The sequence below is a fragment of the Paraglaciecola hydrolytica genome, from assembly GCF_001565895.1.
Taxonomy (GTDB): domain Bacteria; phylum Pseudomonadota; class Gammaproteobacteria; order Enterobacterales; family Alteromonadaceae; genus Paraglaciecola; species Paraglaciecola hydrolytica.
Genome location: NZ_LSNE01000003.1, coordinates 420,780 through 478,450 on the forward strand (window position 1 = coordinate 420,780; position 57,671 = coordinate 478,450).

Here is a 57,671-nt window from a genome sequence, read left to right on the forward strand (position 1 = left end):
TGGCTATAACTGGCGGTTACTGAGCAAAATAGACTTAACTCGCCTTGTAGCTGTTGATGATCTTGCTGTAACTCCCACTTCACTTTTTTCCATTCAGCTAAGGTTTGTTGGCTAAAACCTAATAATTTAAGGCCGGCTGCGGTAATTTTTACACTGCGGTTATCACGTACAAATAAGGTGGTTCCACACTCTTCTTCTAGGCGCTGAATGGCACGACTTAGGGTGGAAGGACTGACAAACAGCGCTTCTGAGGTTTTAGCAAAGTGTAGGCTGGTGGCGAGATGTTGAAATAATTCTAGGCTGCGAAAGTCCATAAAACCTCATTATTGCAAATAACGCAATATTATATTGCGAATATATCATTTTAAACAATATGCCATATTAGGTAGTATCCTGCCATCACAAGATCGTCACTGACTTGTACGCAAAATGCGAAAACAGAATTTATAGGGTTTAAACAATGGCTAATTATTTCAATACATTATCTTTACGTCAGCAACTTGACCAATTAGGTCGTTGCCGTTTTATGCAACGCGCAGAATTTGCCAATGGTTGTGATTTCTTAAAAGGTAAAAAAATCGTCATCGTCGGTTGTGGTGCTCAAGGTTTAAACCAAGGTTTGAACATGCGTGATTCAGGTTTAGATGTGTCGTATACCTTACGTCAGGCTGCTATTGATGAAAAACGTGATTCTTTTCAACGTGCTAGTGGTAATGGTTTTACTGTTGGTACTTATCAAGAGCTTATCCCTACTGCTGACATCGTTTATAACTTAACGCCTGATAAACAGCATTCAAGTGTGGTTGAAGCCATCATGCCGCTAATGAAAAAAGGCGCGACCTTAGGTTATTCACACGGTTTTAATATCGTTGAAGAAGGTCAAAAAATTCGCAGTGATATTACGGTAGTTATGTGTGCACCTAAGTGCCCAGGTACTGAGGTACGTGAAGAATATAAACGTGGTTTTGGTGTGCCTACCTTAATCGCTGTGCATCCAGAAAATGATCCACAAGGTCAAGGTTGGGATATCGCTAAGGCATTGGCTTCTGCTACAGGCGGCGATCGCGCTGGTGTACTTGAGTCTTCTTTTGTGGCCGAAGTTAAGTCTGACTTAATGGGCGAGCAAACGATTTTATGTGGCATGCAACAAGTTGCTGCTGTGCTTGGGTATGAAAAGATGGTTGCTGACGGCATCGACCCTGCCTACGCCGGTGCACTAATTCAATTTGGTTTAGAAACCGTTACTGAAGGTCTTAAAATTGGTGGTATCACCAATATGATGGACAGACTATCTAACCCAGCCAAGTTAAAAGCATTTGAATTGGGCGAACAATTAAAAGATTTGTTGGGACCATTATTTGGTAAACACCAAGACGACATCATCAGTGGTGAGTTTTCTCGCACTATGATGGAAGACTGGGCTAATGGCGATGCTAACTTGCTAAAATGGCGTGAAGAAACCGGTCAGACTGGTTTTGAAAATGCACCGGTTTACAGCGGTAAAATTGATGAACAAGAGTTTTATGACCACGGCATTTTTATGGTCGCGATGATTAAAGCTGGGGTAGAAATGGCCTTTGATACTATGGTTGAAGCCGGTATTTTACCTGAGTCTGCTTATTACGAGTCATTACATGAAACGCCACTGATTTCGAATACCATCGCCCGTAAGCGTTTGTATGAAATGAACGTAGTTATTTCTGATACAGCGGAATATGGTAACTATTTATTTGCCAATGTCGCTATTCCTTTATTGAAAGAAAAACTGATGCCACACATCGGAACTGATTTAATCGGTAAAGGTTTTGCAGTTGCCTCTAACAGCGTAGATAACAAAAAACTGGTAGAAGTGAACAAAGCGATTCGTGAACACGGCGTAGAAACCATAGGCGCTACCTTGCGCGGTTATATGACCGACATGAAAGCCATTGTGTAGTTGATAACTTGCAAAGAATAATTTGATTTATTTGAAACGATTTCTGTCGTAAAGGTGCTTGATAAAAGCCCTCTTGCCCAGCCAATTTGGCTGGGCTTTTTTATATCTATTCCCTTCATCCTTGAAACTACACGTTTGTTAGCTGTGCTCACTCACCCTGATTTGTAACTTGCTTAGCACTTAGTAAAGCTAAGCTCATGGGCTACCTTTGCCGCTGTGCAACTGCAATTATAAAGGATATACACTTTCTAAAAATACCAGCTTGTCACTGATTACCTACAGTCTCAATTTAGCCCCAAACCCTTGATAATAAAAGCTCAAAGCCCACCATCATCTTTTGCCCCTCAAAAAATAAGTCTAGTTCGAGCCCATTTATTCTGTTTGTTGCACATAAGTAACAAATCGCTTGCTTTAAAATCCATGCAAGCCAATAAAATCGGTGCTTGCGGTCTTGGCGTATGGCTTGCTAAAAGCTAAGGCTATGCCAAAGGGTGATACTCATCTGTGAACTGAAGTAAGGTAGAATAATGACAAAAAAAATAAGCCGCATATGCCAAATGGATGATTGGATTTTCGAAGTTAAAATGGTTAGAGCGTTAAAAGTACGCAAGCATGGTGAGCCCTACTCTGCAGTAGCAAACCTCACAGCCAATGGCGAGCAGGTTTATATAGATTCGCACCTTTCGATAAGTAACGAAGAGCTTAGCAAAGAAGACTTTATGACTATCTATCGATTTTGTGAGTCTATGGGCATGAAAAACATCAGTTACGACAGGATAAAAAATGGCGTTAAAAGCGCTAAGGTCGTGGATATTCTAGAAAATCAACAACCCAAACCGAGTATTCGATTAGTCAAATAAACGTTTAAAAAAAAGAAAAAGGCGCTGTGTTAACTGTTATAAAAAACAGCTAACTGCAACACAGCGCCAAACTGAAATCAGCTAGTCAAAGGTACAATAGTCAGCTCAACACGGCGATTAAGTTGGCGTCCGCCAGCATTGTCATTAGTGGCAACAGGCTGTGACTCTCCCATACCCATAGTGGTAACCCTGCGGTTATCCACGCCATTTTGCGTTAAATAATTTTTAACTGCGCTCGCTCGCTGCTCAGATAACACTTGGTTTTGACTATCAGCCCCTACGTTGTCTGTATGTCCTACAACTTGTAATGTAGTTTTTTCATACTTGTTGATGACCAAGGCAACATCATTAAGCACTGAATAAAAGTTACCTGATATCGAGGCCTTGCCTGTGTCAAAGGTAATATTACCCGGCATGATTAAATTAATATTGTCACCATCACGTACCACTTCAATGCCCGAATCAGCCAGCTCGTCACGAAACTCTTGTTCTTGGTTATCCATATATTTACCAATAGCGCCACCAGCAAGGGCACCAACCACCGCACCCCATGCATAACGGCTTTTAGCGTTGTCACCTGTACCTTTACCTATTAATGCGCCTACCACTGCACCTATTCCAGCGCCCTTTTGTGTGTTGGTTGCGCTGCTGTTAGCACAGCCAGTTAGTACAAAAGCACTTAAACCCAAGGCCATTGTTAGTTTTTTATAATTCATATTCGTCATACACATTCCTGATAAAACCTCATTGTTTAAAACAATATTTATGATTTAAGTATCTGGTTAGTTGCCTTAACCAGAGGTGAACATAATGTGAATTGCAGGAAGTGTTCCAGAAATTCCATACGAATTAGTATGACAATATGACAAATGTTAAAAATTATAATACCCTAGACAAATCCATGCATATTAGTAACAAATTTATAACGTTAAGCTAACCACCAAACTAATTTGGAAAACTTACTATGAAGATAAAATTGCAATCAAAGGCCTTATTATTGCTAGGTAGCGTATTGCTAAGCACAAGCTTGCTGGCAAAACCACCACAGGTCGACATCACCATTAAAGCCAATGAACTAGGCAGCGTGCTAAATAAAGATATTTATGGCCAGTTTATGGAGCATCTGGGTCGTGGCATCTATGAAGGTATCTGGGTAGGCGAAGATTCATCTATTCCGAATAAAGATGGTTTCAGGTTAGATGTACTTACGGCCTTAAAAGAACTACAGGTGCCTTTACTACGTTGGCCTGGCGGTTGTTTTGCTGATGAGTACCATTGGCGTGATGGTATTGGTCCACGTGAATCGCGCCCCAAAACCGTTAACAGCAACTGGGGTGGCGTTATTGAAGACAATGCCTTTGGTACCCATGAATTTTTTGCCTTAGCCGAATTGCTGGGTGCTGACACTTATGTCAATGGCAATCTGGGTACAGGTACACCGCAGGAAATGGCTGACTGGTTGCAGTATATGACATCAGATGCTCCTACTACCTTGGTTGAGCAGCGCAAAGCTAATGGCCGTGATAAACCTTGGAAGTTGCATTATTTCGCTATTGGTAATGAGGCGTGGGGTTGTGGCGGTAATATGACCCCGGAGTTTTATACAAATTTGTATAACCAGTGGGCATCGTTTGCAAAAACGCCACAAGACAATCGTCCCATCATGATCGCTAGTGGTGGTACAGATGACTCAACTATCTGGGCTGAGACTTTATTAAAAGGGGTTAAACCCTCTTGGAATCTCAGAATGGACGGCATTAGCCATCACTATTACACCTTACCTACAGGCAAATGGGATGTAAAAGGCAGCTCTACAGGTTTTAATGAAGAACTATGGTTTTCTACCCTTGAACAAACATTAAGAATTGAAGATTTTATCAAAGCTAATGTGGCGATAATGGATGAACTGGACCCTGAGAAAAAAGTGGGTTTTTATGTGGATGAATGGGGCACGTGGTATGACGTAGACAAAGGCACCAATCCGGGCTTTTTATATCAACAAAACAGCCTTAGGGATGCCATTGTTGCGGGTTTGAACATTCATATCTTTAACCGTTATGCGGATCGCGTGACCATGACTAACATCGCGCAAATGATTAATGTATTACAAGCGATGATCTTAACAGACAAAGAAAAAATGGTGCTAACACCCACTTATCATGCCTTTAAAATGCATGTGCCGTTTCAGGATGCCAACTACCTGCCTATCAGTCTAAGTTCTCAACCAAGCTATCAATTAGATGGTAAAACTATCCCTGGCTTAAGTGCATCAGCAGCCAGAGCTAAGGACGGTAACGTCTATCTATCACTGGTTAATACCCAAACAAGCGAGTCCGTAGAGTTGAACTTAAGTGAAGTAAAACAAGTCACTGGCTGGTTATTAAGTGATGAAAAAATGGATGCCCACAATACCTTTGATAAACCCAACAATATTGCACCTGTCGCCTTTAGCGCCAAAGTGAAAAAGGGTAAGTCAGTAATAACGGTTCCGGCTAAATCATTGCTGGTATTAAATCTAGGTAAACTGTAATAGAAATGAGCCTGCGTAAGTTTACGCAGGCTTAGATAACACCGAGTTATGCTCAGCAAACCAATAAAAGGTGAGAGACAAGGCTCCAAAAACCACAAAGCCAATAGCTACTGGGGTAATAGTATCTTCAATAAAACTGCCAACTAATACGGCAGTGGGTACCGAAAACAAACTACTCATCGAACCAATAATCGCGGCACCTAAGCCCGCCATGTCACCTAAGGGTTGCATAGCCATTGAATTAACATTGCCAAAAACAATACCGATACAGAAAAACGCACAAAACAGCACAGTAACAAACTGCCACAAGGGCGGGATACCGTCATATATCAAGCACAATATAGTCAGTAAAATTGAAAAGATTAACCAACCAACCATGGCCCAGTTACACAGGGTACGCATGCCCAAACGCATGACCAAAGTACCGTTAATAAACGAGGCCAAACCTATCGAAAAGGCTAAAAGTGCAAAATACAGCGGAAACATTTCACCTGTAGCATAAACGTGCTGAAACAACGTTTGTGAGGCGCTGATATAAGCCAAAAATCCACCAAAGATCAAACCCATAGAAATGGTATAAAACATCACTAGTCTGTGAGTAAGAATAAACTTGCTCGAAATCCGCAGTTGTTGCCAGCTAAAAGGTTTACGTTTTTCTTTTGGTAAGGTTTCGGGTTGGCGCACAAAAAACCAAATGCCACTTAATAAACCTATGACTAAAAACGCCGAAAAAATATGATGCCAAGAAAACATAAACAAAATAGCTTGGCCAAAACTAGGCGCTAACATTGGCACCAAAATAAACACCATCATGATAAAAGACATGACTCGTGCCATGGCTTCGCCTTCGTATTGGTCACGAATAACTGCCAATGCTGCGATACGCGGTCCTGAAACGCCAAAAGCTTGAATGACTCGGCCAATCAGCATCACTGTTAGGGTTTCAGCAAACATGCAAACAATGGTACCAATGGCAAAGAAAATGAGACCCGAAATGATCGCATAACGGCGACCTTTACTATCTGAAACAGGGCCATAATAAAGTTGGCCAAAACCCATACCGATAAAAAAAAGTGACACAATAAGGTGGGTTTGTTGTGGGTCGGTAATGGCTAGATCAGTCGCGATTTGATCGAGTGCAGGCAGCATGGCGTCGATACTTAGGGCAACTAAGGAGGTCATCAATGCCATTAACGAGACAAACTCCACCAGACCTAAGGCAGGCTTGATTTTTCTTGTTTTTACCTTAATTGTTGATGACATTTGTTTGCACCCTATTTTTTGGACGCAAATTCTATCATCAAGATTTGCTGCTGCTTATAATTTTATTTGCTTTCATGCCAATGTTGTCTCTTTTACCTCTTAAAGCAACATGGCTTTTTGGCAACTAGGCTATTAACTAATTTGCCCTAAGGTTTTGGATCAGCAAATTTAATTGTTTTTGCTCATTGGTCAGAGTGAATAATTGCCCGTAGTCTTCTTCGGTTAAATCTGCGGTTTCCATGCCCATCAATCTTATAAGTTGTGGTGTGGTATTGCTGTGGCCAACAATCAGGATATGGTTTTCAGCTTTGATTTGTTCAGCGAAAAACGCAAGTTTTGCGGGATCGTAAATAATGATTTCCAATCCTCTTTCAGTCGCAAGTGGTGTGGCTGACTCTAAGGTTCGGTTGTATTGGGTAGAATAAATCTTGTTAAGTTTTTTACCCTTCAAGGCAGTAACCAGTGACTGTGCATTTTGTTGACCAAGTTCATTAAGATGAGGGTCATCGCCCGTTTGTTTTTCAAAATGGCGCACAAAATACCAAGTACTGTCTTGTGCTTGGCAACTCAATGCCAAAAAAAACATAGTGCATAAGGTGATAAGTTTAGTCATTCGCTTTGGCCAAGTCTTTTAAGCGACCATTACGTAAGCTGTATATCCAGCTATGTACCGTCAAATCTTGACCGCGTTTTATTGCATCTTTGATTATATTGTTGCGTCGCACATTGGCGGCTTGCTCAAGTACATTAAGCTCACATAAACGTGCACTTTTATCATGGTCGTTGAGCTCAGCCAATTCAGCACGATGTTTGTAGGCGATATCTTTAATATGCCCGAGCCAGTTATCAATCAGGCCAAATTGCTGGTCTTGCAAAGCCGCATCAATACCCCCACAACCGTAGTGGCCACAGACTATGACGTGTTTTACCTTGAGTACATCGACCGCATACTGAATTACCGATAAGCAGTTGAAGTCGGTATGCACCACTAAATTGGCAACATTACGATGGACAAAGATATCACCAGGAATTAAACCAACAATTTGATTCGCTGGAACTCGACTATCTGAGCAGCCAATCCACAAATATTCAGGTTTTTGGCGTTTGGATAAACGGTCGAAAAAATCTGGATCGGCTTCTTTAGTCGATTCTGACCAATTTTTATTATTTTCAAGTAAATCGTTAATATCGTTCATATACCCTCACTTTGTGCACGCAGTATAATCAATCAACTTGCTTGAACAAGTCCAACCATAGCGAATCAAACTGTGAGACTACTGTTAATCAAATCTTATCTTGGTCTAATGCTTGTTCTAATAACATGAGCTCTCGAGTAAAACGTTTAGCTCTACGGTTAGCCCACAGCCAAAATGGTGGGGTAAAAACAGCCAGAATGGCGAGAGAAATCAAGCCTTTTCTGACCGCGGTTTCTAGCACTACCTCGTCAAAATAAAACATGCCCACATAAAAAATAGCTATGGCTAATATCATCCATAAAGACATGTCGCGGTTAAGCTTGGCGATGCGGATATTACTTTTAAGTTGTTTTTTAAGTTGCTCTATGTAGGAGCCGGTACCCTCATTTGACCAGTTCAAGGCAAAACGTCGCAAATAGCTAAAATAAACGGCAGTGGCGCCCGCAAAAAAAGTCAGAATGGCCATCCATGTTTTGGCAAACAGCCCCATTTTATCAAAGGCAAAATAACACACCGCTACCATAAAAAGTACACCGACAAAATCGACAACAAAATACACACGTTGTTTGAGTTTGATATTAAGCCATTTTCGTTTTATTGACTCTATTCCAACAGATTCGGTTTGCTGTTGCTGCCACAAAGAATTAAGAGAGTTTTCGGCCGCATCAACTTCATGCTCTAAGGGTTTATCTGACATGAGCCATGGCCTCCATAATCACTTTTTTACTGCGGTTTAAAATAACACCCACATTGCTGAGCTGAATACCACAGACCTCGGCAATATCCTGATAACTCAGTCCTTCCATGGACAAGGTAACAATCTGTCTGGTTTGAATTGGTAATTTGCGTACTTCGTCGAGTAAGGTGTTGATCTGTTGCTGTTGTTGCATATGCGACTCTGAGTTTAGTGTCTGACTTTCACTAGCATGGGTTATTTCGCAATAGCTGTCATTACGTGGATATTTAGCGTGGTAAGCCACATGGCTGACGGCTTTATTGTGTGCCACGCGCAAAATATAAGTGAGTAAACTGCTGTCGCCTTTAAAGGTAGCCAGTGACTGCCATACGGCCAGTGAAATCTCCTGCAGTAATTCTTGGCGCAAATGATGATTAGCTTCATAGCTGGCCGCTACCCTGCCAAGCAAACCACTGTATTGCTGCAAAATCTGATTAAAATCCTGACTCAAAATACTTCCTGTCTCGCTCATTTTCATAAGTTACAGCTGCATAGTCTGCATGCTGCTAAAAAAATTACAAAATAGTTGTAATAAGTTTTAAAAGTGACGGACTAGTTAAGTACCAGTCATCACATTGTGGATGTTTTTGGCTTGATTAACTTCAGTTCTAACAACTTTTAAGAGGTATTTGATTATGGATAAATTACAATTGTTCTTAATGTTCGGTTCAATATTAGCCGCTGGTATTTTGATATCTTGGCTTGATCATACTAAAGGTTGGCAGTTCGCTGCTTGGTTCAACGGTGAAGTGACAAACCCCTTTAATAATCTAGATAAACCAATGCAACAGACTAAAACAGCAGATAAAGACCAAATTATCGCTCAATTAACCGAGCGCATTCAGGTACTGGAAAAAATTGTCACTGAGCCTGCCTATGAGCTTAATCAAAAACTGAATCGTTTATAAACCCTTCACCCTTGAAACTGCAGTGTTGTTGGCTGCTATCACTCACCGTGATTTGTAGCCAACATGGCACTTAGTGCAGCTAAGCTCATGGGGCTGAGTTCCTTTGCCGCCTAACTGCAATTCCAATGACTATGGGTCTAGTTCAACCTTGATGATGTGTACTGGTGGTGAATGCTGGTAATGGTATTTTGCCCATAGCAATGCCATTACCCACTAGTACGACACATACACCGATAATGGCTTCAAGATGCCATTGATAGCCCTCAAATACCGTGGATAAAATCAAGGCAACTATGGGGTAAACCAATACCACATAAGCTGATTTATCTGAGCCCATTTGTTTTACCAGTTTCATATAGGCGCCAAAAGCGAGCACTGAGCCAAACACTGACAAATACAACATGGACAGGTAATAAGCGGGGCTAGTAGGAACTCGCCACTCCACACCTTGGATCAAGGCGCAAGCCAAGATAAAAACCACGCCATAACTCATGGCCCAAAAGTTCATCTGAATAACCGGTGTACCGTGATCGAGAATGCGTTCAGAGACAACATTGCCTAAGGAGGCAAAGAAAAACGAGGTAAAGGCTAGCGCTATACCGATGAGTAACAAATGATCGGCTTTGATTTTGGCAAATTCAGGTAAAAAAATCAGCGTGATGCCTAACATGCCAAGACTAGCGCCAATAACCACCTCTCGACGCATGGGCTTTTTTAACAAAACTCGACGTAATACTACGTTGATGTACACCATGCATGAACTCATTACAGCGACGATGGCGCTGAGAATATATTGCTGACTATGGTAGAGCAGAGTGTAATCCAAAGCGTATAAACACAAGCCTGCCCCGGCCATTTTAAAATGGATATGACTAGGCAGGCCTAAGGATAATTTTCTAAAAAAACAAAATAAACCCAGAATAATGGCGGCCAGAGTAAAGCGCAGACCTACCGATATAATCGGGTCTACTTCACCAAATTGAAAGGTAATAGCTAGCCAGGTAGAGCCCCAAATTAACACTACGACTGCGAATAAACTGGAATTAGACAAGGAAATGTTTCTCAGGAAAATATAAGTATTTGAGTTTAGCAAACGCGGCTTTATCTGCCTATGGAATGCTAAACCCGTTATTTGTTGTGCCTTGTAGGGTACTGGTAATTAAGTTAGATGGGGGGCTATACTGGCACTCTATTTTACTTATTAAAATCTGCTTAATTATGAAGAAGATAGCCCTCTTTATTAGTTTGCTGTTGTTGCTCTTAGCTGGCGTATTAATGTATCGAGCCGTCACCGTTTTCAGTGACACTCAGTTTCAGGTAACTGAGGCGCTTGTTCCTCAGGAACTTGATGAAAGTCAGGTCGTCTCTCGTTTTAGTCAGGCTATCCAGATCCCGACCATTTCCTATGATGATCGCAGCCAGTTTGACCATCAGGCTTTTAGTGATTTTCATGCCCATTTGGCTAAGTCATTCCCGTTAGTCAGCCAATATACTCAGCAAACCCGCATCGCTGACTACAGTGTGGTGTATCACTTGGTAGGTCAAAACACCGCGCTTAAACCTGCTTTGTTTATGGGTCATATGGATGTGGTGCCCATCGAAGAAGCCAGCTTAGCCGATTGGCAACAAGAACCTTTTAGCGGTGCGGTCAAAGACGGTGTTATTTGGGGACGTGGCACCATTGACGACAAAGTGAGTGTGCTGGCGTTAATGGAATCCATGGAGCTGTATTTGGCTCAAGGTCATCAACCTCAGCGCAGTATCTATTTTGCCTTTGGTCATGATGAAGAGGCCGGTGGAGATGGCGCCAAAGCGATTGCTGAACACTTTGCCCAACAAAACATTCAGTTTGAATTTATCCTTGATGAAGGTGGTGTAGTCACTGACGGTATAGTACCCGGCGCTCCACAACCTGTGGCTCTGGTCGGTGTGGCTGAAAAGGGTTTTGTTAATTTTCATCTTAGCGTCAAGGGTGAAGGTGGTCACTCATCACAACCACCGGATCACACTGCGGCGGGTATCATAGCGCAGGCGGTAGTAGACATAGAAAATCATCCCTTTACAGCCAAACTTGATTTTTTTGCTATGATGTTTGAAAAAATTGGTTTTGCCATGCCTCTGAATAGCCGCCTGCCTTTAGCTAATTTGTGGCTGTTATCACCCGTAGTAGAACAGGCATTACTGGCCAAACCTAGCTCCGCGGCAAGCATGCGTACCACGACAGCGGTGACAATGTTGCAAGGTAGTAATAAATCCAATGTATTACCCACAGTGGCAAGTGCCGTGGTGAATTTTAGAATTTTGCCCGGTGATACTATTGCCAGTATTCGCGCTCATTTGATCAAGGTAATTGATAATCCTTTGGTGCAAATAGAAGCACACTTGGCCAATGAAGCGTCGGCCCTTTCACCTACTAATGCCTTAGGATTTGAGTTAATAGAGAGCACTATCAGGCGTTTAGATGATAACGTGTTAGTTAGTCCTTACCTAGTTCAAGGGGCAACAGATTCAAGACATTTTCAAGCTCTATCTAAAAATATCTATCGTTTTATGATGGTGAGTTTAAATCCTACTACTTTAAAACAGTTTCATGGTGTGAATGAACAGATTAGTGTCAAAGACTATTTGCAGGCTATTCAGTTTTATTACGCTATGGTTAAACAAAGCGCTGAGGGTTAAGCTTTTTCAGCGTAAAAACATAAAAACAAGGAAACGACATGTTTAATCTTAAAAGCAGCACCCTAGCTGCGATCATCGCTGGCTGTGTATTCAGCCCCGCTTTATTAGCTAATACCAAGGTATTGCACATTGGCAATTTATTAGCCGTACCGGGTAAAGCGGTTAAATCTGAGCAAACAGTGGTATTAAAGGATGATGTTATCTCCGTCATTGTGGATGGTTATCAGGATCCTGCTAAATATGGGGAAGATGCTGAATACATCGATCTAAAAAATCGCTTTGTTATGCCCGGTTTGATGGACATGCACGTGCATTTACAGTTTGAGCTTGGTCCTAAAAATGACAGCGAAAACTTAAAAATGTCTGACCAATTGGTCGAAATGCGCTCACTGATGTTTGCTATGCGCACCTTAAAAGCAGGTTTTACCACAGTGCGTGATGTAGGCTCCATGAGCCAAGAAATGTACGCCATGCGTGATGCGATCAATAACGGCTGGGTAGATGGCCCACGTATAGTTGCCGCTGGTGGTGTTGGTATTACCGGTGGCCATGCTGATGTAAGTGGGCTTAAACCCGATCTTATGGAGCTTTATACCAGCCCCACTATCTGTGATGGCCCTTATGATTGTCGCCGTGCTACTCGCGATGCCATTAAATACGGCGCCGATTTAATTAAGATCACCTCGACAGGTGGGGTTTTGACTGATCGTGCCACCGGCACGGGTCAACAAATGGAAATGGACGAGTTAAAAGAAGTGGTGTTAGCCGCTAAACGTATGGGCCGTAAAGTAGCCAGCCATGCTCACCAAGAGGACGGGATTATTGCTGCACTTGAAGCTGGTGTGGACAGTATTGAACACGGTAGTTATGCCGGCGACAAAGCCATTAAGTTGTTTAAAAAAACCGGCGCCTATTTAGTACCTACGCTTTTAGCTGGGCATACCGTAGTAGAAATGGCTAAAAATTCTGATTTTATGAGCCCAGCAATCAAAGAAAAAGCCATTAAAGTCGGTGGTGATATGCAAGGTAATTTAGGGCGCTCATACAAAGCCGGAGTTAACATCGCTTTTGGGACTGACAGTGGTGTTTCTCAGCACGGCACTAACGCCTATGAAGCTGTTCTTATGGTAGAGGCAGGCATGAGTCCTATGGATGTCATTAAGTCGGCGACTGTGAATGGCGCAGACTTATTGGGCATGAGCAAGAGTATAGGTAGCATAGAAGTCGGTAAACAAGCCGATATTATTGCCACTGATGGCTCGCCCTTGGATGATATCAAACAATTATTGGATGTGGATTTTGTAATGAAAGGCGGCAAGGTTTTTGTGAAAAAATAGGCTGCAGAAAGAGTAAGAAAAAAGGGATGTGACGCAAGTCAGCATCCCTTTTTTATTCAAGATTAGGATTTTATAAAGAGTTTATTATTTTTAGCGTATAAACAAGTTAGTACAAACAATACAAAAGTAAGTGGCACAAACACCAATTCAAACTGTTCAGCTAACAGACTGCGATATTTTACCGACCAAAATAATGCAAAAAAGCAATGGGCTGTTAGCAAAAATCCGCACCAGAAATTAATCAACTTAGCCCATCTAGCCTGGTGTAAAGCAAACCAAGCTAAATTACCAAATATCACTGCCATTACCAAAATGACGCTAGGAATAATGTAGTGTTGGCCGATGATAAAGGTTTGCAGTACCGCAAAGCTAGCCAGCAGCGCCAACAAGGCCATAAACCAATCCAAGGTAGTACTAAAGTTGAATCGCATGTTGTCTTCCTAATTGTCCGGTTTAAAATTAATTTCAGGCCTGCAGATTATTCTGGAAAACCTGCACAATGTTTCGCCTCGACACCTGTGTCATACCAAGCAGGGCGTTCGCTCCAAAATATATTATCACTCGGTTGAATGTTGGGCTCTCCATCTAAGCTACCCGCTGGCACAATCAGCGCCTTACCACTTTTATTTAAAAAGGGTAAACCACAGCCGCATTGGGTGCAGAATACCTTGGTAAAATTGCGATCAGGGTATTCAAAACGTTTGGTAAGCTCAGCACCACTGGTCCATTGAATATTATCCGGATCGGTGAACAGATTAGCCACATGGGCCGAGCCCGAAATTTTTTGACATTGTTTACAATGGCATAGATAAAAACGTTTAAAAGTATTGTTCAGGGTAAATGTAACTGCGCCACATAAACAACTACCACTAATTGTATTTTTCATCTGATGTCGTCCTAAGTTACCTTGTTATTAAGTTAAACGTACTGAGTTTATAAACTACAAATCAAACTGCAATTGTTTGCTATTTTGTGCCATGAGTTGGTTTGCTGCGAGTTTATGCAAAATATGTATACAGGCAAGTATGGCCTCTGGTAAAGGTTGCTTGGTAGAGGCGATTAATTCACTTTTTAAACGGTTATTAAGCGGTCGTTTAGGTTTAATGGTGCTTGCTGTGTAACGCCGTTTTTGACTGGGTTTTAACATCTTAAGATTAGTGAAAATAGCTAGATGATCGAGCAACTGGGTGGCAAAAAACAAAGTGCTAACTAGCAAGGCTTTTTGAGCTGTTTTTTGCAACCAAGCAACAGTGGTCAACTCAAGTTCGTGGAAGGGATTATAGATAGACTCTTTAACCACCACCAAGACATCGATAACAGGGTGTTGGTGTAAATCAAATACCTGCAACTTTTGCTGTGAGCTTATTAATGTAGTGCAATTTTTAAATACAAAAAACAACTGGTAATCACTAGGTAAGGGCTTGTTTAATAAGTCTTGGCTAAGGTCATTTATACACAGTTCAATATCAAACTCTTGGTAATACTCGTGTATATAGATACCAATATTCATCAATTAATACCCGTTAAACAATAAGTTCTGCAAGATGGTTTATGGCTACAACGTGCTCAGGTGGCTTTAGCTGCTGTGGATTATACCAAATGGCATGTAAACCTTGAGCTAATGCGGGATAAATGTCCTTAGCTAACGAGTCACCCACCATAATAATGTGTTGAGCTTCGACTTTTAATTCATCAACAATGTGCTTATAAAAAGCCGGCTCAGATTTGTCGTATCCTACAGTGCGATAGCAAAAAATATTGTTTAGATATTGGCTTAAACCTGCTCTTTGCAGGGCTAAACGAATTTGTTCGAGGTTGGAGTCGCGGGCATTGGTGGCTAAATGACATGTTGCATTAAGACTTAAACGGCGCAAACACTCTACTGCGCCGGGTACTATTTCGATATGCGGCCAATCACACATTGGCCCTGTTTGATTGGGAAAATCCACCATCAAGGTATCACCCCAGTCAAACAGGTAATGTTGTTTGGACATTAAGCTTAGCCTAACTTAACTGCGTACTTCACCTTCACCCAAGACAATAAACTTCTCAGTGGTCAATGATTCAGCCCCCATAGGCCCATAAGCATGCAGTTTGCTGGTAGAAATACCAATTTCAGCGCCAAGGCCTAACTCACCACCATCAGAAAAACGCGAAGAGGCATTAGCCATGACCACGGCTGAATTGATGCGGCGGATAAACGCCTGCGCTTTTGAATAATCCTGAGTAGCGATCACTTCGGTATGACCAGAGCCATAATTTTCAATATGCTCAACCGCTTGTTCATAATCGTCTACCACGCGGATGGCTATTTCCATCGCAAGGTATTCTGCATGCCAATCGTCTTCTGTGGCGGCAGTGGCGTTTTCAAAATAGCCAATACTTTGTTCACAAGCATGTATTTTGACTTGGTGTTTTGCTAGTAAAGCGGCGGCTTTAGGTAAATAAGTTGCAGCAATGTCTTTATGGACTAACAAGGTTTCCAGAGAATTACAGGCACTGGTGCGCTGGGTTTTGCCATTTTCTAACAAGTTTAGGGCTTTAGTTTCGTCTGCGGCACTGTCCACATATAAATGGCACACGCCTTTAAAATGTTGGATCACAGGAATACGGCTGTTTTCACTAACAAAACGAATTAAACCTTCGCCACCACGAGGGATAATCAAGTCGACATATTGATTAAGTGTCATCAACTCGTTCATCACTTTACGGTCGGTATCAGGCACTACTACAACAGCAGCTGGGTCGATATTGTGTTTTTTAAGCGCCAGTTTAATGGATTCAGATAAAGCTAAATTAGAATGCAGTGCCTCTTTGCCACCACGTAAGATCACTGCATTTCCGGCTTTTAAACACAGGGCTGCAGCATCGATAGTCACATTAGGACGTGACTCATAAATCATCGCGATGACGCCCAAAGGGATACGCATTTTGCCAACTTGAATACCACTGGCCATACGCTGAATATTAGAGATAGAACCGACTGGATCAACTTGTGCGGCGATTTCTAAGACCGCATTGGCTATGCCTTTAATGCTTTGTGGATCAAGACTTAAGCGATCTAACATCGCTGCATCTAAGCCATTCTTTTTACCCTCATCCAGGTCTATTTTGTTGGCTGCAAGTATGCTGGGAGTCTGTTCTAAGAGTGAATTGGCGATGTCAGTCAGCAGCGTGTTTTTTTGCACGGAAGAAAGATTGGCGACTTGACGGGCTGCTTTTTGCGCTTGAGCGGCAGCCTGAGAAATAGAAAATGACATAGATATTCCTTATATTTGATCTTGTATAAAACAGGATCGATTGGTGAGACAAAAACTGTTTACGTCTTTGTCTCTTAGAGCAACACTAAATCATCGCGGTGTACGGCGGCTTCACCGACCGAATAACCCAGAGTTGCCTCAATTAAATTGCTTTTAAGACCTTTAATACTGACTAAATCACTGGCGTTGTATAATACCAGTCCCTTGGCAATCACTGTTTGATTGCACTCAATATTAACCGCTTCGCCAGCCACAAAGTTACCTGCCACAGCCGTGATTCCTGAGGGTAACAGCGAAGCGCCTTTTTCTAACAAGGCCCGTTTGGCCCCTTCATCGATAATGATACTGCCCTTGGTTTTTAAACTATGTTTAAGCCAAGCATCTCGGGCACGTTCACGGTTTTCAGTGGGAACAAAAAGGGTTCCGGTTAATTGGCCTGCGGCTAAACTATCAAATACCTTAGCATCACGACCATTCACGATGAGTGTTTGAATGCCACTTTTTACACATTTTTCAGCGGCCTGAATTTTGGTTTGCATGCCACCAGTACCGACTGCACTACCTGCGCCACCAGCCAACTGATGAATTTGCGGCGTAATTTCGCGCACCTCACTGATCAACTTAGCTTGTGGGTTAGTGCGTGGATCGGCATCAAATAAACCATCAATATCCGAACAAATTATCAGCGTGTCAGCTTGTGCAACTAAAGCCGTATAAGCTGCTAGGTTATCATTATCGCCAACTTTTAGCTCGGCTGTTGCCACAGTATCGTTCTCATTAACTATGGGCAAAGCCTTGTTTTTCAAGAGTTCTCGCAGGGTATTCTTAATATTAACGTACCGAGTGCGGTTATGTAAATCGTCGGCAGTGAGCAATATTTGTGCACAATCAAAGTCAAAAAGAGAGGCCCAGTTGGCCATCATGTGAGTTTGTCCAATCGCGGCCATGGCCTGCTTTTCAGCGATAGAAGGGCGATGTTTATGGGCGATTTTACTGCGGCCGGCAGCCACACTGCCCGACGAGACTAAAATGACTTCTTTACCTTGTTGGCGACTGCTGCAAATAAATTTTGCAATAGCGCTTAAATATAAGGTGCTGCATTGATTGTCTGGCGCAATCAAACTGCTTCCTACTTTAATTACAGCACGTTTCCACACAAAGCCAGCCATTACTCTCTCCTGAATTTTCAACCTGCATGAGATTACGACAATCCGTTTATTTCACAAGCCTTTGTAGTTATAAGCTATGGCGTATTTTATGGGTTTAACTTGGTCGATTTTACCATATCTAAGATATCTTTGTGGTTGCATACCAAAAGCGGAATCTTTGGTAAAGACACGGATATTCTGGATTGAAGAGAGACTCAAACTCAGTTTAGTGATTACCTTAACCAAGGTTTTTATTTGTTTAGCGGTGATAACCAGCCTTTACCATTAAAAATGGTTGGGTACGAAGCAAACGCAAGTTTTTCTGGGTTTATCAAGAAACCGAGTAACCCGCCAAATTAGCCAATATGGTAGTGCGTAACTATGCCCTGCGCGATATCAGGCCCTTGCAAGTCAATACCATCAATATCGAAGGCAAGGGCGATCTACAAACCCTGACCTTTAGCGATTCGGTAAAGTTACTTAAAGTCACCTTTAATACTTAACATTCATCTTGTAACTCCTTGTTAGCTATCAAGGAGTTAGTGGGTTTCAACAGGCTGTTTATAAGCCTTGGTACCCCATAAAGGGACTGTCGATAAACTATGTTTAAAGCTACCTGAAGTTTCTTTGGTAGAATAAGACACATACATCAAGGTTTGTGAACGGGGATCAAAGATTCGTCTAATCTTCATATTCTTAAAAAATACGCTTTTTGACTTTTTAAAGACCACCTCACCAGCTTGCGACATATCAATTGCACTTATCATCTCAGCGGTAATTTCACCGGTTTGCCGACACGCAATCGAACTGTCAGAGGGATCGGAAAAACTTAAATCTGCTTCGATACTGGCCACGTGGCAGGTTACGCCAGTAACAATGGGATCAACTAATATATTGAGTTTAATATCCTGAGTGGTAAATAAACCTAGGGAAATATCACCTACTTCATTGTTATCACAAGCGCTAAGCATGAGTGAAACTCCCAGTACTAATAGCATTTTTTGCATGATTATGTTCTCCGTTATAGTCGAGATTTAGATGGTCTCGATACTGTTTTCTGCTACTTCTAGTACTTGCTTTGAAGCTTTGTGCAGTAATAATAGCCCTAATCCACTTGCAATTAGCGCGACTAAAAGACTGTAATCTAGCCAAGTAGGTAATGACAAAAATAGCATAGCTGCTAATAGACTTAAGTGTTTAAGCCATTCCAACCAAGGTGCGAAACTACGTTTTTCAAGCATTGTACCAGTGCTGTAGCTGGCATAAAGTACCCATAACACCAAAGCGACTTGTTGGTAAATAAGCAAATTATTAATATTAAGCATCAATAACAAAGCGATAAAAGTGGTTAAGCTATGTTGTAGCAAACAATACAACTTGCTACTTGTTGTTAAAGGAATATCAAATTTTTCAAACTGGGTTAAATCCGTTTTTGTTATCGGGTGAGTCTCTGTAACATCGCTAGGGCGCCAGCCAGTGCGACCCAACCATACCCGACATTTATCGCCCCAGTTTTTGGTATGCCAGCTATCCAAACAAAGCTGCTTATAAACCTGAACGTTAGCATAAAGTGGATTCCAACTTTTTAATGATGTACGCAGGCCAAAAATCACAGGCTCTTCATCAAGTTCTTCTTGAAACGATCCAAACAACCTATCCCAAATAATAAACACACCACCATAATTGCGGTCTATGTATATACGGTTTTGGGCATGATGCACTCGATGATTCGAGGGGCTGACAAATATCCATTCAAACCAACCAAGTTTGCTTACATGTCGAGTATGCACCCAAAATTGATAAATTAAATTCAGTGAGCCCACCGAAATCAACACAAGCGGGTCAATGCCTAACAAGGCCAGTGGCAAGTAAAACACCCAACTAAAAATACTACTGCTTGATTGACGTAAAGCCGTGGTGAGGTTGTATTCTTCACTTGAGTGGTGCACGACATGGGCTGCCCACAAAAGGCTCATTTCATGGCCTAAACGATGATTCCAGTAATAACAAAAATCGTATAAAACAAAAGCAATTATCCAAACTAAGGCCGAGTCAGCGAGTTGAAAAAGGGCAAAATTTTCATGGATAAATACATAGAGTGTTAAGGGGATCAGCGCTTTAACAATGTCAATCATGCGGCTAAGTACACCGGCACTCAAACTATTGATGGCATCATTAGTACGGTAATAGTCGGTTTTTCGAACTTTCTCTAATACTAATTCTATTGCTATCAGTATAAAAAATAAGGGTATTGCATATAAAATTAAACTCATGGATACACCTAGTTTCTGTTGCCAGAACCTTAAACCAATCTTTGCTGTCAGATAGCAGTCTATTCTTCGTGACATATAAGATCCAGAATTGCCTATTAAATCTCTTATGTGACATAAATTTTTTAGTAGGGAACCAAACCTTTAATAACTTGCCATATCATTTTAGCCAGATTTTAAGTAGGCTAAGGTTTCAATTTGGCTCTAGTTAATTTTGCAAGGAGTTGTTATGAGCGAAGAAAACAATAAGTCTTTAGTACCGCATTTTACGATTGGGGCTGTTGTGCTGGTTGTGCTCGCAGCTCTTATCTTTTGGCCTTCAGAGCCAGAACCACTGTCAGTGGTAGCGGAGGTTCCACCAATGGTTGTACCTGAAACGGTAGAGCCGATTATTGATGAGCCGCTTGAAACCACCCTGTTAGATGAGACTGAAAATAATACAGAGGCTAAGCCTCAACCTATACCCGAAGTTGCACCACAACCTTTAGATACTAGCGATGGTACGGTCAAAACCAAACTATTACAGTTATCAGATTACGACTCTTTTGCCCGTCTTATCATTGATGATGCCTTGTTAGAACGTTTTGTGGTGATGACCAATAATCTCGCCGAAGAAGAAATATCAGGTAATAACCGAGTCTTGGTGCCGCTAGATAAACCTTTTCGTACTTATCAACAAGCAGATAAACAATGGATAGATCCTGCAAGTTTCAAACGTTATAGCCCTTATGTTGACGTGCTTGCTTCGCTCGAAACCCAGTCTTTGTTGCAACTGTATGCAGAATATAAACCCGCTATTGATGATATTTTTGCCGAAATCAGTAGCCCTTCCGCTACTTTTAATGGAAAACTAAAACAGGCTATCGATATTTTGTTAGATACACCTGAAATCCCCATGCCAGTAGAAGTGTATACAGATAGCGTTATGTTTAAGTTTGCTGATCCGCAGCTTGAGTCTTTGTCTGCGCCACAAAAACAGTTGTTACGCACTGGGCCGGAGAATATGCGCCGTATTAAAGCTAAGTTAAGAGAGATTAAAGAGGCCTTGTAATGGCCAACTTTGATTTAAATAAACTACAAGGCGCGATACCGCAGCCAAAAGGGGCTCAGCACAAAAACGCTTTACCACCCATTGAAAGCTGGGATCCGCCATTTTGCGGTGATATTGACCTCATCATTAAACATGATGGCAGTTGGCATTATATGGGCACTCCCATTGGACGGATTGCCTTAGTGAAATTGTTTGCCAGCGTATTAAAACGTGAGGCCGAACAATATTTTCTATTAACGCCGGTAGAAAAAGTGGGGATTCAGGTTGTTGATTCCCCATTTTTAATTACCCAATGGCAACAAAAACAACAAGATCTCATCTTTACCACTAACCTTGACGATAGTTTTGTTGTTAGTAGTCAAAATCCCATTCAACTCATGCTTGATAAAGTGACAGGTGACCTATTACCTTATGCCTTGGTGCGTCGTAATTTATGGGCAAGATTACATCAAAACGTATTTTATCAGCTGGCAGAATTAGGTTCTGAACAATTGATAAAGGGGGAGCCTCATTTGATGGTCACCAGTGCAGACCAGAATTTTAGCTTAGGTCGTTGTGGCTAATACGTTTTAAAAGTGGTGAAAAATAAACCACCATAGTTGTTGATAATAATTCTCATTTGTATTAACTTGATTTTAATCAAGGAGAATTATAATGACACACCGTTTTTTATGCGCCAATCACAGGCAGTGGTTACAGAGTAATCCTGCTGCCGCTAATGCCCATTTTGCCGATACTCAAGACACTGGGCAGTGGTACCGCGAACAAGGTTTATGGCAACAAGCTTTGCCTTACGTGGGCTGTGCTTATGAAACAGCAGAAATAGTCTTGACTTTACAAGCCAGAGATAAAGCCACATGCGTAATTAATTTCACTTCTTGTGCCATTTTATTGGCCGACACTTGGCATAAAGCGGGGGAGCACGCCAACAGCAGTGAAGTATTGCGTAATGCCCAGCAAAGATTAGTGCCAGAACATACCCTGTGTTACCAACAACCAGTAATTCAGGACTGCATCAGGGACTGTATCAAAGCATTGGCAAGAGGTGAGCAGTTTAAACAAGACCTTTACTTGAACAGCAACGACTCACGTTTGAGTCATTGATGCAGATTGCTTGAGCTCATGTCGAATTTTTCCCCGATTAAAAACGAACAGGAAAATTTTATTGAAATTCAGATACGCACATCTGTTTTAGCTAAATTACTGGAACAGCACAAATTGTGTGCTGAAGATCTACACTGCCAAAATCGGCAAGATAAAAACGCACTACTGAAACTCTTATTACAGTCGGTCAGGTTTTGATAACTCCACTGTGCCGCTCATATGTGTGTTGTTTGTATTTTTGATTAAGCGTCAAGGCCAATCAAAAAAGGTCGCTTAGCGACCTTTTTTAATGACATAACGATAGGGGCTTTGCACCGCATCACTCGCAACCAACTGATGATCCATAAAACGGCAAAAACTTGGTATGTCACGCGTGGTAGAGTGGTCATCTGCGGTGACTAACAACGTTTCACCAATGTCCATTTCACGAATTTTCAAACGCACCATCATTACTGGCTCAGGACAGCGCAAGCCTAAAGCATTTAGTTGATGATCTGTTTGCTCAAATGCATCTGTGGTCACTGACACTCGGTGTTATATCCCGTAAGTTGCGCGATATTGTTTTATGTTGGCCAGATGTTCGGCCATGTCATCACGATCAGTTAGGTAATTTATCAGCTCACCTAAACTGATTATGCTAACCACTTTAGTATTAAAATCCCGCTCTACTTCTTGGATTGCAGACAATTCACCTTGCCCACGTTCTTGACGGTCAAGGGCGATCAAGACTCCCGCTAACTGAGCATTGTTGGCTGCTATTAATTGCATAGATTCGCGGATCGCCGTACCAGCAGTAATCACATCATCCACTAACATAATTTTACCTGCCAGTGGGCTACCCACTAAATTACCGCCTTCGCCGTGGGTTTTGGCTTCTTTGCGATTAAAACAATAAGGTTTATCTACCCCATGTTTATCGGCTAGGGCGACAGCAGTGGTGGTCGCAATCGGAATGCCTTTATAGGCAGGGCCAAATAATACGTCATATTCAATAGCAGAACGCTGCAGAGCTTGAGCATAAAACTGGCCTAATTTGGCCAAGTCACCACCGGTATTAAATAAACCGGCATTAAAAAAATAGGGGCTAGTGCGCCCTGATTTAAGGGTAAACTGCCCAAACTTTAATACATTGCGCGCCAAAGCAAATTCAATAAATTCGCGCTGATAATCGTACATCCCAACTCCTACTGCGGTATTTTTGTCTCTATTCGTTTATGTAGCTATTCAATCATGGAACTTATTAGTTTAATGCTAGTTTTTGCTCATCAAACAATTCACGTAAACCGTGTTTTGCTAGTTCCAACATATCTTGCAATTCTTCAAAGCTAAAAGGTTCTGCTTCCGCAGTACCTTGTACTTCGATCAATTTACCGGTATCTGTCATAACGATGTTCATATCTGTTTCTGCCGCAGAATCTTCAATGTATTCAAGATCAGCAATGGCATTGCCTTTATAAATGCCTACTGATAAGGCGGCAATCATATGTTTTATCGGATTGGTTTTGATAATGCCTTTAGCGCGCATCCAAGTTAGTGCATCGGCTAAGGCCACACAGGCTCCGGTAATTGAAGCGGTACGAGTACCACCATCAGCTTGAATAACATCACAATCTACAACTATGGTGTTTTCACCGAGCATTTTTAAGTCAACCGCCGCGCGAAGAGAGCGAGCAATCAAACGTTGAATTTCAAGAGTACGTCCACCTTGTTTACCTCTAGCGGCTTCACGCTCAGAACGAGTGTGAGTAGCGCGGGGCAACATACTGTATTCTGCAGTAACCCAGCCTTTACCTTGGCCCTTCATAAAACGCGGTACCCCTTCAGTGACCGAGGCATTGCACAATACTTTGGTATTGCCAAACTCAATCAACACTGAGCCTTCAGCATGACAAGTATAATGACGGGTAATAGTAACGGGACGGATCTGGCTTGCTGTTCTGCCGCTTGGACGCATGTTTAACTCCATTAAAATAAGAGGCAGAATTATAACCATAAACCTCGTTTAGTGGGTGAGTTTTTGCCTTGTATTGTTTTGCTTGTTGCCAAAACCTGCGATTTGGAGGTTTTCCTTCTCGCGCATTAATCCTACATAGTTATAATGGCAGGACTAAAACCGCAGGAAGAAATGCATGATTTACAGTATGACAGCCTTTGCCCGTCGTGAACGCAAAGCCGATTGGGGTACCGCAGTATGGGAAATTCGCTCTGTTAACCAACGTTTTCTGGAAACTTACTTTAGATTACCCGAACAATTTAAAAGTATGGAGCCGGTATTACGTGAGCGTTTTCGTACCAGCTTACAGCGTGGTAAGGTTGAATGTTCGCTGCGGTTTGTGACCAATGAAGCCGCGGTTGGCAAGCTGAGCTTGAACGAAGCTTTAGCTAAACAAATCATGCATGCCGCAGATTGGGTGCAATCACACGGCCAATCAACAGGGGTAAACCCATTAGATGTTCTACGTTGGCCAGGGGTTATTTCTGCAGAAGAGGCCGATATGGATGCCATTCAAGCTGAGGTTTTGGCCGAATTTGACTTAAGTTTAAAAGACTTTATGACTTGTCGTGCCACCGAAGGTAACAATTTAAAAGACTTAATCACCCAACGTTTGGATGCCATCAGCCACGAAGTTGAAAAAGTTATTGTCCACATGCCTGAAGTCATCAAATGGCAAAAAGAGAAAATTCTTAATCGTTTTGAAGAAGCCAAAATTGATTTAGATCCCACACGCATCGAGCAAGAAATGATCATGCTGGCGCAAAAAGTTGATGTAGCCGAAGAATTAGATCGCCTCAAATCCCACGTTGGCGAAACTCGTAATATCCTTAAAAAAGGCGGTGCTGTCGGGCGTCGTTTAGATTTTATGATGCAAGAGTTTAATCGTGAGTCTAATACCCTAGGCTCTAAATCCATCAATATTGAGATCACCCAATCAGCTGTTGAGTTAAAAGTCTTAATTGAACAGATGAGAGAACAGATCGCGAATATTGAATAATGGCCGTAAACCACTAAGTACAACTACTTACCGACGTTTTTAACCAAAATTGTTATAAAGTTGTAATTATTATTGATTATTGCTTTATGTTATTGTACTTTATCGATTGATGACAACGCTGTCACCAATTCTAAGTTCAAAAGATGCTGCGTTGTCATTTTAATTATAATTAGTTTCTAGCCCGTATTGTTCAAAATATGAACCCTATAGGTTACGTAACTATTATTTTCTAATCAAAATGACAACGCTGTCAGTATAGACACGGGGAACACTATGAAAACGTCCAGAATTAATAAAATTACACGAGGAATTAAACTCGCCTGCGTAGTTGGTACTGCAGTTGGTTCAGTTTCTTTTGGCAACGCCTATGCACAAGAAACACAAACCGATGAAAGCGCTGTTGAAGTCATTCAAATTAGTGGTATTCGTGGTAGTTCGGTAGCCAGTATCAACGCTAAACGTTTTGCTACGTCTCAAGTAGATGGTATCGCAGCAGAAGATATCGGCAAATTACCAGACATTACTATTGCTGATTCATTACAACGTATTTCTGGTATCCAGATTGAGCGTACTGCTGGTGAAGGTGGTCCTGTCGCAATTCGTGGTTTGCCACAAGTTGATACCACCATGAACGGTGAAGTATTCCTTAGCGCTACCACAATTGATTCTTCTGGCGCTGACTACGGTGATCTTCCTTCACAGTTATTTGCTGGTGTTGATGTATTTAAATCTGCAGAAGCAAAACATTCTGCAGCAGGTATCTCAGGCTCTATTGATCTTAAAACTCGTCGTCCCTTTGACTTAGATGAAGGTTTGACTTTATCTGGCGGCGCTGAAGTTACTCAAGGTTCAATCAGTAAAGAAACTGACCCTACTTTAAACGGTTTAATCAGCTATAACGCTGAAAAATGGGGCGTTTTATTTGCTGCAGTAAAAACGGAAGTAAACCTAGCCACAGATTATAACGGTTATTTTGATACTTCAGAAAACGGTGGTATCGGTGCGGCTAACAATAACTTTACATGGGGACCAAATCCTCGTGGTGAAGAAGTACGCCACGTTGTTCCTCAAGGATTCGCTGCTTTCAACAAAGCAGAAGAACGCAAACGTAATGCTTTCCAATTTTCTGCTCAAGCAGATTTAGGTGAAGGTTTTACGTTAACCGCTGATTATTTTTACACGGACCAAGAACGTTTTAATAACCGTCGTGGTTTTTCACAAAACAACCGTTGGTATACATTCAATGACTACGCCTACCCAACTGCTAATGGCTGGACAGGTGATACCTTTACTGATGCTGATGGTGCTCAGTGGGGTGGAGTCAATGCTTTTGATATGACATCTTGGCGTATGCAGTCTTTTACTCAGGTTAACATTAATGAGGAAAAGTCTAGAAACTTCAATTTGCAGTTAGATTATGACAATGGCGGCGCTTTAACCGGTCAAGTACGTATGACTCGTGCTAAAGCTACAGCCACTATGCGTCATGGTTATGGCGAAGGCGACATGCTAAGCATCGATTCAGGCACCTTGGTAACAGGCCCTGGCCAATTTTCACAAGGTGAAAATTGTACCAATGGAGAAGCCATTGTGGGCGCTAATGGCGGCTGTTTTGCGCAGTTTGCGCCAGGTGGAATTCAAGATCAATTTATCCTGTCTTATGACGCTTCAGGTGCCCATCCGGTATTCAGTGGTTTTGATCAGATGGTTGATGGTGGCAAAGGTTCTCGTTCTGTTGCCGCTTATATGGCTGACTTAGATTCTTACCATATCGGTGCTTTTTCTTCTGAAGGCAATACTGACGACACAGGTGAAATCAATACTTTCAGCACAAAGTGGAATTATCAACTTGATGATAGCGAATTTATAACCAGCGTTGATTTTGGTATTCGTTCTAGTGAACGTCTAGTTGACCACGACCAATTTACCTATACATCTGAGTTTGGTGATGGCTGTGATATAGCTCAGTGGAAAGCCGTTGACCAATATATCAATACCGCCGGTTGTGAAGGCAATCCTGCTGCTGGTGAGTATTTAGCTGTAGATACTGAGTTTGATGGCGCAACTATTGCTGCTGGTACTTGGATGCCTTACACCTTATTACCTCCTACCCGTTTAGACGAACATACTACGGTGTCTTGGCAAACTAACTTTGGTGGCGTAAGCGGTATTCCTGGAGTGTGGTCTATCGACCCTGAAAACTTCCGTGACCCACGTCAATGGCATCTAGATACCTTTGGTAATGTGGCTCGTACTGAAAACGGTGGCGCGACTTATGACGTGCAATTGAACGAAGTGACTGCCTTTGCACAAGCAAACTTTGAGTTTGGCATTGTCAGCGGTAACTTTGGCATGAAGGTAGTCGATACCGACCTTTATGTTAAACAAAACACTGTAGGTGCTAACTTACCTCACTCTGGTTTAGGTCCAGATACTGGTGATACGGTGACTGAGCGTTCTTATACTGATTATTTGCCCTCATTAAACGTGGCAGTTAAAGCCAGTGAAGACGTCATTTTACGTGGTGCTTACTCTAAAAACATGCAAGCTCTTAACTTAGCAGCGTGGGGTGGTGGTAAAACCGTAGGTATGTCTATCGAAGGTGACTGTAACTGCTTACGTGTTAATAGTGGTAACTTGTCAGGTAACCCAGGTTTAAATCCTTGGCGTTCAGATAACTTCTCATTGAGTGCCGAATGGTACGTAGGTGAGGCAACAATGGCCTATGTTTCTACTTATAAAATCGATATCGAAAGCTTTACTCAAAGTGGAACGATTATGGTTGATGAGCCAGATCCAGATGGTATCCGTCGTGGTCCATGGCCTTTCACTACACAAGTACAAGGTGAAGGTGGTGATGTTTCTGGTTTTGAAGTGGGCACTAAATTAGCGTTTAGCGATTTAACTGATGTTAACTTCTTAGCTAACTTAGGTGTTGATGCTAACTACACATACAGCAGCAGCTCGCAAGAAGCTAAAGACGTTAAAGGCGATGACTTGCCCTTCGTTGGTATGTCTAAAGATGTGTATAACTTTGTTGTATGGTACGAACAAGAAGACTTTTCTGCTCGTTTGGCTTGGAACTCACGTAGTCCACGTTTAATTACTCAAGGTGGCGCAGCCGTAGGCGGTCAGTCTTTGTATCAAGATGATTATTCGCAACTTGATTTAAGCTTCAACTATACGGTTAACGACAACGTTAGTGTTTACATTAACGGTTCAAACATAACCAAAGAAATTCAACAGACTTATTTAGAATTCCCTGACCAAAAAGCGTTTCAAAATGAATACGAAGCGCGTTGGACTCTAGGTACTCGTGTAAGTTTTTAAGGTCTTTTGTGTGACTGGTTAGGCTTAGCTTAACTACTTTCGATCCGCCGCACTTGTGTGGCGGATTTTTTTTAGATGTAAAATTGATTACCGTATTTTTAACAGTATCTCTGTTAAATTTTAGTTAGCATAAACACTATTCAAAAAATAAGGTTGATTACGTACTCAATGACAAAATCTAACCAACAAATATCATCCATCGTCATAGTAGGAGGGGGCACAGCAGGCTGGATGACAGCCGCAGCGCTAAGCCAACATTTTCAACACATGCCGGTTAATATCACCTTAGTGGAATCATCTCAATTAGGTACGGTTGGCGTGGGTGAAGCGACGATCCCTACCTTAAGACGTTTTTACGCCAAACTTGGCTTTAGTGATATCGATGTGATCCGCGCCACTAATGCTACCTGTAAACTAGGCATAGAGTTTCAAGATTGGCATTCACTAGGTAGTTCGTTTATTCACCCTTTTGGTTTATTTGGCGTACCGGTTAAAGACACACCTTTTCATCATTATTGGCTCAAAACACGACAACTAGGCCAAAACAGTGAATTAGCCGCTTATTCTTTGGGCATTAACTTAGCCCAAAAAAATAAGTTTTGTTTCCCCTCACCCTCCCCCGAATCCAACTTACAAATCTTTGATTGGGCTTTGCATTTTGATGCCGGATTGTTTGCCGAACTGATGCGCAACTACGCGCTTAAAAACCAAGTTGGATTGGTCGACAGCAAAATAACCGAAGTAATATGCCTGCCAGATAATGGCAATATTGCCAGTTTGCAGCTAGAGAATGGGCAAAGTATCGCGGGTGATTTGTTTATTGACTGCTCAGGTTTTGCAGGTTTGTTAATTGATAAAACCTTAAAGTGTGGCTATGAGGACTGGAGTGAGTGGTTGTATTGTGACCGCGCTTTTGCGGTGCAAACTGAGTCAACTGCCAATCCTATCCCACGTACAATTGCTAAGGCACACAGCGCAGGCTGGCAATGGCAAATCCCTTTGCAGCATCGTACTGGTAATGGCCACGTTTATAGTAGTCGTTATATGAGCGATGAAGCTGCCTTACAAACGCTGATCCAGCATTTACCCGGCGAAGCTTTACATACACCGCGGCAGTTTTCGTTTACGCCAGGACGTCGCAAAAAAGCCTGGGAAAAAAATTGCATTGCTGTGGGATTAGCAGCGGGATTTTTAGAGCCTCTCGAAAGTACCAGTATCGCTTTAGTCGAAACCGCCATTGAAAAAATCATCTTGTCTTTCCCCACTGCGCAGTACAGTCAAAATGAAGTGGAACGTTTTAATACGGTGACAGCTTGCGAATACGAACGAGTGCGAGACTTTATTATTTTGCATTATAAGGCTAATCAACGCAGCGATTCGGCCATGTGGCGGGATTGCCGTGCGATGTCTGTACCTGATTCGCTACAAGAAAAAATGCAGATCTTTAAAGCAGTGGGTTCGCTTGAACGCAAACCTTGGGAGATTTTTGGCCCAGATAGTTGGTTAGCCATTTATGCTGGTTTTGATTATTTGCCTGAAACATACTCTGCTCAAGTTGATAATATGCCTAACGATTATTTATTGAATAATTTAGCTAACATGCGCGCTAGCATTAATAAAATGGTCGATGCTGTACCCACCCATGTAGAGTTTTTAAGCCGTTTTTGTGCTTATGCGAGTAAAGACTAAAGTGAATATGTTTATCCTACGGCTGCTTGGATGTAAGTGATGCAACCCACTCAAGATCCCATAAAAAAAATAGTCATTGTTGGTGGCGGCACTGCGGGTTGGATCGCTGCCGCAACACTTGGCAATATATTTAAAAATTCAGACTTAAAGATTGAACTAGTGGAGTCTGAAGAGATCGGCATTATCGGTGTGGGCGAAGCAACCATCCCCCCTTTTTTGGCAGCCATTAAAAGTTTAGGGATTGATGAAGTTGACTTTATACAAGCCACTCAAGCGAGCTTTAAATGGGGCATAAAATTTGAAGATTGGCGGCAAAAAGGCGAGGCCTTTTTTCATCCCTTTGGCAGCATTGGCCGCAGCATAGACGGTCACGATTTTTATCAGTGTTGGTTAAAAACCCAAGCAGAAGGTGATACAACGCCCTTAATGGCCCACTCGCCTGAGGCAATGCTGTCAGAAAACGGGCGCTTTTTTTTGCCGTTTAATGCCATGAATACCCCTTTAGCCAATGCCCAATATGCGCTGCATCTTGATTCTGCTCTCGTCGGACAATATTTACGTCGCTTTGCTGAAAACTTGGGTGTTACTCGCATCGAGGGCAAGGTTGAACGAGTTGAATGTAAACCCTGTGGTGATATCAACAGCGTAAGCTTAGTCTCAGGCCACGTGTTAACTGGCGATTTTTTTATTGATTGTTCAGGTTTTCAGGGCTTGTTAATTGAGCAAACGTTAAAGTCGGGTTACGAAAATTGGTCAGAGTATCTACCCTGTAATCGAGCTGTCACTGTACAGACAGAAAATGTAGGGCCGCCACCGCCTTATACAGTGGCTACTGCGCGTGATGCGGGCTGGACATGGCGCATACCTTTGCAACATCGTACGGGAAATGGTTATGTCTATTGTGACAAATATTGCACAGACCAAGAGGCTATTGATACTTTACTAAGTGCGGTAGAGGGTCCGACATTAACCGAGCCAAGGGTGATCCCTTTTGTAACGGGAATTCGCAAAAAACCGTGGAATAGAAACTGTTTAGCTCTAGGCTTAGCTCAAGGATTTTTAGAGCCATTAGAATCAACGGCGATTCATTTAGTCTCAAAAACCTTGGCTTTATTTGTGCGCATGTTTCCAGATAACCAACAAGATCCCATTCAGATTGATGAGTTTAATCGCCGTGTATTACTTGATTATCAAGAGATACGAGACTTTTTAGTATTACATTATTGTACTACGCAGCGCAGCGATACACCTTTTTGGCGCCACTGTGCCAGCATGCCGATTCCAACAAATTTGCAGCAAAAATTGGCGTTTTTCTCTGTGGCAGGAGGCTTAATTCCGGGGGTAGAAGAGTTATTTCAACCCAACAGTTGGTACTCGATTTTCACTGGTATGGGCGTGCAACCGCAGCGTTACAATCCAACCCTTGATGCCCTCGATTATGGCAAACTCCACGTATCGCTACAGCGCGGACATCAAGCAATTATGCAATGTGTGCAACAACAGCCAACACATCAGGCATTTTTGCAGCAATACTGCCCTGCACCTAAACCAAGTAATAAGTTATAAAGGCTCTGCCTGACAGTGCATAGTAATAAACTGTTGGTGACTCAAGCTTTGACTCGCAATTCCATCAAGGTTGTTACGCATCTGAGCGAGCTTTTGTTCGAGTACAGCTAAGGTGACGACATCGGCTCGAGGGTCGTAACGGCGAGCTTTAAAATTGAAGCCGTTATACATGGCCAACCAGCTCGCAGACTGAAAAGATTCATTATCCAACAATACGATATGCCCGCGACTTTCATAGAGCGCCATTTTATGGGCGAGGGCGTCAGGGATTTCCATTGCCTGACATTGACGCCAAAACTCGCTGTCACTACGTTGGGATAGTTTGTAGTGCAAGATTAAAAAATCTCGAATGTTTTCCATCTCACGGTTGTGTAATCGGTTCACTTCGGCAATGTCGGCAGGATTAAATTCAGTATCCGGAAAAAAGCTCAGTAATTTCGCAATAGCCGTTTGCACCAAGGAAATACTAGTACTTTCAAGAGGCTCTAAAAACCCACTAGCAAGGCCGATGGCAAAACAGTTTTTGTTCCATATCTGTTTACGCCGGCCGGGTGTGAAACTCAGTTTACGCGGCTCATTTAAGGGCTTGCCAGTGACGTTAGCGAGGAGAGTATTTTTTGCATCGGCATCGTCTTGAAATTGGCTGCTATAGATATAACCGTTACCCATACGATGCTGTAGCGGAATAGCCCATTGCCAACCTGCTTCGCGCGCTATCGAGCGCGTAAAAGGGTTAATCTCGCCTGTTCGCTCGGTTTGCAGTGCGTACGCACTGTCACAAAACAACCATTTGCTCCAATCTTCGTAGCCAGTATGCAGGGCTTGTTCAATTAATAAACCCTGAAAACCCGAGCAGTCGATAAACAAATCGCCGGAAATCTCGCGGCCATCCTGCAAACTGACTGACTTAATAAAGCCGTTGCAAGACTGCAAATTAACCTGCTCAATTTTTGCATCTATATGTACTACGCCTAAATTGACAGAGAACTTGTTTAAATATTTAGCATACAGACTGGCATCAAAATGATAGGCGTAGGAATAATCCGCTAAGGGCGAAGGTGGATTGGGATGGGGTTGTGCAAATTTACCTTTTTTTGCCATTACACAAGCAAAACTATAGTCTTCTAGCTTGTACTGAGCGCCGTTAGCAACGAGACGGTTAATGTATTGATGGAATTCAACATTGTCTATTGTCAGTCCAAAATCAGCAAAAGGATGAAAAAATTGTGTGCCTTGTTGCTGCCAATTTTCAAACTGAATACCAAGTTTAAAGGTAGCTTGAGTCGCTTTGATGAGTTCTTGTTCATCAATACCCAGTTGGCGATTAAACTCAACAATGTTAGGGATAGTGGCCTCACCTACTCCAACCGTGCCGATTTGAGAGGACTCAATTAAACACACTGACAGGTTTTTACCTTGTGCATATTTAGCCAGACTTGCTGCCGCCATCCATCCAGCTGTGCCACCACCAACAATGACGATATTTTTTATGGATTGTGGCATGCAGTAGTATTCCTAATTTACGTGAATAAGTGAGTTTAGCGATATGATTTATAATCATAAAATCAGCTTTTATCGCTACACTTTATCCACTTCAGTTTTATTTAGATAACGACAAACCTACATTAAAAATGTAAGTGTTTAAACAGTAAATCGATCTGATGCAGTATAACTTGGCCACTTATAATGACAACGGTGTCAGTGTTTTTAAACACCTACAAACAATAAAATGCTCAAAGTCAGCAGAGGCAGTGATTTCATTAACTAAGTGGCACAACAAAATTAAGTCATTGTTACTTAAAAAAAGTAATGACAACGCTGTCATTTAATTGTTAGACTGTATGACATACAGACAAAAATAGTAAATATTATTGTTACAACATGCAGGAGTGATGTGAGTGACTGCTCAGCAACAGTTTTTTATTGGCATAGATGGCGGTGGAACTAAATGTAAAGCCCGTCTGGAAGATGCTAATGGTACTTTATTAGTCGAGGCTATCGCAGGTCCGGCAAACGCCGCGCGGGACCTCGATGGCACCTTACATTCCATCTATATGGCCTGCGACATGTTGCTTAGTCAAGTGGCCGATCTTAATATTTCTTATGCTCAAATCCATGCCGGTATTGGCTTAGCGGGTGTAAATCTCCCTCACGTTAAAGAAGAGCTACTGGCGCGTAAACACCCCTTTGCGAGTCAGGTTATTAGCACTGATTTACATATCGCCTGTTTAGGTGCTCATAGTGGTGAAGATGGCGCCATTATCATTACGGGGACAGGGTCCTCTGGCGCATCAATAGTGAATAACAAGTGTATTGAAATAGGCGGTCATGGCTTTGTAGTCGGCGATAAAGGCAGCGGTGCTTGGTTAGGGAAAATGGCCGTTACTCATAGCCTTGAAGCTTTAGATGGCATTATAACGCCATGCATTTTGTCCCAAAGTGTATTAGACGTTTTGCAATGTAAAACGGCTTATGATCTAGTCACTATGAGCATTAATGCTAAACCGGCTTTTTTTGCCCAACTCGCTCCACTAGTACTTAATTTGGCCACAGATAAACAACCTGCAGCAATAACATTAGTAAGTGATGGTGCTAACTATATCAGCCAGTTAGCAAGATGTTTAATGCAGCAGGCGTCATCCCGTATATCTATTATTGGCGGTATTTCAAGTTTATTAATTCCATGGTTGGCTCCTGATGTTCGAGCCATTCTAAGTGATGCAAAATTACCACCTGAAGCCGGTGCAATTTTGTTAGCAAAAACTAATTTAACACAGTGAGAATCTAAAATGACTAGCAGTATTATGGCCCAAGAGGCAGCTCAAGCCCCCAGCGTTATCGCTCAGCAATTACTCAATAATGCGACTATATGTGAAAACCTAGCGACAAAAATCCGCGAGTTTAATCCTGCATTAGTTTATATCGTAGGGCGTGGTTCTTCAGATCATGCTGGCGTGTTTGCTAAGTATTTGATTGAAGTCGAAATGGGCATACCGGTGAGTTCATCGGCACCTTCGGTTAATAGTATTTTTAAACAAAATTTAAAATTGAATAAAGCCTTAGTATTAATTATCTCCCAGTCTGGTCGCAGTCATGACATTCTAGCTCAAGCTAATTCGGCCAAAGCATCTGGCGCTTTAACTGTCGCTTTAGTTAACGATACGACCTCTCCTTTAGCTGAACTTGCTGACGTAGTCTTACCATTATTGGCTGGACAGGAATTAGCTGTTGCAGCAACCAAGAGCTATCTCGCAACCTTAAGCGCTATTTTACAATTGGTTGCTTATTGGAAGAATGATACCGAATTGAAACAAGCTTTAGTCGCTTTGCCTGACGCTTTGGCGCAAGTAATTAAACAACCACAACAACTAAACAGTGAGTTTGTGGCTAAACTAGCCCATTGTGTCGTGCTTGGCCGTGGTTTTGGTTACGCTATTAGCCGCGAAATTGCCTTAAAACTTAAAGAAGTCTGTGCAGTGCACGCCGAGGCTTTTAGCAGCGCTGAATTTTTACATGGTCCGGTAACCTTAGTGGAAAAACGTTTGGCAATTGTTGATGTTTTTGTGGCTGATGAAACCACCGATGCCCATAACTTAATGATAAAAGATGTAGCCAGTCGTGGAGCACAGCTAATTCAGTTAAGCTCCAATATTGCAGGCTTACATAAACGATGTATGCCCTTAGCCATTTTGCAGCGTTTTTATCTAGATGTTGAACAAATAGCCCTTAGTATGGGCTTTGACCCAGACAAACCTGCTGGGCTTAAAAAAGTAACTCAAACTTTGTAAAGCAAGTACGCAAAAGTGATTAAAAGATGAAACAGACATTTTACGCAGCTCAACTATTTGACGGTGATGAATTCAGGCAACACCAGTGTATTGAAGTGCTGGATGGAAAAATAATCGGACTATCTAGTGGCTCTGCTGAGCAAGCAGAACATCATATCGATGGATTATTGGTACCAGGTTATATTGACGTACAAGTGAATGGCGGCGGTGGGGTGTTATTTAATAACCGCCCCAGCCTTGCAAGCCTTGTTACCATGTCACAGGCTCATCAAGCTTTTGGTACGACCAATATGTTGCCTACGCTGATCACTGACGCTTATGCAACTATGTTGGCAGCAGCGGATGCCATGGCTGAGGCGATTGCCAGTAAATTAGTTGGCGTTTGTGGTATTCATTTTGAAGGGCCTCATTTAAGTCAACCTAAAAAAGGGATTCATCCACAAAACCATATTCGCTCAATCACGGATAAAGAGCTGGCACTGTTTACTCGCCAAGATATGGGCAAGGTGATTGTTACTTTGGCGCCAGAAAATGTATCCCCAGATGTGATTAGCGAATTAGTTAAACGGGGTGTTTTGGTGTGTTTAGGGCATTCTAATGCCAGTGCCGAACAAGTAGAGCTAGCTCTACAAGCCGGTGCCACTGGTTTCACGCATTTGTATAATGCTATGTCTCCCTTAACGGGTCGTGAAGCAGGTATGGTTGGCACCGCCTTGTTAAACGACAAAGCTTTTTGTGGATTGATCGTTGATCATCATCATGTCAGCCATGCAAGTTGCAAACTAGCGATTAAGTGCAAAGGTACTGAGCAAATTATGTTGGTCACTGATGCGATGTCTCATGTGGGCAGCGAACAACTCACCGAAACATTTTTAGATATGGAAATCACACGGCAAGGCGACAAGTTAACCATTGCTGGAGGCACTCTGGCTGGCTCTGCCTTAGATATGGCCAGTGCGGTACGTAATACTCACCAGAGTTTAGGGATACCATTGGCCCAGGCCCTACAAATGGCCTCTTTAACGCCAGCAAAGTTTCTTGGATTAGATCAATCATTCGGTCGTATTAAAGCAGGTTATGCTGCTGATTGGCTTAGCTTAAATGCAAATTTAGATGTTAAGCAAACTTGGCTAGCAGGCAATCAAATTTATAAGGCTTAAGCATATGTTTGGGCCCACCCTTCGCTAAGTTTACTTCTTTGGCTTTGATGCCGATAAAGGTAGTAAGGATGCTGAGTGATGTCCGAATTTATTAATCATAAGGATTGTCGGAATAATTTACATAAGCTAAATATTAAGTTTCACCAAATTACTTAAGGTATTGTTAATATACAATATTATTTAGTGGAACGATTTATGCTGAACAACTACTGAAGTTATTACAGATAGTGTTTATCTGTTGTTTGAGGAAATTCCTTGTAGTTTAAGGTGATATTATGTCTTGTTTAACACGAAATATGCAAAATCAACTCAGCCGTTATTTACAAAAAAATAGTGCTGAGTTCTCAAGTTGTGATGCAGAAGGTATAAGGGTTGCCTTGGTGAGTAAAGGGGTGTGCCCTTCTGACGTGACAGCCGATCAGGTGAGCGTAATCCTAAAACAACTAGAAAACCGATGAGTTTAATTAATTGCTACCATAGCTCTTTACAGTAATGGCTTTGCGCCAGTTGTAGCCTAAATAGCGATTGATTCACTAAAATATTTATTAAAATCCAAACGGTATTCACTGGCGACCACTGCTTTTTCGATTTTAGTGTTACTGCTTTTACTCAGATCGACTTCTGTCGGTGGGAGATAATGACTACCTCTGACCGAATAAAAAACTTTGACCAAGGGTTTGGTTGAATGCACTGGATGTTGTTTTATCACCATGGCAATTTTTTCGTTATTAAGCCTGACTAAACTACCCACCGGATACACTCCAATACACTTAATAAACTTTTTCACCAGCTCTAAATCGTATTTATCGGGCGCGTCCTGCAAGATAATTTGCAATGCTTTTTGTGATGGCATGCCCGGTTTATAACAACGCTCTGCAGTGATGGCATCATAAGTATCAACGATGGCGATCATGCGCCCAAATAAACTGATATCGTCACCTCTCGCTCCTTCAGGATAGCCATAACCATCAAGTCGTTCGTGGTGCTCACTTATTGTTCTGATGATAGATTCGGGCAGGCCTAATTCCGTCAGTACTTTTGTGCCGAAATAAACATGATCGCGCATGATGTTCATCTCTTGATCAGTCAGTTTCCCTGGTTTATGCAAGATGGAGTCAGGGATCTTAATTTTACCTATGTCATGTAAAAAACCCGACAGAGCTAATTCTTGTACTTCTTCTTCACTTAACTCCACATGGTTAGCAAAGTTTGCCAGCAAGATGGCAACATTCAGCGAATGCTCAAGCAAATAGGAATCTTTTTCCCGGATTTTTGTCATGCACAACAAGGCATTAGGATTACGGTCAATGGACGATACTAAGTTACCGGTAAACTCTTCTGGGATCGCCAAATCCAAGGGCAAACTTTTAGCCACACTATCAAACATGCGTTTTTGAATAGCCTTACCTTTAGTATGTAAGGCTGCGGCGACAGCAATTTCCTGCGCAAAAGATATTTCTGCAGGAGGCTTAACCGTTGTTTCTGTTGGTAATTCTTGAGCAGGTTCTGATGACCCAGGCAGTTGTTTACTTAAGTCAATAACAAGAGACATGATGCCTTGTTTTCTTAAACTTGTAATTTGCTTATCGTTTGAAACTCGGCCGCGACTGGTAATTTTCATATTACCTTGTTGTGCCGCGATGGAATCAACAAACATGCCTTTTTGCAGTTCTTCTATGCTGATGGTTTTTAGCACTAATTGACTTCTCTTCTAGGTCTATCAGACATTATGGTTTGTCTATAAATACAAATTGTTTGCGAATGTCACATTAACAAGTCATTCATATTATTCACTTAAAAGGTTAATTTCCATAATATTTCAGCTAAATCTGGTTGCCATTGGAAATCTTTTAGCTTTACTCGATGATTAAGTACCACAATGTTATCTTGTTGTAACAATCCAGTTTGAGTTTTAGCTTCCTCTGAGCCCTTTGGAAAAGCTAACTGGCCGTTTGACCTAAGAACTCTATACCACGGAAGATTAAGTGTATCGGGTACCTGCGCCAACACTTTACCGACTAATCTAGCGCGACCAGGTAGACCGGCCAAATCCGCAATTTGTCCGTAAGAAGCCACTTTTCCCGAAGGTATTAAGATTACAGTTTGCCAAATACGTTGTTGTTTCGATGCCATATTGTTTTGTTGGCGCTTAAACGGTAAAAAATGGATAAATGGTCTGAACATGCTCCAATGGTGTAGATTTCGCTACTTTTTTCGCCTGACGGAAATGGGACAAGGCTGACGGAGTAATATAGCCACAGATTAATTCGAGCTCATTAAGACGTACACCTTGATCAACCAGATAAGCAATATAGGTTTGGCGTATAACCTCCAGCGAAATGAGGTCAGGTAATTCAAGCTCAGCATCATAAGCGGTGTTTATTATGTGTTCGTTTAAATTGCTCATATTCATTGTGTTAGACCATATCGATGGATTATCAGTATGGTTATCACATTGTTTGGCTAATAGGGTTGCCAACTCCTGTGGAATATTGAGTTTGCGAGTAGATACTCCATCTATACACAATTGAGCATCAGTTATCGCAAAATCTGATTTTTTTATATTCTCAATTTCGTCTAATGAAACACCACAAAATAATAAGCCTATGAGCAACTTACCTTGAGTATTCGCTGCTTCGTATAGCGCTTTACTTTCATTAATACTTAGAAGTCGCAATGAAGGGGACTGAGCTATTCCAAGGGTAGCGGCTGCCATTTTTTGCTGCTCTAATTTGTAGTGTTGCTCTGCCATTAGCATTGGATCAGCAGAAGAATATTGTGGCACAACAACAATATTAGGAGTGTCATTTTTTTCAGTAGGAGGTCTGACGATATAACTGAAAATAAACAGTGCAAGTAGAGATAAAATTGAGGCCAATATTAAGGCAAAAAAAGTATCTCGCCAATAATCGGGGCCGATTGGAAATTCAGCTCGACTCGCCGGTTCGAGCACCATTATTTTCACTTCAAATGGTTTAGCCAGTTCTATTTCTACTAACTGTGCATGTAAAGTTTGTTTTTGTAATTGTAGGTCGTCAAGTTCCGTGCTTAAACGTTTATATTGATCTAACTGTTGATTAAATTGCTGTGCAAGCTTCCGTTGTTCAATTAATTGAGTTTGCGTCAAAGATACTTTTTTAGTAGTGGTGTCGAGATTGCGTTGACTGACTTGTAAATAGGTTTCTTGGCTGTTTTTAATTTGTTGTTCGAGCGTGTTTTCAAGCCCCTCTTGTGCTTGTTGTTTTGCCACTATTAAGGGATCTCTCGCCATATATTCTGCCGTATACTTATCACTTAAAGCTTTTAACTCTTCATTCAACAATTGTAGTTTTGTACGAGTTTCATTTATTGATGCTTTATCCGTAGGATCGATGATCACTTCACCTGACTTCAATGCACGATGTAAACTTTCAAGAGTAGCAAAGGCTTGGTTGTTTTCAGCTTCGGCAGTATCAAGATTGGCACTTAAGCTTTTTATTTTACTGAGTATTTGATTTTCATCCCGCACGAGCGAAATGATTTGATTATCTGCGGCATAACTTTCTACCTTAGTGCGCTGCTGATTTATTTTGAATTCAAGCTCCTGCAACCTATCTGTTAATACCTTTACTTCATCACTATTATTAGTTTGGTTTTCACCTTCCAAATTTTGAATATAAGTAGCTAACAAAGTATCTACTACCGGTTTAAGTTGCTCCTTATTTTGTCCTTTTGCTTCTATGGTTACCACATTTCCTGAATTACTGGCGTTAATCGAAAGCATGTTAATTAAATCAGGGAAATCAATGTCTATTTGATGGTTTTTCAATAAGTTATCACTTAGCCCTGCGATGACACTATCACTCATGAGGCGCTGCTGATTTGCTTCTAAATATTGTTGTAGAAAACTAGGATTTTTTTCATCTAAGGGATTAGCAGCCATAAACTGCATAATTGCTTGGCTTTGATAAAGACTAGGTCGGCTCCATATAAAAATGTTGGCCAACACAAAAATAAAAAAGAATGTACCTACTAATATTTGCCATTTCTGACCTTGCAGTCTTTTTAATTGAACCTCACGTTGTAAGGCTGCGGTATTTGCAAGGTGTTCGTTAGGTAAATAATCCACTTTTTGCTTAAAAAACATAATTCAATTCCATTTTTTGTAACCACATTCTGTAAATTACCTAAAACCGATGGATTTGTTAGTAATCTACAATATTCACTTTAGTTTCGATTATTCGTATTCAAGATGGCGATAAATTTAAACCATAATTTGAAAAACGTTCAGTAGGTAAACGATTCAAAATTGTAAAAACGACACTAAATGTTTTAGAGCAATCTTGAACAAAAGGTTTAATTTGACTTGCCGACTTTAGCATAACTACTGTTATGCGAACATATTGTGATAGAGTCAGATAAATATCTAACATTACTATATCACAGCAGTATTCTTGAACTTAATCCGATATCTTTATTGTTGCCTTTTGATCTTGTTTACTGGCATGACTCAGATGAGTTTTGCGGCCAGTACAACCATAGTCCGATTTAATGTCTCTGAATTTGCTCAACAGGATATTAGTCAACAGCTGCGTTATTTTAAACTAAGTGAAAATCAACGACCTATACCTCAGTTAAGTGCAAACTTACCGGCTTGGTTAGGCAGCTTAACACCCCATCAAAAAACCAATACGTTTGGCGATGCCTTTCTTTCAATTTTTGAAATTTATAACGACAGTCAACAGTCAGAGTGGTTTGTTTATCCTTATGGCTCGGTTATCGCCAATATTGAAATACATAGTTTTGATGCCAACAAGGCATTAACTAAGGTGTTATCTGGCCATGATGTAATTAATCAAGAAGACTTTCATTATGGCGCTAGGTTAACTATCAAACCTGGGCAGAGCAAAACCATTATGCTGGTTTTTAAAAGTGATTATTTTTTTGCACCCACAAAAATCCTAGTGCAACCCTACCATCAACTGGTGCAGCAGTTTAATCTGGAAAAAGTACTAATTTTGTTGTGTTTGGGCATTTGCTTAGCCTTAGGTGTGTTTAATTTATTTATCTTCTGGGTGGTAAAACAATACCAATATTTACACTATGCCTTAGCAACACTGGCTTTTACCCTGGGTTGGGCGAGTGTGTTTGGCCTGCCCGAATTTATGGGCTTAGGCTCATCAACGTCTTGGTTAATGCCCAGTTATATCATTGGGGCGTTTTTCTCATGTTATTTTTACATGCAGTTTTTAAAAACAGCGCAACAAGCACCTCGTACTACCCTAGCATTTAAAATAACCGCAGCCGCTTCACTATTGGCTTTACCATTCGCCTTTTATAACCAAGGGCTTGGTTTGTATCTTGCCTCAATCTTGACCTCGGCGGCGTTGTTTATTGGTTTATATGCGGGATTAACTGCTTGGCGACAGGGTTATACACCGGCACGTTATTTTATCTGGGCATTACTGGCCGTATTACTGCCCAACTCAGTGGGTAATTTGATGAATTTGGGTATTTTACCTGGCTTCAACATCAATATTTATTTACTTGGTCTGATAGGCAACAGTCTTGATAGTTTGTTGTTAGCCTTTGCTTTGGCCGCTCAGGTGCGTTTACTTAATTTAAAAAATATTGATCTCACCACTAGTCTAGAACACACTGTTGAGCAACGTACTAAAGAGTTAACCCAAGCCAATCTGCAACTAGAGCAAACCAACAGTGAGTTACTCGAGGCCAATTTAGCTAAAGGACGTTTTTTGGCAACGATGAGCCATGAAATACGCACTCCGCTTACTTCTATCATAGGTTATGCCGATGGCATATTGATGGGTGATATTGATAAATCGGAGCAAGAACGAGTAACCAAAATCATTGCTGAGAATGGTAACCATCTATTAGCTGTGATCAACGATATTCTTGATATCAGCAAAATTGAAGCAAATAAACTCGAATTTGAAGCAATCCCAACTCCACTTTTTGCGGTGTTGGCGCAGATAGAATCAGTGGTAGGCAAACGAGCGAGGGACAAAGGGTTGGCCTTTCATCTGGACTACCAATACCCATTGCCCGCGCAAATTTATACTGATCCAACTCGTTTGAGGCAGATCCTATTTAACTTAACCAACAATGCACTTAAGTTTACTGAGCAGGGTTTTATTGGCTTGTCAGTGGCTATTGAACATGGGCAACTTAGCATCAAGGTAAAAGATTCTGGTGAGGGCATTTCAACCACCCAACTTAAACAATTGTTTCAGCCCTTTGCTCAAGCCGATAGTTCTATCAATCGACGTAAGGGGGGAACGGGTTTAGGTTTAAGTATCTCACAACGTTTAGCTCGTGGTTTAGGTGGTGATATTCAAGTTGACAGTGTGCCACGCAAAGGCTCCACCTTTTCCTTACACATTGATTTGAATGTGGTAGAAAACTCACCGTGGATCAGTTCTGTAAGTGAAATTTGGCAGGCCACTCCAACCAAAACCATTAAAACCGTTTCTTTGCCCGATTTTTCCGGTAATCGAGTGTTGTTGGCCGATGATCATCCGAGTAACAGAGAGCTGATTGCGATCTTACTCAGACGCATGAATATTAGCGTGACTGAAGTAGAAAATGGTCAACAAGTACTTGATACCCTGTTTTATCAGCAATTTGATTTATTGCTGTTGGATATTCACATGCCACAACTAGATGGCTGCGAAGCGTTAAAACAAATCAGAGCGGCGGGTAATCACACCCCAGTTATTGCCCTTACGGCTAATAACATGAAACATGAAGTGCAACATTATTTGCGATTGGGCTTTTCTGATCATTTGGCTAAGCCGTTGTCACGCCACCATTTTGTTGCCAAGTTGGCTAAGTATTTAAGCAAACATAGCGCCGCGCAAAGTCACTTACAGCAAAAAGATATGTTGGTTTTGATCAGAGATTATCAGCAAGAGCTGTTAATCCAATTACAAAAAATTGAAAGTGCTTGGCAACAAAAAGACTTAACCCAGATCAGCGAAGTTGCTCATAGAATAAGAGGCTCTGCGAGTTCTTTTGGCTTTGATTTGGTCAGCGAAAAATTTGCGGATATTGAACAATCGGCCTTGCAAGATGATGAAATTGCGCTGAGTTATACCTTACCAAAAGCACTGTTATTGAGCCGCCAATGCGCTAACTTACCGCAGGTGGATATTCCGCAGGGCATTGTTAATCACCATAATAGCGTTGAGCAATTTTTGTATGCTCTTTATGAGTTGCTTAATGTGGCAGAACATAGCTTTCAGGATATGTTGGATGCCCTCGCTGACAATACCGTAAATAGTGCTCTGGTCTATTTAAATGATTTTCAACCGCACATTAAAAAATGTGCATTGTTAGGCTCCATCGAAGCATGTGAACAACTCGAAGTATTATTTATACAAGGTGACTGTAATCCTTATCTCACTGCTCCACTTATTCAGCAGCTAAAAATGCACCTGTCCCAGCTCAAACACGCGCTAAGCCCCAATATATTGACTGAGTTGTAGCTTACACCAACCAATATTTAGCCATACTTCAGTTACCATACTCCAGTTAATAGTGGCTGAATAAATCTAAGGGTTTGGAGCAGTTGACGCAGCAAAAAGAGCGTCAACTGCTATACGGATTTAATAGCTTAAAGGTGGTGTTTTGGTACCGTTGGTAGACATTAGTGGTGGTGTTTTAGTGCCATTGGTCGACATCAATGGCGGTGTTTTGGTGCCATTGGTAGACATTAGTGGTGGTGTTTTAGTGCCGTTAGTAGACATTAACGGTGGTGTTTTAGTGCCGTTGGTTGCAGCATTTGCCAAGCCAGAAACAGCGAATAAAGTGACAGTGATCAGGGTACATAACCATTTTATTTTAGTGAATTGCATTTTTTTACTCCGATATTAGTTATTTAAATGTGGATTTGTTTCCACATTTTACTAATACCACAGTAATGATTGCTTTTCTTCTGTTAGGCTTGAATGAGACTTTGTTGTTGCAGTTTTATCGCTTCACGCACCACTAACCACAGTACCCACACGGCCAATGCATGCATGATGTATTCGTACGAATAATAGATATATAGAGCGTTTATTTTGAGCGTGTGGCGAATTAAAAACTCACAGATCATGGCGCATTCAATCACACAGGATACCCATATGGTTTTGTAAACAAACCAGTCTAAACGCAGGATGTTTGCGCCACTGTCTAGATAATAATTTAGGCCATGTGGTCGGTAGAGCAGTAAAAAACGCACTATCAGACTCAGGCTTATTTTGAAAAAATAAAAATATATTTGTGGAGCGGGATGATCTGTTTGATACCAATAAATTTCTGCCAACAGGGTGATAACAAGCAATATCGCAATAGGTTTGGCGAGTTTGTCTGTTCGAACATACCACAAGGTAATCGCGGTAAATGCAAATACTGCGGCGGTATAAATAAGATTATTATTTAAACTTAAAAACGCCAGATTAATGATGATGTTTTCGATTAATAATAGTATGCAAACTGTTTTTATATCGATGTTATGGCGGAATGTAAAAGCAATCACAACAAATGCGGCAGTGCTTACACAATCAAACAGAAGTGGTACCCCGTAACTATAAATTCCTAAAATGATGCATGTTATGGTTAACAACAAGATGATTACTGGGTTTATAAGGTGTTTGACCAACACGTTTAAAAACCAAAGAATTTAGTAATCAGTACTTTAAAATTATATTCGGTTGTGTCGTCTATATGCCCTTGGCAGGCTTCGTGCCATTTGCGGATTATCTCGATACTAATATTGTCAATAGTGCCGGGCTTTTCGTTTTCAATGGCCGATACAGTTTCGCGACTAATGCCTAAAATTTGCGCTAACTCAAGCTGCGAATATGGCGTTTTTTTACGCAGCTCTTGGAGCATTTTTCCGTCGAACTTGTTACGTCTTCCCATACTGCACCATACTACTTGGATTAAAATTTACGCCAGAAATTTATCGTAATGCTTGATGTAGGTAAAGAATTTTCTTCTTTTGGTCCTACTTTGGATCTGCAGAAACGCCTTACATAGCTTAAGTGTGTTGACACAACGTTTTTAAGCGAGTTAGTCACAACGTTTTTTCAGCGAAACTCTGTGTTGTACTACACGTTCGCGTTCACCAAATTTTATCGAAAGAATGATGCAACGTTTATCATCCGGCGCATCTTTATTGCTTAGCGTCTCAAGCTTAGCAATTAAGCTTGTTCCTGAGTAGTTGGCATCGGGATCAATGGCATAAACCCAAGCAAAAACCTCTTCTTTTTGCGGCCCAAGCAAGGTCATAATATTTGCTTGTTGATCCCAGTAATCAATTTTTGCTTGAGTTTCTGCGTCTATTTGACTGCATGCGCTACAAAACAACAGCACCAACAAAGACATCCAGTGACGATTATTCAGGGTACTTTTAAAGATGGCTATGTCTTTGACAGGCATTTCGAGCTCCGTTGATTAATTACTAAATACTAATCCAATGTTTAAAGTAGCTGGCTTCTCTTTAATAGCCAGTCTGGTTGCTGATCTAAGTTTGATTAATCCCTCGAGGTTTTAACATGAGCTTGACGAACTATCAAAATAACCCCACTTATTACTAATAACGAACCTAGCAAAAAGTGTAGATTCAAATATTCACCTAAGATCAAAAAAGCAAAAATCCCCGCAAACACAGGAATAAATAACGAAATACAGGCGGTAATAATGGCAGGCAGTCGTTTAGAGGCAAGGGCAAATCCAAAAGTAGGGATGGCCGTACTTAATACACCCAGAGCGATGAACAAATACCACGACCGACTATCTAGTTCAGAAAAATCCCCCATCTTACCCGTTGTTGCAACTAGTAGTGCCAATATAATACTCCCCATGGCAAAGGTTAATAATGCAACGCCACTTGCTTCGGGTGCTTTGCCTTGTTCAGCTAATTTTTTAAACCAAAAAGCGTAAAGCGCAGTCATTATTGCTGCCATTATTGCCGCAATGTCGCCAAGCACCTGTTGCCAGGATAAGTGCCCACTGTTAATTATTTGAGGCGACATAATAACTATCATGCCGCTGAGGGCTAACAAGGCGCCTACTACCTCCACTACAGCAGGTTTTGTACCGTACATCCAACGCAATGCCAGCACAAACAAAGGAGCCGTACTCAGCAGTAAAGCAACTTCGGCTACCGGAGCCACCTGAAACGCTATAGTTGCCAACAAATAGTAGGCAACTAGCAGTAAGGCAAGTACATAGGCGATAGGGCGTTTACAGACAAGCGCGAAACCATGTTGGCGATTTTGTAACAGAAAAATAAACGGCAAGGTAACTAATAACGCGACAAACAAGCGAAGTGATGCCACTAACACAGGTGAAACCGGCGGCAATAAGCGTATAAAAATACCGGTTAGTCCCCAGGTTAACGAAGTCAGAGCCGCCACGACGAGTAGTAGTTTGTCTGACATGAGCTAGTTTTATAATCCCAATTCGCTTGTTTGACCAACTATGTACCCAAACAAACTGAATATACGAGTTTCAGCAAGTTGCTTGGGTATATACGTATTATTAAGGCTGGATCACCATTACGTCAGTTTTTAATAAGGCTAAAATACTTTCTGCGGTATTACCCATTAGTTTTGCTTTAAGGCCTTTACGTCCAACACTACCAATAATAACCAATTCTGCGGCTATTTTTGAGGCAACACTTGGAATGACTTTGCTGGCTTCTCCGGCTTTGATATGAATATGGTCAGCACTAACCTCTTGTTCACCCAACATCTTATTGATCAGTGGCAAATACTTCAGTTTTGCCTTTTCAATGGCGGCATTTTTGTTAACCAAACCAAGATCTTTAAGCACGGGAGATAAGGGTAAACAAAAACAATAGTGCACTGGCATACCGGTCGCTGATGACAGTGTATTGGCTGCATCGACTAATTTTTTGTTTAAGGTTTGTTTGGATCTCACCTTAGTAGCCATATCAAGGGAGACCATGATAGCGCGCTTTTTTTGCCACTTTTTATCCGCTACCAACATCACAGGCACTAAACCGTTGCGCATTAAATGCCAATCGGTGGGCACATAGAAGGCTTTTTCGCTGCGATGCCCCGTTTTAATGATAAGGCTGTATGACTTTGAGCTGCAATGATTAATCACCCATGTTGCTAGGTCTTTTGCCCATACCACTTCGGTGCTTGAGCAATCTTGTAATTCATGTTGTTCAACTTGTTTATTTAACCATTGTTGATGATGTAGCAAAATTTGCTCTTTGGCTTGCTCGATTTGCGCTTTGCTTAAACTATGGGACAGACTGTCCAGATGTTCATAACTAAACGCAACTACGTGTAATTTTGCTCCATAACGCTCAGCCATAAGTTTACCGTGAGCCAGCGCTTTTTGCTGTTTATCCTGTTTATCTGAAATCACTAAAATATTGTCAATTTTCATGTATTAACCTGCATATTTGTGCTGATGTTGATAGATAATCTAAAAAATCTGAACTTTGGATAATGAGTGTCGACGAGTTTTGACTTTATTAATATAAATCAAATAGCTAGATTTACTTCCCTGCCTTATAGAAACGCTACTATATAATTGTTGTTAAATAAAGCTAAACAGCATTAGCTTCTAGGCGAGATCCGCATATTCGCTAAGTCTTTAAATTTATTTTCACTATTGCCTAATTGCTCACTGTATATCTGCTGATAAGCAAGCACGGCTTTAACATAGTTACGGGTTTCTTTATAAGGGATAGTTTCGACCCATAAATCCATAGGTACACTGTCTTTTTCAGGTAACCAATTTTTTACTCGGCGCCAACCCGCGTTGTAAGATGCGGTGGCTAAGATAGCGTTATTATCCATTTTATCCATCAGGTAACGCATATATTGAGTACCCAACTCCACGTTGGTTTCGGGATCATAAAGCGACGATGAACTAATTTTTGTTTTGGCGATATAGCTTGCTGTACCTGGTAAAACTTGCATTAAACCTTGAGCACCTGCCTCTGAATAAGCATCAGGCATAAACGAGCTTTCTCGTCTAACAATGGCAAAAGCCCAAGCTGGATCAATGTTATTTTTCTGCGCATTGCTTTTAAGCGTTTGATCAAAGGCCATAGGAAAACGACGGGACAAATCATCTAAATAACCCGCCTTTGAAAAGGTAAAAATAGCCTGATCATGCCAGCCTTGTTGATCGGCTAATACTGCAGCAATTTTGAGCTGTTGTTCATTTAGCTGACTTTGTAAAAAGATCCATTCACGTCGCGCGCTAAGCTGGCGGCCTAAATGACGAAATTCAAAGGCACGCTGCGCGGCAGGTAAGTTGCCAACAGAATCCAACTCCTGCTGAGTGAATTTTAATGGCAAATTATTCAAATTGGTTTTACGTGCAAGTTTACCACTGGCTAAAAAGCCATAATAATGTCGTTGGTCAGCTAGTTTTTCATAGGTTTGCCTTGCTTGTTCTGGTGCTTTGATTTCTTCATAAGCGCGAGCTCGCCAATATTGAAACAAGTATTCGTCACTTAACTTTTGTGGGGCAAAATCGATAACATCTAAGGCGTGTTGCCAATTACGATGGCGTAATACATGGGCAAGGTGCCAGCGCAGTAACTCTTCGTCTTGACTTGCAGTCGCTGCTTTTTCTAGCCATTCTTCCGAGTCGGCATGATTAATAATGGCCAATGCAACCGCGAATTTTTCAGCAATTTCTTGCTGTTGTGTAAGCGTAAAAGGAAAGCCTTTTTCAAGTTTTTGCCAACTACGTAAGGCTAAATCTCTGTCATTCCACACCAAACGTGACAAGCCGTAGGTGATAATCTGTGTTTCTCGTTCGGGAAATGTTTTTGGAAAATTTGATAAACGACTGACCTGACTGGGCGAGCGCCTGACGGCTAACCACAAATCCGCTAGGTATTTTTGATTATCAGGCAACAGGGTTTTTAAATAGGGGATCAAGGTAGCATCGCCACCATCAGCCGCGAGTACTAAACGTTGCCAAACTAACTGCGGAGTTCTCAAGCCTGCTGCCTGCCATACCTTAAAAATTTTGTCGCAAGCTTTGGGCTGAGACTCACCTACTACCCAAAGTGCTTCTATCTGTTTGAAAGCTTGGGCTTTTAAGTCAGGCTGATCCAGCATAAATTCAATTTGTTTACAGGCTAAGTCTTCTTCACCTATATATCGATAAGATGTTAAAAACACTTCCGATTTATTCTGTTTAACCAGATATTCCAACCATTTTTTACGCAGCGGACGGTCTAATGGCGATTCGGCGTAATCCACTAAAAATTTTTCAATGGCGTCGCGATTAGACAGATACGGATAGCTGATGAGTGATTTTTGCTCTAAGTAAGGTGTTAGCGGGTAATCCTCTAATTGCACTAACCATTTTTGATAAAGCTGATTTTTAGGTTTATCGGCTAGCGTTTCTGCCCGAATAAATAATTGACGTTGAGCCTCGATGCTAAGTTTAGCATGTGGCACATTGGCTAAAACTGGCGTAACAGCGGCCGAAGCCAGCAATAAACCCAGAATATATTGACGAAGAGTTGCGCTTTTCATACCACTAAGTGAAAAAAAACCGTCGTTCATCTTAGCAAACTTAAGCAGGGATTAGGCTGGGTATTTTAACTAAATCGTAAAAAATAATAAATTTCACTGGAATGACCAGTTGAAAACAAGTCTACTACCCACATGTTATTTCATTGATGAATATTGGCTATAATCGGTTGACCTTTTATCTTTCTTTAACAAGAATCAGCCTCACCCTACACTGGAGTCCAGTTATTGGCCTCCTCAATCACTTTGGCCAGCGCCACAGGAGATAATAATGATATACGCAGGTTCAAGCCTTAAGGTTAACTTGCTGCAAGATGGCATTGCAGAAGTAGTCTTTGACGCACAAGGCTCAGTCAATAAATTTGATAAACAAACTGTGGCGGAGTTATACGCAGCCACTGAAGCGTTAAAAAATAATACCGAAGTGAAGGGCGTATTAGTTCGTTCGGCCAAATCTACTTTTATTGTTGGTGCAGATATTACCGAATTCACCGAATTGTTTGATATGCCGGAAGCTGAAGTACTAACTTGGGTAGCTCACACTTCACAAGCTTTTAATCATTTTGAAGATTTACCTTTCCCTACTATTGCGGCAATCAACGGTTTTGCTTTAGGTGGTGGTTGTGAGATGACGCTGGTTTGTGATTTACGAGTGGCTGATACCTCAGCCAGTATTGGTTTGCCAGAAGTCAAACTGGGTTTGATGCCTGGTTTTGGTGGCACAGTACGCTTGCCCCGCTTGATTGGTGCAGATAATGCCCTAGAGTGGATGACCACAGGAAGAGATCGCAAAGCAGATAAAGCGTTAAATGAAGGTGCGGTGGATGCCGTAGTTGCCCCTGACAAACTCATTGATGCAGCTATCAGCATGCTAAAAGATGCCATCGCAGGTAAATTTAACTGGCAGGCACGCCGTGCGCAAAAACAAGCCCCCCTTAAATTAAATAAAAACGAAAGCATGATGAGCTTCTCCACAGCTAAGGCCATGGTATTTGCTCAAGCAGGTAAACATTATCCTGCGCCGCATATGATGGTAGAGACCGTTGCTAATGCTGCACGTTTAGGCCGTGATGAAGCCTTAGCTTTAGAAAACCAAGGATTCACCAAGCTGGCTAAAACCGCTGCGGCTAAAGCCCAAGTGGGTATTTTCCTTGCGGATCAGCTAGTTAAATCCAAAGGCAAAAAGCAGGCTAAAGCGGCGACCAAAGAGCTTAAACAAACTGCGGTATTAGGTGCCGGTATTATGGGTGGTGGTATCGCTTATCAGTCGGCCGTTAAAGGCACGCCGGTGATCATGAAGGATATCAACCAGCCAGCCTTAGACTTAGGTTTAAAAGAAGCAGCTAAGATATTGGGTAAAGGCATGGAGCTTGGCAAAGTAGATGCAAAGACCATGGCAAGCACCTTAAATAATATCGTACCTACTCTCGAATATTCAGCTATCAAAGACTGTGATTTAGTCATCGAAGCCGTAGTCGAAAACCCTAAAGTTAAAGCTATGGTGCTCAAAGAAACCGAGCAACATGTGGCCGCTGATGCGATCATCTGTTCAAACACTTCGACTATTTCTATTAATCAATTAGCCAAGAGTCTGGATAAACCAGAACGTTTTTGTGGCATGCACTTTTTTAACCCCGTACACAAAATGCCACTGGTAGAAATTATCCGTGGCGAAAATACCTCAGAAGCGACTATTTCAGCCGTAGTTGCCGCGACCTTAAAAATGGGTAAAACTCCGATCGTAGTGAATGACTGCCCTGGCTTTTTAGTCAACCGCGTATTGTTTCCTTATTTCGCAGGATTTAGCCAACTACTTATCGACGGTGCAGATTTTGTTGCGGTGGATAAGGTCATGGAAAAAATCTTTGGTTGGCCTATGGGCCCTGCCTATTTGCTGGACGTAGTCGGCATGGACACAGCTGATCATGCCTCTGGCGTGATGGCTGATGGCATCCCAGAACGTATGCAAAAAATCGCCAATGATCCGGTTACCTTGTTATATAAGGCTCAGCGTTTGGGCCAGAAAAATGGCAAAGGTTTTTACAACTTCAGTATTGATAAACGTGGTAAACCTGCCAAAGCGGCGGCTGATGAAGCCTACGCCTTGTTTGCGGAACATTGTGCGGCTAAACGTGATTTCGACGCTGATGAAATTATCGCCCGTGTGATGATCCCTATGGCTAACGAAGCCATTCGTTGTTTAGAAGAAGGCATAGTTGCCAGCGCCGCAGAAGCCGATATGGCCTTGTTATATGGTTTAGGTTTCCCGCCGTTTAGAGGTGGTGTATTTCGTTATATCGAAACCATGGGCTTAACCAACTTTGTCACCTTAGCCGACAAATACGCGGATTTAGGTCCGATTTATCAGATTTCCGACGGCGTGCGCCAAATGGCCGCCTCAGGTAAATCTTATTTTTCTCAATCAGCCTAATTTGCGCCAGAGGACAAGAACATGAAAGAAGTCGTCATAATCGATTGTATCCGTACCCCAATGGGGCGCTCTAAAGGCGGTATTTTCCGCAATGTTAGAGCCGAAACACTATCCGCTCACTTAATGAGCCAACTCGTCGCCCGTAATCCGAAAGTTGATCCTAATGAGATTGAAGACATCATCTGGGGCTGTGTGCAGCAAACCAAAGAGCAGGGTTTTAATATCGCTCGTAATGCCCAGTTATTAACTGACATTCCGCGCAGTGTGGCTGCTGTAACGGTTAACCGTTTATGTGGTTCATCCATGCAAGCCTTACATGATGCAGCCAGTGGCATAATGAGTGGCCGTGGTGATGTATACATGATTGGTGGTGTTGAGCACATGGGCCATGTGCCGATGGATTTTAATTTAGATTTTCATCCGGCGATTGCCTTACAAGCAGCACGCGCTTCGGGCAGCATGGGTTTAACCGCCGAGTTGCTAGGTCGTCAAAACGGCATAACCCGTGAAATGCAAGATGCCTTTGGCGCACGCTCTCACCAAAAAGCTCATGCAGCCGCAGTCGAAGGCCGCTGGGCCACAGAAATAGTACCGACCCTTGGGCATGATGCTGACGGTGTATTAAAGTTGATAGATGCAGACGACACCATTCGCCCTGACTCAACACCACAAAGCATGGCGACCCTGCGTCCGGTGTTTGATCCGGTTAACGGCACAGTCACTGCTGGTACCTCTTCAGCTTTATCTGACGGCGCATCGGCGATGTTGTTAATGTCTGCAGACAAAGCCAAAGCCTTAGGTTTAACACCACGAGCTAAAATCCGCGCCATGGCTGTTGCTGGTTGTGATGCAGCCATTATGGGTTTTGGCCCAGTACCGGCCACCCAAAAAGCCCTTAAACGTGCTGGTTTAACCATGGCCGATATCGAACTGGCCGAGTTTAACGAAGCTTTTGCAGCTCAGGCATTATCTTGTATCAAACAGCTTGGCTGGATAGATAGCTATGAAGATAAAGTTAATTTAAACGGCGGGGCTATTGCTCTAGGGCACCCATTGGGTTGCTCGGGTGCTCGTATCTCAACCACTCTGATTAATTTGATGGAAGCCAAGGATGTAAACATTGGATTAGCCACCATGTGTATTGGTTTAGGCCAAGGCATAGCAACCATATTTGAACGCGTATAATACGTGGTAATTTGATTAAGGCGTCGGAAGACGCCTTTTTTATGTACCGCTAAGGGCATTATGGCCTGCGGCCACTAAGATTATATGCTGCGCTCACCCGTATCCCTGCGGGGTATGACTAACCATCCATGGTTAGCCAGTCACATCTTCTCAACAGCCAGAAGAAGTAAGCAATAAGGACCGCTCTTCGGCCAACTTTCTAATCCGCTACAAGTCTTAACTTTCAAGTCAAAACGGCGAAATATAGCTTCCTTGTAAACCTCGCCTTGTATAATCAACAAGGTGCTAATGAAATTGGATTAATAAGTTAGCTTGAAAGCGGCGTTTTTGGGCTACATTTTTGAGCTGTTGCAAAAAAGAATGCTCGACAGACAGGGATGGCGGTCGCAAAACGAATGCTTGATGCGCGCAGCGCATATCTTGGTTTTTAAAAAGAAAAAAGAGGATTGGTGCAGACTATCGGAATCGAACTGCTATGAAACCTAGCTGCTGATTACAAGTCAGTTTGAAATAACTGAGAAAGGAATGGTGCCGACTACCGGAATCGAACTGCTATGAAACCTAGCTGCTGATTACAAGTCAGTTTGAAATAACTGCGAAGGGAATGGTGCCGACTACCGGAATCGAACTGCTATGAAACCTAGCTGCTGATTACAAGTCAGTTTGAAATAACTGAGAAAGGAATGGTGCCGACTACCGGAATCGAACTGGTGACCTACTGATTACAAGTCAGTTGCTCTACCAACTGAGCTAAGTCGGCACACTAAGAACTACCATTTTGCGTGGTGCTTTTGCAAAATTCGGCGCGATTTTATGCATTATCACGCCGAAGTCAAATAAATTTATAAATTGATTTAAAAGTGTTTATAAAGTCGCCAATCTAGCGGCTTCATCCTTTAGCATAGGGAAATGTTCAGCCGGTAAATATTGAGCAAGTGCTTGCATAGTTTTACCTAGTTCTGCATAACTGTCGGCAGATACATTAAGGTGCCCCATCTTGCGTTTTGCGCGCACGGTTTTGCCGTACAAGTGCAAATGACTACCAGCAATGCTCAATATATCTTTTGAAAAATCATCACAACCAATGATGTTAATCATCGCGGTTGGTTTTAATACTGTGGTCGCACCTAAGGGTAAACCACTAATAGCACGTAGATGATTTTCGAACTGGCATGTATCGGCACCCTGCATGCTCCAATGGCCTGAGTTGTGTACTCTTGGCGCGATTTCATTCACCAATAGCTGGTCGCCCATTTGGAAAAACTCAACCGCCAGCACGCCCACATAACCCAGTGCATGAGCCAGCTTATTAAATACGTCTTGAGCTTGCTGATTAAGCGCCTCATTTACGTGGGGAGCTGGTGCAACGGAAACATGCAGTTGCCCTTGATGATGTAGATTTTCAGCTAAAGGATAATAAGCAATTTCGCCATTGGCACTACGTACACCAACCAGTGATAATTCACGCTCAAAACACAGCATCTTTTCCACAACTAAGGGGACTTTTTGTAAATCCAATTCGCTAAGTTGCAGTTTTAGTTCTGCAAGCTGAGTAACACTACTCAAACGCCATTGGCCATAGCCATCATAACCATCACGGCTGGCTTTGATGATCAGTTTTTCACCTAACTGGACAACAGCCTCATCCAGTTGATTGATATCAGTGACAATTTTATATGGGCAATTAGCGATGTTTAAGCCTGATAACAGCGCCTTTTCTTTAACTCGATCCGCTCCCGCCATAATAGATTCAATGCTTGGTTTTAATTTGCCTGTGGCATTAACCTGTTCAAGTAAGTCTTGCGGAATATGCTCAAATTCTACCGAGATAGCATCTGCCTCGACTAGCGCCTGGATAAGAGACTTATCACTGACTAACTTTGTAAGAGGGTCAACCACATTACGCGCGTTCACATCCACCGCCGCCACGTGTAAACCAAGAGGATAACCGGCTAAGGCCATCATTCTGGCTAACTGACCAGAGCCTAAAATTAGAATATTCATCGAAACTTACCGCTTAGTTATTGAGGTAGACTGAGTTCGTCAAGCGCCAATACAGTGGCGGTTTGTTCCGTTCTAAAGGCAATAATGGCCTCACGAACTGTTTTATCGCTTAAAGCGACCACTTGGGCCGCTAATAGACCTGCATTAGCCGCACCGGCTTCGCCAATGGCTAAGGTGCCAACAGCTACACCTTTAGGCATCTGTACGATAGACAATAAGGAGTCAATGCCATTGAGTTGACTGGAACGGACTGGCACGCCAAACACGGGCAGATAAGTATGGGCGGCAATCATGCCGGGTAAGTGCGCAGCGCCACCAGCGCCACCAATGATGACCTGATAACCAGCATCAGCAGCTTGTTCAGCAAATTCAGTTAAAAGATTAGGGGTGCGATGAGCCGATACGACTTTAGCGCTATAACTTACTCCCAGTTTTTCTAACATGAGAGCCGCTTGTTGCATGGTTGGCCAATCAGAGTTTGAACCCATCACTATCGCCACTTTTGGCATATTCTTCTCGCTTACATTGCTTGTTAGCCAAATAAATTAAAACCGACTTGGCGCTAAGTAAAAAATCAGGACGCGGATTGTAGCCTAATTAGGGTTGCTGCATAAAGTCTAAAGTCAGATTAACCAAGACTTTAACGCCCGTTTTCATGCCTGCATCTTCAACTTTAAAGTCTGGGGTATGGTGAGCGGGTGCTTCGTTAGAGGATAAACCTAAGGGTTTACCTCCAACAAACAAAAATAGACCTGGCACTTTTTCCTGATAAAAGGAGAAATCCTCAGCTCCCGTTACAGGTTTAACTAAATTAACTTTAGATTCACCCACAGTGCGCACTAGCGTTGGCAACATCTTGGCGGTCAAATCAGGATCATTAAAGGTAATAGGGTATTGATAATCCAAGGGTAAAGTAAGTTCTGCGGTAGCCCGCATACTATCAGCAATACCTTTAACTTTACGTTGTACAGCCTCATACATATGTTCGCGAGCTTGCGGATTTAAAGTACGTATGGTGCCTACCAGTTCAACTTGGTCAGGGATAATATTTGATCTAACACCGCCGTGGATGGATCCGATAGTCACCACAGCCGCATCATCCAGTAATTTAATTTCGCGGCTGACAATAGTTTGCAAACCCATAATAACTTGGGCGGCAGTGGTAATAGGATCAACACTTAACCAAGGGTAAGCACCATGAGCGGGTTTACCACTGATGACAATTTTAAAGGGATCTACCGCTGCCATAATGCCACCAGCGCGATATTCAACCACACCCACATCGGTATCAGAGCTAATATGCAATCCAAAAACCACATCAACATCAGGATTTTTTAATACACCTTCTTTAACCATTAGCTCAGCTCCGCCTTTTTCACCATCGGGCGCGCCTTCTTCAGCAGGCTGAAAAATAAATTTAACCTTACCTTTAAGCTGAGATTTCATATCCGTTAAAATTTTTGCCGCGCCCATTAACATAGCCATATGGGTATCATGACCACAAGCATGCATAACGGGTACTTGTTTGCCGTTAAACTCGCCCATAACAGTGGACTTCCAAGGTAAATCATTATTTTCTAAGACCGGCAAAGCATCCATATCAGCGCGTAAAGCGATAACAGGGCCGGGTTTACCGCTGTCTAACACTGCCACTACGCCAGTAAGAGCAACGCCAGTTTGTACCTTGAGCCCTAAACTTTGCAAATAGTCAGCAACGT

At 42.0% G+C, this 57,671-nt stretch carries 54 protein-coding genes and 1 tRNA gene (2 of these 55 cut by a window edge); 21 read left to right on the plus strand and 34 right to left on the minus strand.

All coding sequences use genetic code 11. The features are described from left to right. Positions 1 to 314, minus strand: the start of a protein-coding gene (gene ilvY, locus AX660_RS04405) for an HTH-type transcriptional activator IlvY (RefSeq protein ID WP_068373094.1). 541 nt of this gene lie to the left of the window's left edge; only the first 314 of its 855 coding nucleotides appear in the window; its start codon is at positions 312 to 314; its stop codon lies off the left edge, out of view. Between the two features lie 146 nt (positions 315 to 460). On the opposite strand from ilvY, the gene ilvC reads away from it, so the two are divergent. Together ilvC and AX660_RS04415 are read left to right on the plus strand one after the other, a co-directional pair. Next, complete coding sequence (ilvC, locus tag AX660_RS04410; protein ID WP_068373097.1) at positions 461 to 1,936, plus strand: ketol-acid reductoisomerase; 1,476 nt, start codon at positions 461 to 463, stop codon at positions 1,934 to 1,936. 527 nt (positions 1,937 to 2,463) lie between these two features. After that, on the plus strand, positions 2,464 to 2,796 hold the full coding sequence (locus AX660_RS04415) for a hypothetical protein (protein WP_068373099.1): 333 nt from the start codon (positions 2,464 to 2,466) through the stop codon (positions 2,794 to 2,796). A 77-nt stretch (positions 2,797 to 2,873) separates the two neighbouring features. Here the strand turns inward: AX660_RS04415 and AX660_RS04420 are convergent, their stop codons facing one another. Next, positions 2,874 to 3,521, minus strand: a complete 648-nt coding sequence (locus AX660_RS04420) for an OmpA family protein (RefSeq protein WP_235594650.1) — start codon at positions 3,519 to 3,521, stop codon at positions 2,874 to 2,876. A 239-nt stretch (positions 3,522 to 3,760) separates the two neighbouring features. On the opposite strand from AX660_RS04420, the gene AX660_RS04425 reads away from it, so the two are divergent. Continuing rightward, complete coding sequence (locus AX660_RS04425; protein ID WP_068373105.1) at positions 3,761 to 5,326, plus strand: alpha-N-arabinofuranosidase; 1,566 nt, start codon at positions 3,761 to 3,763, stop codon at positions 5,324 to 5,326. 21 nt (positions 5,327 to 5,347) lie between these two features. Here AX660_RS04425 and AX660_RS04430 read toward each other — a convergent pair whose 3' ends face one another. The 5 genes from AX660_RS04430 to AX660_RS04450 all read right to left on the minus strand — a co-directional run bounded on the left by AX660_RS04430 (position 5,348) and on the right by AX660_RS04450 (position 8,999). Then, positions 5,348 to 6,589 (minus strand): multidrug effflux MFS transporter, encoded by a 1,242-nt coding sequence (locus AX660_RS04430; RefSeq protein ID WP_068373108.1) that lies wholly within the window; start codon positions 6,587 to 6,589, stop codon positions 5,348 to 5,350. 136 nt (positions 6,590 to 6,725) lie between these two features. After that, complete coding sequence (locus AX660_RS04435) at positions 6,726 to 7,202, minus strand: histidine phosphatase family protein (protein ID WP_068373112.1); 477 nt, start codon at positions 7,200 to 7,202, stop codon at positions 6,726 to 6,728. Continuing rightward, a complete protein-coding gene (gene can / locus AX660_RS04440; RefSeq protein ID WP_068373115.1) occupies positions 7,195 to 7,785 on the minus strand; it encodes a carbonate dehydratase in 591 nt (196 codons plus the stop codon). Before can ends, AX660_RS04435 begins: the two co-directional genes overlap by 8 nt. A gap of 88 nt (positions 7,786 to 7,873) precedes the next feature. Continuing rightward, positions 7,874 to 8,482: a hypothetical protein gene (locus AX660_RS04445; RefSeq protein WP_068373118.1), complete on the minus strand. Its 609-nt coding sequence runs from the start codon at positions 8,480 to 8,482 to the stop codon at positions 7,874 to 7,876. Further along, positions 8,472 to 8,999, minus strand: coding sequence for an RNA polymerase sigma factor (locus AX660_RS04450; RefSeq protein ID WP_235594651.1), 528 nt, complete (start codon positions 8,997 to 8,999; stop codon positions 8,472 to 8,474). The genes AX660_RS04445 and AX660_RS04450 overlap by 11 nt, the downstream gene beginning before the upstream one ends. Before the next feature lie 157 nt (positions 9,000 to 9,156). On the opposite strand from AX660_RS04450, the gene AX660_RS04455 reads away from it, so the two are divergent. Beyond that, positions 9,157 to 9,429: a hypothetical protein gene (locus tag AX660_RS04455; protein WP_068373121.1), complete on the plus strand. Its 273-nt coding sequence runs from the start codon at positions 9,157 to 9,159 to the stop codon at positions 9,427 to 9,429. Between the two features lie 142 nt (positions 9,430 to 9,571). Here the strand turns inward: AX660_RS04455 and AX660_RS04460 are convergent, their stop codons facing one another. Beyond that, entirely contained in the window at positions 9,572 to 10,480 is a 909-nt protein-coding gene (locus AX660_RS04460) for a DMT family transporter (protein ID WP_068373124.1), read from the minus strand. Between the two features lie 167 nt (positions 10,481 to 10,647). Here AX660_RS04460 and AX660_RS04465 point away from each other — a divergent pair, with 167 nt between their 5' ends. Together AX660_RS04465 and AX660_RS04470 are read left to right on the plus strand one after the other, a co-directional pair. After that, positions 10,648 to 12,108 (plus strand): M20 family peptidase, encoded by a 1,461-nt coding sequence (locus tag AX660_RS04465; protein WP_068375180.1) that lies wholly within the window; start codon positions 10,648 to 10,650, stop codon positions 12,106 to 12,108. A 38-nt stretch (positions 12,109 to 12,146) separates the two neighbouring features. Next, positions 12,147 to 13,445: a metal-dependent hydrolase family protein gene (locus AX660_RS04470; protein WP_068373127.1), complete on the plus strand. Its 1,299-nt coding sequence runs from the start codon at positions 12,147 to 12,149 to the stop codon at positions 13,443 to 13,445. Between the two features lie 62 nt (positions 13,446 to 13,507). On the opposite strand, the gene AX660_RS04475 is transcribed toward AX660_RS04470, so the two are convergent. From AX660_RS04475 to proB, 6 genes are all read right to left on the minus strand, one after another. Continuing rightward, entirely contained in the window at positions 13,508 to 13,876 is a 369-nt protein-coding gene (locus AX660_RS04475) for a hypothetical protein (RefSeq protein ID WP_068373130.1), read from the minus strand. A gap of 47 nt (positions 13,877 to 13,923) precedes the next feature. Next, positions 13,924 to 14,331, minus strand: coding sequence for a GFA family protein (locus AX660_RS04480; protein WP_068373133.1), 408 nt, complete (start codon positions 14,329 to 14,331; stop codon positions 13,924 to 13,926). Positions 14,332 to 14,385: 54 nt separating this feature from the next. Further along, positions 14,386 to 14,955 (minus strand): hypothetical protein, encoded by a 570-nt coding sequence (locus AX660_RS04485; RefSeq protein WP_068373137.1) that lies wholly within the window; start codon positions 14,953 to 14,955, stop codon positions 14,386 to 14,388. A 13-nt stretch (positions 14,956 to 14,968) separates the two neighbouring features. Next, the gene (locus AX660_RS04490) at positions 14,969 to 15,439 is read right to left on the minus strand and encodes an HAD family hydrolase (protein ID WP_068373140.1); all 471 of its coding nucleotides are present in this window, start codon (positions 15,437 to 15,439) and stop codon (positions 14,969 to 14,971) included. A 15-nt stretch (positions 15,440 to 15,454) separates the two neighbouring features. Further along, positions 15,455 to 16,705, minus strand: coding sequence for a glutamate-5-semialdehyde dehydrogenase (locus AX660_RS04495; RefSeq protein WP_068373142.1), 1,251 nt, complete (start codon positions 16,703 to 16,705; stop codon positions 15,455 to 15,457). Positions 16,706 to 16,779: 74 nt separating this feature from the next. Further along, a complete protein-coding gene (gene proB / locus AX660_RS04500) occupies positions 16,780 to 17,874 on the minus strand; it encodes a glutamate 5-kinase (protein WP_068373145.1) in 1,095 nt (364 codons plus the stop codon). A 344-nt stretch (positions 17,875 to 18,218) separates the two neighbouring features. On the opposite strand from proB, the gene AX660_RS23160 reads away from it, so the two are divergent. Further along, complete coding sequence (locus tag AX660_RS23160) at positions 18,219 to 18,356, plus strand: hypothetical protein (RefSeq protein ID WP_157884304.1); 138 nt, start codon at positions 18,219 to 18,221, stop codon at positions 18,354 to 18,356. Between the two features lie 36 nt (positions 18,357 to 18,392). On the opposite strand, the gene AX660_RS04505 is transcribed toward AX660_RS23160, so the two are convergent. Both AX660_RS04505 and AX660_RS04510 read right to left on the minus strand, forming a co-directional pair. Continuing rightward, positions 18,393 to 18,860 (minus strand): CreA family protein, encoded by a 468-nt coding sequence (locus AX660_RS04505; RefSeq protein ID WP_068373148.1) that lies wholly within the window; start codon positions 18,858 to 18,860, stop codon positions 18,393 to 18,395. Between the two features lie 27 nt (positions 18,861 to 18,887). After that, complete coding sequence (locus AX660_RS04510) at positions 18,888 to 20,126, minus strand: sterol desaturase family protein (protein WP_068373151.1); 1,239 nt, start codon at positions 20,124 to 20,126, stop codon at positions 18,888 to 18,890. A gap of 226 nt (positions 20,127 to 20,352) precedes the next feature. Here AX660_RS04510 and AX660_RS04515 point away from each other — a divergent pair, with 226 nt between their 5' ends. The 3 genes from AX660_RS04515 (at position 20,353) to AX660_RS04525 (ending at position 22,278) form a co-directional block, all read left to right on the plus strand. After that, on the plus strand, positions 20,353 to 21,174 hold the full coding sequence (locus AX660_RS04515) for a DUF3014 domain-containing protein (protein WP_068373154.1): 822 nt from the start codon (positions 20,353 to 20,355) through the stop codon (positions 21,172 to 21,174). Continuing rightward, positions 21,174 to 21,737, plus strand: a complete 564-nt coding sequence (locus AX660_RS04520) for a DUF1285 domain-containing protein (RefSeq protein ID WP_082768736.1) — start codon at positions 21,174 to 21,176, stop codon at positions 21,735 to 21,737. Before AX660_RS04515 ends, AX660_RS04520 begins: the two co-directional genes overlap by 1 nt. 91 nt (positions 21,738 to 21,828) lie before the next feature. Then, positions 21,829 to 22,278, plus strand: a complete 450-nt coding sequence (locus AX660_RS04525; RefSeq protein ID WP_068373157.1) for a hypothetical protein — start codon at positions 21,829 to 21,831, stop codon at positions 22,276 to 22,278. Between the two features lie 273 nt (positions 22,279 to 22,551). On the opposite strand, the gene tusA is transcribed toward AX660_RS04525, so the two are convergent. The 3 genes from tusA to rph form a co-directional block, all read right to left on the minus strand. After that, entirely contained in the window at positions 22,552 to 22,800 is a 249-nt protein-coding gene (gene tusA, locus AX660_RS04530; protein WP_068375189.1) for a sulfurtransferase TusA, read from the minus strand. A 12-nt stretch (positions 22,801 to 22,812) separates the two neighbouring features. Further along, positions 22,813 to 23,454 (minus strand): orotate phosphoribosyltransferase, encoded by a 642-nt coding sequence (pyrE, locus tag AX660_RS04535; RefSeq protein WP_068373160.1) that lies wholly within the window; start codon positions 23,452 to 23,454, stop codon positions 22,813 to 22,815. Positions 23,455 to 23,518: 64 nt separating this feature from the next. Next, a complete protein-coding gene (rph, locus tag AX660_RS04540; RefSeq protein WP_068373163.1) occupies positions 23,519 to 24,232 on the minus strand; it encodes a ribonuclease PH in 714 nt (237 codons plus the stop codon). Between the two features lie 175 nt (positions 24,233 to 24,407). Here rph and AX660_RS04545 point away from each other — a divergent pair, with 175 nt between their 5' ends. From AX660_RS04545 to AX660_RS04560, 4 genes are all read left to right on the plus strand, one after another. Beyond that, the gene (locus AX660_RS04545; RefSeq protein WP_068373166.1) at positions 24,408 to 25,271 is read left to right on the plus strand and encodes a YicC/YloC family endoribonuclease; all 864 of its coding nucleotides are present in this window, start codon (positions 24,408 to 24,410) and stop codon (positions 25,269 to 25,271) included. Positions 25,272 to 25,544: 273 nt separating this feature from the next. After that, positions 25,545 to 28,601 carry a TonB-dependent receptor gene (locus tag AX660_RS04550; RefSeq protein WP_068373169.1) on the plus strand — a complete coding sequence of 1,019 codons (3,057 nt, stop codon included), beginning with the start codon at positions 25,545 to 25,547 and terminating at the stop codon, positions 28,599 to 28,601. A 168-nt stretch (positions 28,602 to 28,769) separates the two neighbouring features. Next, the gene (locus AX660_RS04555) at positions 28,770 to 30,290 is read left to right on the plus strand and encodes a tryptophan halogenase family protein (protein WP_068373172.1); all 1,521 of its coding nucleotides are present in this window, start codon (positions 28,770 to 28,772) and stop codon (positions 30,288 to 30,290) included. Between the two features lie 39 nt (positions 30,291 to 30,329). Then, positions 30,330 to 31,856 (plus strand): tryptophan halogenase family protein, encoded by a 1,527-nt coding sequence (locus AX660_RS04560; protein WP_068373175.1) that lies wholly within the window; start codon positions 30,330 to 30,332, stop codon positions 31,854 to 31,856. Here AX660_RS04560 and AX660_RS04565 read toward each other — a convergent pair. After that, positions 31,851 to 33,359, minus strand: a complete 1,509-nt coding sequence (locus AX660_RS04565; RefSeq protein ID WP_068373178.1) for a tryptophan halogenase family protein — start codon at positions 33,357 to 33,359, stop codon at positions 31,851 to 31,853. The genes AX660_RS04560 and AX660_RS04565 overlap by 6 nt on opposite strands. A gap of 395 nt (positions 33,360 to 33,754) precedes the next feature. On the opposite strand from AX660_RS04565, the gene AX660_RS04570 reads away from it, so the two are divergent. The 4 genes from AX660_RS04570 (at position 33,755) to AX660_RS04585 (ending at position 37,262) form a co-directional block, all read left to right on the plus strand. Further along, positions 33,755 to 34,636 (plus strand): BadF/BadG/BcrA/BcrD ATPase family protein, encoded by an 882-nt coding sequence (locus AX660_RS04570; RefSeq protein WP_068373181.1) that lies wholly within the window; start codon positions 33,755 to 33,757, stop codon positions 34,634 to 34,636. Between the two features lie 9 nt (positions 34,637 to 34,645). Next, a complete protein-coding gene (nagB-II, locus tag AX660_RS04575) occupies positions 34,646 to 35,644 on the plus strand; it encodes a glucosamine-6-phosphate deaminase NagB-II (protein WP_068373184.1) in 999 nt (332 codons plus the stop codon). Between the two features lie 26 nt (positions 35,645 to 35,670). Further along, a complete protein-coding gene (gene nagA, locus AX660_RS04580; RefSeq protein WP_068373187.1) occupies positions 35,671 to 36,804 on the plus strand; it encodes an N-acetylglucosamine-6-phosphate deacetylase in 1,134 nt (377 codons plus the stop codon). A 275-nt stretch (positions 36,805 to 37,079) separates the two neighbouring features. Further along, positions 37,080 to 37,262, plus strand: a complete 183-nt coding sequence (locus AX660_RS04585) for a hypothetical protein (RefSeq protein WP_068373190.1) — start codon at positions 37,080 to 37,082, stop codon at positions 37,260 to 37,262. A 56-nt stretch (positions 37,263 to 37,318) separates the two neighbouring features. On the opposite strand, the gene AX660_RS04590 is transcribed toward AX660_RS04585, so the two are convergent. From AX660_RS04590 to AX660_RS04600, 3 genes are all read right to left on the minus strand, one after another. Further along, the gene (locus AX660_RS04590; RefSeq protein WP_068373193.1) at positions 37,319 to 38,500 is read right to left on the minus strand and encodes an HD-GYP domain-containing protein; all 1,182 of its coding nucleotides are present in this window, start codon (positions 38,498 to 38,500) and stop codon (positions 37,319 to 37,321) included. Positions 38,501 to 38,598: 98 nt separating this feature from the next. Further along, on the minus strand, positions 38,599 to 38,937 hold the full coding sequence (locus AX660_RS04595) for an MGMT family protein (protein ID WP_068375193.1): 339 nt from the start codon (positions 38,935 to 38,937) through the stop codon (positions 38,599 to 38,601). A gap of 16 nt (positions 38,938 to 38,953) precedes the next feature. Beyond that, complete coding sequence (locus AX660_RS04600; protein ID WP_068373196.1) at positions 38,954 to 40,930, minus strand: GumC family protein; 1,977 nt, start codon at positions 40,928 to 40,930, stop codon at positions 38,954 to 38,956. 358 nt (positions 40,931 to 41,288) lie between these two features. Here AX660_RS04600 and AX660_RS04605 point away from each other — a divergent pair, with 358 nt between their 5' ends. Next, positions 41,289 to 44,291, plus strand: a complete 3,003-nt coding sequence (locus AX660_RS04605; protein WP_068375196.1) for a response regulator — start codon at positions 41,289 to 41,291, stop codon at positions 44,289 to 44,291. A 120-nt stretch (positions 44,292 to 44,411) separates the two neighbouring features. Here AX660_RS04605 and AX660_RS23080 read toward each other — a convergent pair whose 3' ends face one another. From AX660_RS23080 to AX660_RS04640, 7 genes are all read right to left on the minus strand, one after another. Beyond that, positions 44,412 to 44,660, minus strand: a complete 249-nt coding sequence (locus AX660_RS23080; protein WP_131811757.1) for a hypothetical protein — start codon at positions 44,658 to 44,660, stop codon at positions 44,412 to 44,414. 83 nt (positions 44,661 to 44,743) lie between these two features. Continuing rightward, positions 44,744 to 45,325, minus strand: coding sequence for a hypothetical protein (locus AX660_RS04615; protein ID WP_131811758.1), 582 nt, complete (start codon positions 45,323 to 45,325; stop codon positions 44,744 to 44,746). A 128-nt stretch (positions 45,326 to 45,453) separates the two neighbouring features. Continuing rightward, positions 45,454 to 45,711, minus strand: a complete 258-nt coding sequence (locus AX660_RS04620; protein ID WP_068373205.1) for a helix-turn-helix domain-containing protein — start codon at positions 45,709 to 45,711, stop codon at positions 45,454 to 45,456. Positions 45,712 to 45,861: 150 nt separating this feature from the next. After that, positions 45,862 to 46,230: a hypothetical protein gene (locus AX660_RS04625; protein ID WP_068373208.1), complete on the minus strand. Its 369-nt coding sequence runs from the start codon at positions 46,228 to 46,230 to the stop codon at positions 45,862 to 45,864. A 95-nt stretch (positions 46,231 to 46,325) separates the two neighbouring features. Beyond that, entirely contained in the window at positions 46,326 to 47,234 is a 909-nt protein-coding gene (locus tag AX660_RS04630; protein WP_068373212.1) for a DMT family transporter, read from the minus strand. 100 nt (positions 47,235 to 47,334) lie between these two features. Continuing rightward, positions 47,335 to 48,216, minus strand: a complete 882-nt coding sequence (locus AX660_RS04635; RefSeq protein WP_068373216.1) for a universal stress protein — start codon at positions 48,214 to 48,216, stop codon at positions 47,335 to 47,337. 173 nt (positions 48,217 to 48,389) lie between these two features. Continuing rightward, positions 48,390 to 50,366 (minus strand): transglycosylase SLT domain-containing protein, encoded by a 1,977-nt coding sequence (locus AX660_RS04640; protein WP_235594652.1) that lies wholly within the window; start codon positions 50,364 to 50,366, stop codon positions 48,390 to 48,392. 238 nt (positions 50,367 to 50,604) lie between these two features. On the opposite strand from AX660_RS04640, the gene fadB reads away from it, so the two are divergent. Together fadB and fadA are read left to right on the plus strand one after the other, a co-directional pair. Further along, on the plus strand, positions 50,605 to 52,764 hold the full coding sequence (gene fadB, locus AX660_RS04645; RefSeq protein WP_068373219.1) for a fatty acid oxidation complex subunit alpha FadB: 2,160 nt from the start codon (positions 50,605 to 50,607) through the stop codon (positions 52,762 to 52,764). A 21-nt stretch (positions 52,765 to 52,785) separates the two neighbouring features. Beyond that, positions 52,786 to 53,949, plus strand: coding sequence for an acetyl-CoA C-acyltransferase FadA (gene fadA / locus AX660_RS04650; protein ID WP_068373222.1), 1,164 nt, complete (start codon positions 52,786 to 52,788; stop codon positions 53,947 to 53,949). Between the two features lie 684 nt (positions 53,950 to 54,633). Here the strand turns inward: fadA and AX660_RS04655 are convergent. From AX660_RS04655 to AX660_RS04670, 4 genes are all read right to left on the minus strand, one after another. Then, positions 54,634 to 54,709 (minus strand) — tRNA-Thr (locus AX660_RS04655). 104 nt (positions 54,710 to 54,813) lie between these two features. Next, entirely contained in the window at positions 54,814 to 55,953 is a 1,140-nt protein-coding gene (locus AX660_RS04660) for a 5-(carboxyamino)imidazole ribonucleotide synthase (RefSeq protein WP_068373225.1), read from the minus strand. Positions 55,954 to 55,970: 17 nt separating this feature from the next. Beyond that, on the minus strand, positions 55,971 to 56,462 hold the full coding sequence (purE, locus tag AX660_RS04665) for a 5-(carboxyamino)imidazole ribonucleotide mutase (RefSeq protein ID WP_068373228.1): 492 nt from the start codon (positions 56,460 to 56,462) through the stop codon (positions 55,971 to 55,973). A gap of 88 nt (positions 56,463 to 56,550) precedes the next feature. Then, positions 56,551 to 57,671 carry the 3' portion of an amidohydrolase gene (locus AX660_RS04670; protein WP_068373231.1) on the minus strand. 163 nt of this gene lie beyond the right edge of the window, so only the last 1,121 of its 1,284 coding nucleotides appear in the window; the start codon falls outside the window, past its right edge — the gene reads right to left on this strand; it ends in the stop codon at positions 56,551 to 56,553.

Bases quoted from the DNA above. Each gene is read 5' to 3' on its own strand.
- ilvC (WP_068373097.1), top strand. From the start codon at position 461: ATGGCTAATTATTTCAATACATTATCTTTACGTCAGCAACTTGACCAA.
- AX660_RS04415 (WP_068373099.1), top strand. From the start codon at position 2,464: ATGACAAAAAAAATAAGCCGCATATGCCAAATGGATGATTGGATTTTC.
- AX660_RS04420 (WP_235594650.1), bottom strand. From the start codon at position 3,521: ATGACGAATATGAATTATAAAAAACTAACAATGGCCTTGGGTTTAAGT.
- AX660_RS04425 (WP_068373105.1), top strand. From the start codon at position 3,761: ATGAAGATAAAATTGCAATCAAAGGCCTTATTATTGCTAGGTAGCGTA.
- AX660_RS04430 (WP_068373108.1), bottom strand. From the start codon at position 6,589: ATGTCATCAACAATTAAGGTAAAAACAAGAAAAATCAAGCCTGCCTTA.
- AX660_RS04435 (WP_068373112.1), bottom strand. From the start codon at position 7,202: ATGACTAAACTTATCACCTTATGCACTATGTTTTTTTTGGCATTGAGT.
- can (WP_068373115.1), bottom strand. From the start codon at position 7,785: ATGAACGATATTAACGATTTACTTGAAAATAATAAAAATTGGTCAGAA.
- AX660_RS04445 (WP_068373118.1), bottom strand. From the start codon at position 8,482: ATGTCAGATAAACCCTTAGAGCATGAAGTTGATGCGGCCGAAAACTCT.
- AX660_RS04450 (WP_235594651.1), bottom strand. From the start codon at position 8,999: ATGAAAATGAGCGAGACAGGAAGTATTTTGAGTCAGGATTTTAATCAG.
- AX660_RS04455 (WP_068373121.1), top strand. From the start codon at position 9,157: ATGGATAAATTACAATTGTTCTTAATGTTCGGTTCAATATTAGCCGCT.
- AX660_RS04465 (WP_068375180.1), top strand. From the start codon at position 10,648: ATGAAGAAGATAGCCCTCTTTATTAGTTTGCTGTTGTTGCTCTTAGCT.
- AX660_RS04470 (WP_068373127.1), top strand. From the start codon at position 12,147: ATGTTTAATCTTAAAAGCAGCACCCTAGCTGCGATCATCGCTGGCTGT.
- AX660_RS04475 (WP_068373130.1), bottom strand. From the start codon at position 13,876: ATGCGATTCAACTTTAGTACTACCTTGGATTGGTTTATGGCCTTGTTG.
- AX660_RS04480 (WP_068373133.1), bottom strand. From the start codon at position 14,331: ATGAAAAATACAATTAGTGGTAGTTGTTTATGTGGCGCAGTTACATTT.
- AX660_RS04485 (WP_068373137.1), bottom strand. From the start codon at position 14,955: ATGAATATTGGTATCTATATACACGAGTATTACCAAGAGTTTGATATT.
- AX660_RS04490 (WP_068373140.1), bottom strand. From the start codon at position 15,439: ATGTCCAAACAACATTACCTGTTTGACTGGGGTGATACCTTGATGGTG.
- AX660_RS04495 (WP_068373142.1), bottom strand. From the start codon at position 16,705: ATGTCATTTTCTATTTCTCAGGCTGCCGCTCAAGCGCAAAAAGCAGCC.
- proB (WP_068373145.1), bottom strand. From the start codon at position 17,874: ATGGCTGGCTTTGTGTGGAAACGTGCTGTAATTAAAGTAGGAAGCAGT.
- AX660_RS23160 (WP_157884304.1), top strand. From the start codon at position 18,219: ATGGTAGTGCGTAACTATGCCCTGCGCGATATCAGGCCCTTGCAAGTC.
- AX660_RS04505 (WP_068373148.1), bottom strand. From the start codon at position 18,860: ATGCAAAAAATGCTATTAGTACTGGGAGTTTCACTCATGCTTAGCGCT.
- AX660_RS04510 (WP_068373151.1), bottom strand. From the start codon at position 20,126: ATGAGTTTAATTTTATATGCAATACCCTTATTTTTTATACTGATAGCA.
- AX660_RS04515 (WP_068373154.1), top strand. From the start codon at position 20,353: ATGAGCGAAGAAAACAATAAGTCTTTAGTACCGCATTTTACGATTGGG.
- AX660_RS04520 (WP_082768736.1), top strand. From the start codon at position 21,174: ATGGCCAACTTTGATTTAAATAAACTACAAGGCGCGATACCGCAGCCA.
- AX660_RS04525 (WP_068373157.1), top strand. From the start codon at position 21,829: ATGACACACCGTTTTTTATGCGCCAATCACAGGCAGTGGTTACAGAGT.
- pyrE (WP_068373160.1), bottom strand. From the start codon at position 23,454: ATGTACGATTATCAGCGCGAATTTATTGAATTTGCTTTGGCGCGCAAT.
- rph (WP_068373163.1), bottom strand. From the start codon at position 24,232: ATGCGTCCAAGCGGCAGAACAGCAAGCCAGATCCGTCCCGTTACTATT.
- AX660_RS04545 (WP_068373166.1), top strand. From the start codon at position 24,408: ATGATTTACAGTATGACAGCCTTTGCCCGTCGTGAACGCAAAGCCGAT.
- AX660_RS04550 (WP_068373169.1), top strand. From the start codon at position 25,545: ATGAAAACGTCCAGAATTAATAAAATTACACGAGGAATTAAACTCGCC.
- AX660_RS04555 (WP_068373172.1), top strand. From the start codon at position 28,770: ATGACAAAATCTAACCAACAAATATCATCCATCGTCATAGTAGGAGGG.
- AX660_RS04560 (WP_068373175.1), top strand. From the start codon at position 30,330: ATGCAACCCACTCAAGATCCCATAAAAAAAATAGTCATTGTTGGTGGC.
- AX660_RS04565 (WP_068373178.1), bottom strand. From the start codon at position 33,359: ATGCCACAATCCATAAAAAATATCGTCATTGTTGGTGGTGGCACAGCT.
- nagB-II (WP_068373184.1), top strand. From the start codon at position 34,646: ATGACTAGCAGTATTATGGCCCAAGAGGCAGCTCAAGCCCCCAGCGTT.
- nagA (WP_068373187.1), top strand. From the start codon at position 35,671: ATGAAACAGACATTTTACGCAGCTCAACTATTTGACGGTGATGAATTC.
- AX660_RS04585 (WP_068373190.1), top strand. From the start codon at position 37,080: ATGTCTTGTTTAACACGAAATATGCAAAATCAACTCAGCCGTTATTTA.
- AX660_RS04595 (WP_068375193.1), bottom strand. From the start codon at position 38,937: ATGGCATCGAAACAACAACGTATTTGGCAAACTGTAATCTTAATACCT.
- AX660_RS04600 (WP_068373196.1), bottom strand. From the start codon at position 40,930: ATGTTTTTTAAGCAAAAAGTGGATTATTTACCTAACGAACACCTTGCA.
- AX660_RS04605 (WP_068375196.1), top strand. From the start codon at position 41,289: ATGACTCAGATGAGTTTTGCGGCCAGTACAACCATAGTCCGATTTAAT.
- AX660_RS23080 (WP_131811757.1), bottom strand. From the start codon at position 44,660: ATGCAATTCACTAAAATAAAATGGTTATGTACCCTGATCACTGTCACT.
- AX660_RS04620 (WP_068373205.1), bottom strand. From the start codon at position 45,711: ATGGGAAGACGTAACAAGTTCGACGGAAAAATGCTCCAAGAGCTGCGT.
- AX660_RS04625 (WP_068373208.1), bottom strand. From the start codon at position 46,230: ATGCCTGTCAAAGACATAGCCATCTTTAAAAGTACCCTGAATAATCGT.
- AX660_RS04630 (WP_068373212.1), bottom strand. From the start codon at position 47,234: ATGTCAGACAAACTACTACTCGTCGTGGCGGCTCTGACTTCGTTAACC.
- AX660_RS04635 (WP_068373216.1), bottom strand. From the start codon at position 48,216: ATGAAAATTGACAATATTTTAGTGATTTCAGATAAACAGGATAAACAG.
- AX660_RS04640 (WP_235594652.1), bottom strand. From the start codon at position 50,366: ATGAACGACGGTTTTTTTTCACTTAGTGGTATGAAAAGCGCAACTCTT.
- fadB (WP_068373219.1), top strand. From the start codon at position 50,605: ATGATATACGCAGGTTCAAGCCTTAAGGTTAACTTGCTGCAAGATGGC.
- fadA (WP_068373222.1), top strand. From the start codon at position 52,786: ATGAAAGAAGTCGTCATAATCGATTGTATCCGTACCCCAATGGGGCGC.
- AX660_RS04660 (WP_068373225.1), bottom strand. From the start codon at position 55,953: ATGAATATTCTAATTTTAGGCTCTGGTCAGTTAGCCAGAATGATGGCC.
- purE (WP_068373228.1), bottom strand. From the start codon at position 56,462: ATGCCAAAAGTGGCGATAGTGATGGGTTCAAACTCTGATTGGCCAACC.